This window comes from Trinickia soli, from assembly GCF_002879855.1.
Taxonomy (GTDB): domain Bacteria; phylum Pseudomonadota; class Gammaproteobacteria; order Burkholderiales; family Burkholderiaceae; genus Trinickia; species Trinickia soli.
Genome location: NZ_PNYB01000003.1, coordinates 279,141 through 336,811 on the forward strand (window position 1 = coordinate 279,141; position 57,671 = coordinate 336,811).

The following is a 57,671-nucleotide window of genomic DNA, read 5'->3' on the forward strand; positions in this document are numbered from 1 at the left end:
GGGCCACGAGCATCGCACCGGCGCCAGCGGCCGTGATGCGTAGGAAATTGCGGCGAGACGTCATGCTCATCTCCTTTGGAAGTCGGGCGAAACGAGCAGCAGCGCGAGCGCCGTGGGCGCGCTCTCGGCGCGCGACACCGCGAGGGCCGTCGCGGGACTGAGCGAACCGGCCGTCAGGACCGGCCCGAGCGTGCGGGCATCGACACGATCGCCGACGCGCGCAGCGATCCGCTGTGCGAGCTCGACGCGCCTCACGAGCGCATCGGGCGCGGCCCAGCTTGCAGCGACATCGTCGTAGCCGGCCGGCGAACCGGGCCGCCAGACCGGTTGTCCGAGCTGCGTCAGCAGCGGCGCCGCTTTGACGCCGTCGAGTTCGCGCGCGCCGAGCCCGCGCAGCGTCGAAATCGTCCACTCCCAGGGCGTTTTAAATTTGACCGGGGTGTGCGTCCATGCGTCGTTCGAAGCGACGAGCGCGCGATAGACGGTCGGTAGATCTCCACCGCTCGATTGGAACGCATGCGCCAATCGAGCGACGAGCGCTGCGCTCGGATCGTCGCCCGCGAAGTGCCGGGCGAGCTTCGTCGCCACGTGCCGCGCGGTGGCGGGTGCGGCCGCGAGATCGTGCAGGACGGCGAGCGCTTGCGCCTCGTCGCTCTGATCGTAGCGGCGGCCCATGATGGTTCGCTCGCCGGGCTCGTGCAGCCGGGGGCGGAACACAAAGGTGCCGGGCGTCCCGTCGGCTGCCTTCGGCCCGACGATGCTCCAGCCCGTCAGGGCGCGCGCGAATTCCGTGACGTCGCCTTGGGTATAGCCGGTGCGCACGCCGAGCGTATGAAGCTCCATGATTTCGCGGGCAAGGTTCTCGTTGAGCCCCAGCTTCGCTGCCCTGCGAGGGGGCTGCTGCTGCCCTTGAACCGGCCCGGCGGGAGACCGAAGCGCGCGCGCATCGGCACGCAGGGCCGCCATGCTATCGGGCCCGACCGAGCGCACCTGGTCGAGAAATATCTGCATCGCGGGATGCCGTTCGACGGCGAGCAGCATGTCGTCGAAGCGGCCCAACACGTGCGGTCGGATCGCTTCGGCCTCGAACGCACCGGCCAGGGCCGCGACCTGCGGCTTCTCCGTCGAAATCGCGAAGTGGTTGCTCCAAAAATGCACGAGCCGCTCGATAAACGGCGCACCCGTTGTCAGCGCGCTTTGCACGCGCGCATCGACGGCGTCGCGGTAGGCATCGCGCACTTCCGTGCGGACCATTTGCCGCGCGGCGACTTTGCTTGCTTCGCCGGCGCCGCTGACCGCCTGTTGTCGCGCGGCGGCCAGCGACTGTTCGAGCGTCTGCGCATTGGGCAACTGCGCCCAGGCGGGCGGGCTCGGATCGTATCGATCGAATTGCGCAAGCAGCCATGCTTTCGGATCGGCGGGCGGCGGCTCGTCGTCGCGGGCGCCGAGCCCGAAACGGTTCAGCGCGATGGCCGCTTCGGTCAAATGCGGTGAATCGGTCATGCTGGTCTCGCTCCCTCTGTCGATGTGGCGTCGCGATGGTGCTTTAACGGCGCATGCAGACGTCATCCGTCGCATTGCTTCAATTATTTTTTTAAGCGACGGAACGGCTATCGGCGTCGATGTCACATATCACTGGCGTCCGCTCGCAAACGGCCTATGCTACGAGAACGCCGCCCTCGCGCTTGCCGGGCACGGCCGCCCGCTCTTTCCTCCTACGGAGGTCCGCCATGTCGATGAGTCCCACGCTGGAAGCCTGCCTGCAAGGCAAAGGCTGCCAATACGAAGTCATCCACCATCCCTACAGCCACTCGAGCATCGAAACGGCCGCGGCGGCACACGTGCCCGGCGATCGTTTGGCGAAAACGGTATTGCTCGAAGACGAACAAGGCTACGTCGCGGCCGTGCTGCCGTCGACTCACGCGGTCCGCCTCTCGGAAATCTGGGAAATGACCGGGCGCCACCTGACGCTGGCCAGTGAAACGGACATGCGCGAGCTATTCAAGGATTGCGAGCCCGGCGCGCTGCCGCCCGTCTGCACCGAGTACGGCATGATGACTTTCCTCGACGAAAGCCTCGCGCAGCAACCCGATATCTACTTCGAAGCCGGCGATCACGAAGAACTGGTGCATATGAGTTCGGACCAGTTTCTCGCCTTGATGGACCGCGCCGAACGGGCGCGCTTCGCCCATCGCATGCAAGGCGTGTCGATGTGAAATCGGTCTGAGGTCGGTCTGACGTCGGTCGGAGGTCGGCTTCAGGTCGGCTTCAGGTCGGTCCGAGCAGGACAGACGCCCGCCAGCGCGGCGCGGCGCGCCGCTCATTGCCCGTTCGCATCGGATGTCTGGCTTGGCTCGCGCGGCCGCTTCGCCAGTGGCTCCCGCCACTGCCCGCGCAACCTCAGACCCTGCGCGAAGGTCGCGCGCTCGGCCGGTGTGAGCGTTTGGACGAACGCGGCCACGGCCGCCTCGACGCGTTCGCGCACCCGGCGATCGGCTGCGCGCGTGTTTTCGAGCGCCGTGTCGAGCGCAGAGCGGTCGAATTGCGGCGCAGCGACGAGCCGCAATACCTCCCGTCGCCCTTCGCGGGCTTGCTGCGCAAGCGGTCGGGCCTCGCGCCGCGCTTGGCGCAGCGCATCCTGGAACTGCCGTTGCCGCTCCGGCGAGAGCGCTTGAGCGGCGTAACGCAGCGCCGGTGGGGCCCCGGCCGCCGCGACGGCGGCTGGCGAGTCGTGCCGGGCCGAAAACCAGCGATAGGCGCCGCCCGCGATCGCACCCAAGAGAAAAATGTTCAGCGCGAGCGAGCCGATGCAGAGCGCTTTGATGGCACGTGTCGTCATTCGACGCTCCCCTCGCCGCCCGTCGCATCGAATCCCGTCGAGAAATACGAGGACTCGTGCGGCGCCGGCCCATGCTCGCCCGTCACCATCAGTAGCGACATCGCCATCGCCCCGGCCGCCAGCCCGGCGATGCCGGCCCCGGCCAGCGCCGCCCCCGGCACCCACCAGAAGCGGGGCCGCGCGCCCCTGAGCCCGGCCCGGCCAGCCCCCTGCGCCGAAGCGACGATGCGGCGCTGCAGCGCACGGCTGGCCGGCTCGACGAGATCCGCAGCCAAGCCCGCGTCCACAGCCGCGGCCGCGGCGAGCCACTGCTGCGCCTCGCGCGGGTGCGCTTGTGCGAACGCGCATGCCGCCGCGCGCTCATCCGCGGGCCAGCGGCGCGGGTCGGCGCCGTAGGCGTCGACAATCCGAGCGAATCGTTCCGAGGTCATCGTCGTCATCGATCTTCCTTGCAAATCGTCATCGTTTGCGCGTGGCGGCGGAACGCTCGCCCTCGCGTGCGGGTCCGGAATGAGCCGGCGGCGGTGCGTTCTGCGCGGCTTCCGTCAATTGGGCGCGGATGGCCCGTCGCGCCCGCACGAGCAGGCTTTCAAGCGCATCGACGCTGATGCCCATCAAGCTCGCCGTTTCCGCGTTCGACAGTTCCTGGTAATAGGTGAGCACGAGCGCCTCGCGTTGGCGCGGCGGCAAGGCCGCGAGCGCCTGTCGCACGCGCGCGCCGTGCTGGCGCGCTTCGAGCGCTACTTCGGGCCCGCTCGGCGCGAGCGCCTCGTCCTCGGGTGGCGCATCCTCCGGCGCGGGGTCGGGCGTTTCGCGCCGCGCGCGCAACCGGTCGTAGCAGAGGTTCATCGCGACGCGGTGCAGCCAGGTGTCGAAGCGCGCCTCGCCTTCGCGCCAATGCGGCGCTTGTTTCCAGATCCGCACGAAGGCCTCCTGCGCCACGTCTTCGGCCTCCATGCGATCGCCCAGCATGCGAACGGCCAATGCGAGCAATCTCGGCAGCTTGCGCGCGACGAGCTGGCGCACGGCCGATGCGTCGTCGCGCGCCACGCGAGCCACGAGTTCGGCATCGAGATCGCGCTCGCTCAATATGGCCCTCTCTCGCTCTGGATGCGCCCCGTCATCGAATTTGTCCGATCTCCGAACATCGCGCCGTGTCTTAGCCGGTAAAACCCATTAAACGGACGGCGCGGCAAAACCCGTCGCGAAACGGCCGCGAAAGGGTGGACAGCCGCGGGCGGAGCACTGCAGTTGGTCAACCGCGGGTCACAATCTGCGGCACGAAGCGCCGCCAGACGGAGCCTAACGCAGTTGGCGTAAGCCCCGACGCGGATTTTTTTGAAAACCTTTACGCTGCGAGGGGACCGGCATAGAGTCAATACGCAATAAACGCCGGCCCACGTCCGCAATACCGTTAGTCCATCTGCTGCACGCTTCGCCTCGAGGAGTGATTTTCATGGTTCTTCGGTTACTCGCCGTATTGCCGTTCATCGGCATTCTGCTCGGCGTCCCCTTCGTCAATCGCGTCGAGCCGCTCGTTCTCGGCATGCCGCTCGTACTGGCCTGGATCGTGTTTTGGGTCGTCATGAGCGCGGCCATCATGGCGCTCGTCTATCGGCTCGACCCGGCCAATCGCGCCGGCGCCCAATTCGACGAGGAGGTCCGTTCATGAGTAGCGCGCTTCTTATCATCGCCGCGATCACGCTCGTCGCGCTGGGGCTCGGCGTACGCGCCCGCCGCGGCCACGACATGAGTCTCGAGCAGTGGTCGGTCGGCGGACGCAGCTTCGGCACCGCTTTCGTGTTTCTGTTGATGGCGGGCGAGATCTATACGACGTTCACGTTCCTCGGCGGCAGCGGTTTCGCATACGGCAAGGGCGCCGCCGCCTACTACATCCTGTCCTACGCAACGCTCGCGTACATCCTGTCGTACTGGCTGCTGCCGCCGATCTGGCGTTACGCGAAGTCGCACCGGCTCGTGTCGCAGCCGCACTTCCTGGCGAGCAAGTATGCAAGCCCCTCGCTTGGCGTGCTGGTCGCCATCGTCGACGTCGTCGCGCTCGTGCCGTATCTCGTCCTGCAGTTCAAGGGACTCGGGATCATCGTGGCGACGGCCTCGTATGGCGTCATCTCGCCGACGGCCGCGATCTGGATCGGCGCGATCGTCGTCACCGCCTACGTGACCATCTCCGGCGTGCGCGGCTCGGCCTGGAACTCGGTCCTCAAAGACCTCATGATTCTCGGGATCGTCATCTTCCTCGGCCTCTATTTGCCGATGCATTTCTACGGCGGCTTGAGCCCGATGTTCCATGCGATCGATACGGCCAAGCCCGGCTTCCTGACGTTCCCGGCGAAGGGTTCGAGCGTGGCGTGGTTCCAGTCCACCGTGCTCCTGACCTCGCTCGGCTTCTTCATGTGGCCGCATACGTTCGGCTCCATCTTCACGGCGCGCGACGAACGCATCTTCAGGCGCAACGCCGCTGTGTTGCCGCTCTATCAGCTGATCCTGCTGTTCGTGTTCTTCGTCGGCTTCGCGGCGACGCTGAAGGTGCCGGGCCTGAAGGGCAGCGACATCGACTTGTCGCTGTTCCATCTGTCGCTGCAGGCGTTCGACCCGTGGTTCATCGGCGTGATCGGGGCAGCCGGCGTGCTCACCGCGCTCGTGCCGGGCTCGATGATTCTGAACGCCGCCGCCACGCTGCTCGCCAACGACGTCTACCGCGGCGCCGTCGATCGCACGGCGGCGGATGCGAAGGTCGCCAAGCTCGCACGCGCGCTCGTGCCTGTCATCGCGCTCGTCGCCGTCTTCTTCACGCTGCGCGGCGGCGAGACGATCGTCGCCCTGCTGCTGATGGGCTACAGCTTCGTCACGCAACTGTTCCCGGCCGTCGTCACCAGCCTCGCGCCGCGCAACTGGGTCACCAGGCAAGGCGCGTTCGCGGGGATCGTAGCGGGCGTGGCCGTCGTCGCCTATACGACCCTCGCGCACGCGAGCATCGGGCAATGGTTCCCGTTCCTGCCCGACAAGCTCAAAGACGTCAACATCGGGCTCGTCGCGCTCGTGCTGAACGTCGTCGTGCTCATCATCGTGAGCGCGGTGACGCAGCCGAGGGCCGCGGGACAGTCGCAGGCTCGCACGCTCTGACCGGGTGCGGCCGATGGCGTGCGCCCGCTCCGGGCGCACGCCGTTCATCGCCGCCGCTCGCCGCTCGCCGCCTCAGCCCGCCACCCTGGCTGCGATCTCCAGGTAGCGCCGAGCGGTATCTTCCAGCGTCAACCCTTCGAGCGGGCGCGTCGAACGCGGTTGCGTCAGCGCCTCGGTCAACGCGCGGCCGTATCGTTCGATGTCCGTCGTATCGACCAGGCTCACGCTCGGGTAGTCGCGCGCGAAAGCGAATGCCGCGATCTCATTGGCGACGATCGGAATGCCCGATGCGAGCGCTTCGAGAAAGCCGATGCTATGCGCTTCGAAGCGAGAAGGCATCGCAAAGACGTCGGCGCGCGCAAGGACGTCGGGCACATCCGAACGCGGCCCTTCCACGCGCACACTCGCTGCGATGCCGAGTGCGTCGACGAGCGACAGGATCTGCGCGTGGTAGTCGCGGTCTTCGATGACGCCGCACAAATGCAGCGTGGTGCCGGGCTCGCACGCGAGCACCTCGCGAAAAGCGCGAACGGTGTCGAGCTGGTTCTTCTCCGGCATGTAGCGCCCGATCTGGACGATCTGCTTCGCGCGCGGCGCGTCCTGCGTATGACGGAAGCGCGCGAGGTCGACGCCGTTGGGCACGACGAACAGCAGCCGATGCGGCCCGATCGTCGCCACGTATTGATCGAGGTTGCGCTGGGCCACGCCGATGACGGCGCTGGCCCGCCGCGACAACGCGCGCTCGGCCCGCCGCAGCCATCGATTCTCCGTGAAATCGTTCATCCCCGAATGCATGACGAAGACGATCGGAACGGCGACCGGCAGCGCGCGCGCGTAGAGGGCCGGAATCGTCGTATGGGCGAAGACGACGTCGGGCGCGAAGCGCCGGACGACGCGATAGAGGAAGACCAGCCGGGCGAGATGTTCATGCCGGCGCAACGGAAAGATGCAGGCCACGTCGTGCGCGGCGAGTTCATTGGCCGCATCGGCGAAATCGGGTTCGGGCGGCAGCAGCGACGTGATGCCAACGGTATGGCCGCTCTGCCGATGACCGATCGCGATGCCCTTGACGAGCATTTCCGCGCCGGAGAGCCGAGGCGCGAGGACCAACTGAAGGATGCGCATGGTGTCGTTGCCGAGGGCTTCATCGATTCCGCTTAACGCGCCGGCACGCCGTCGGGCCGGCAGAGGTCATCGGCAAAACGTACCGCACGCACCCCTGCCCGCGTACGCCATCTTCTAGCCGTCTGCGGCCACCTTGGCGGCGCGAACGCCCATCGAAGCCCGTCGAACCTGGCGCCGCAGCCCGGCGATTCGCACGAGCCGGCCCGAACCCCTGCTGGCCGGAACGAGGAGCGCATTTATCGCCGATCGATCTAACGATATGGCCGATTGATCTAAGGAACCTCACGACCGCAGCTTACAATCGCAGGCTCAAATTGTCATGGCTGCGCCGCCGGCCCCTTACCGCACGATGCACCTGCCGCACATCAACCTCATGTACTCCGCTTCCGGCCTTGGCGTCGGCTTCCTCGTCGGCTTGACGGGCGTGGGAGGGGGGTCGTTGATGACGCCCCTGCTCGTACTGCTTTTCGGGGTGCATCCGGCCACGGCCGTCGGCACCGATCTGCTCTATGCCGCGGTGACAAAAGCGACCGGCACCCTCGTGCATGGGCTCAAGGGTTCCGTCGATTGGCGCATCACGGGCCGGCTCGCAAGCGGCAGCGTGCCGACGGCCCTCCTCACGCTTTGGCTGCTCCATCGCTACGGCATGCATTCGCAGGCCGCCACGTCGCTGATTCAGCACGTGCTCGGCACCGCCTTGCTGATCACCTCGGTGGCGCTGATCTTCCGTCCGCAGCTCGCCGCGCTCGCGGCCCGTGCGCCGCGCGGCATCGACCCGACCCGCACCGCGCTGCTCACTGCCTTGACGGGCGCCGTGCTCGGCGTCCTCGTGTCGCTGACCTCGGTCGGAGCCGGCGCAATCGGCGTAACGGTCTTGCTGCTGCTCCACCCGAAGCTGGCCACCTCGCGCATCGTCGGCTCCGACATCGCGCATGCGGTGCCGCTCGCGCTCGTCGCCGGCATGGGCCATTGGATGCTCGGCTCCGTCGACGGCGCGATGCTGATCTCGCTGCTGATCGGCTCGCTGCCCGGCATCGCGCTCGGCAGCCATCTTTCGTCACGTTCGCCCGAGGCGCTGCTGCGCAATCTGCTCGCCGCCGTGCTCGTGCTCGTCGGCGTGCGGCTGGTTTGGGCGTAAAGGTTCCGAGCGCCGCTCCGAATCAGCGCGGCTTCACGGTTCGATAGAACATCCAAAGCCCGGCTGTCGCGAGGCCCGCCGTCATGCCCCATGCAATGCCTACGACGCCCCACTGGCGCAGCGCGACGGGCACGACCGCCACGAGCACGACGACCTGCAACGCCGATGCCTGCGCCGCCGTGCGCGCATCGCCTCGCGCACGCAGGTAAGCCACGAGCACGGCAATCAGCGCCCCGAGCGCCATGTTGACGACGAAGATGCGAAACAGCGGCACGGCCGGCATCCACTGCGGTCCCAGCACGAGCGCAAACAACCATGAAGCCATCGCACGCAGCACGAGCACGACCAATACCACCGCGCATGCGCCGATCGCGAGATAACGCCTGAATAGGGTCGCGGCGCGCTTGGCATCCTCGCGATGATGCGCGGCGAACGTCGGAAACAGATACTGCGAAAGCGCAATGGCCGCATCGGCCAGCAGCATCTGCGCGAGCCGGGACGACATTTGATAGGCCCCGAGTTGCGCGGGCCCGAGCATCTTGCCGACGACGACCTTGTCGAACTGATTGAGGACGAGATTGACGACGCTGCCGGCCCAGATCCACCGTGAGAAACCAATGTAGTGACCAATGCCCGACCAGCGCGGCGTAAGCGGCGGACGCGGCGTCAACGCAGCCCAGGTGACGGTCGTCTTCAGCGCTTCGCCCACCAGCATGCCGATGAGCACCGAGTAAGCGCCGGCGCCCGAGAACGCAAACGCGAGCCCGACGCAGCAATCAGCCAACGCGGCGCCGATCTCGATCGCCGCGATGCATGAGAAGCGGCGCTCGCGTTGTGCGACGTAGTAGCCAGGCGAGGCGATCCCGCGCACGAGCGGAAGCGCCGCGGCCATCTGCAGCAGCAGCAACGATCCGACGAGGTGAAACTGGCTCGCCATGAACGGCGCCAGTGCGACGAGGATGAGCGCCACGCAGGCCCCACGCGCGACCAGCGTCGTGAAGACCGCGCCGAGTTCATCGCGCGTCGGCGCGTCGCGGCCTTGCACGACCGCCTGCGCCAGTCCCGTGTCAGACAGCGATTCGGCGATCGCGACGGCCAGCAGCGCGACACTGACGCTGCCGATCGCCGCCGGCCCGAGCAGGCGGCCAATCGCGAGAAACTTGACCGCGACCAGCCCACGCACGGCCACCTGCTGGGCGAGCACCCACGTCGCAGCGCTCGGCGCGAGACCCGCGCGCAGCGACGCCGCCGCGAAGCGCATCGAGCTGGCTCTCTTTTCCCGCAAGGTGTTCACGTTGGACACAATCCGCATCGGTGGGCGCGCATCGTTGGACGAAAAGACGGGCGGCGGGCGCAGCCGTGCCGCCCGTCTGCATCGCACGGGCGACGCGAGGATCAAAGTAACGCTTCGAAGCCGGCGAAAGACGCCATCTCCTAGCGACGAACCGCCAACACCCGCAGCACGCGGCGAACGCGCGCAAACTGGCGACAGATTGGCGCCAGATGCCTATCGGCGGGTGCTACTGTTCCTTGATCAACGTCGAGCGCCGCTCACCCCTTACTGGTCCCATTGATGATGCTGCAAGCGCCGCCCTCCCCGACCGTGCTCATCATCGAGCCCAACTTCACCGGGCATCGTTGGCGCTATGCTCAATGGGCTGCCGAGGCCTACACCGAAGCGGGCTTGCGCTGCCTGATCGTCACGGCGTCATGCAACGCGGATCATCGCTTCTCGCGCGGCATCACCGACGCGCACCGCCCCGACCTCGAGATCGCATTCATCGACGATCCGCCGCCGCGCCGCGGTATAGCCGCCCGCGCCGAGCGCCTTGCGTACGTGCGCTATCACCGATACTTCGCACACGCTTACCGCTTCGCCCGCGACCTTGAACCGGTTGCGCTGGTGGTCGTCCCCTACGTCGACTACTTTCTCTACGCGCTTGCGCTGCTCAGATCGCCGTTCCGTGACACGCCTTGGATCGGCATCACGATGCGCGCTTCGTTTCATCATCGGCACGTCGGCGTCAAAGCGCCCGACCGTCCGCTGCTCAACGCCGTGAAAGCACGCTTGTTTCGACGCGCCGTCCGTGCGCGCGGGTTGCGCGCACTGCTGTCGATCGATCCGACGCTGCCGCAATGGTGCGCTCATGCGCTGCCAGAGCCACGCGCCGCCATCTCCTATCTCGCCGATCCCTTCCCCGACGCCCGCTCGGACGATCCGGCCGCGGCGCGGGCCCGCTTGAACTTCGGGCCTGGACCGCATGTGCTCGTCTATGGCTCGATTACCGAGCGTAAGGGAATTCGCGAACTCGTCGTTGCGCTTGAACGCATGCAAGGCGCCCCGACGCTCGTCGTCGCCGGCGAGCAGGATGCGGACACACGCGCGTTTCTCGGCGCGCAAGCGCGCGGTCTGACGCCGGCGCCAATCCTGATCGATCGATTCATCTCGCAAGACATGGAATTCGATCTGTTTTCCGCATGCGATGCGGTGTGGCTCGGTTACAAAGGGCACTACGGCATGAGCGGCGTGCTCGTGCAGGCCTATCGATTCGGCAAGCGCGTTATCGCGACTTCGGAGGGATTGATCGGTTGGTTCTGCATGGACGGTTCGCTCGGCCCCGTACTCGGAGACCTGTCGCCAGCGGCCATCGAGCGCGCGCTCCATGACGCACTCGGCGACGCGCGCGAACCGGATCGCCAGCCGGCGCGCGGTCATGCCGCATTGCTCGCACACAATACGCTCGATGCATTCAAACGCACGCTGCGCGATGCATCGAGGATCGAGCCCGCGTCCCGCGCCGGTCTGGTGAAATTCTGACTATCCTCTGACGGCGCCGCGGCCACCCGGCCTTCCGACTATCCTTGCGATGCTTGTCTGCCGACGCTCGGCGGCGCCTCATCGACAGTGCGCGCTGCAATCACCGCGCCCGTAACACCAGGGGCCGGCTGCGGTGCGCACGCAGTGCCGCGCACAGGCACACGCGTCTCGCGCGCGGCGGGATACAACGCGTTGCGCAGACGCAGGAACGGAAACTCGATAGCGCGCGTCGTCACGTATCCGACGCCGATGGCGATGCACGTCTGAAATGCGAGCGCCGCGCCCCAGACCAGGAGGCGTGGCATGCCCGCTGCCATCGCCTTGGCGATGAAAAGCCCGCCCGGTGCGAGCGCCACGGAGTGCCAGAGGTAAATGCCGTAGGAATACACGCCGACCCATGCGACGGCGCGAAACCACCACGCGCCTCGAATCGCCGCGCTGTGCTCGAGCATGAGCACGATCAGGGCGACGAAGCCGATCGATTGGATCGTATAACCGATGCTTTCGTCGATCGCGTAATGCGGCGTCGCGAACCCGAGCCACGCGATCAAGGCAATCACAAGCGCGACGAGCAGCCACGTCTTGCGCGCGAAACGCCGGTAGACGTCGGGCGCCATCCAATAGACCACGGCCAGCATCACGCCGGCAAGCAAGCTGTCGATGCGATATTGCGTATAGGCGAACGCTGCGTCGAGCTGTCCGTGCGCGACGGCAACGGAGCGGATCGCAAGTACGGTCAGGCAAACGAGGCCCAGCACGGCAAGGATCGCGTGGGCACCGAGGCGCCACCGCGCGAACAAAAGCAGCACGGCCGGCAGGAGCAGGTAGAAGTGCTCTTCGACGGCGAGGCTCCAAGTCTGAGAAATCGACGTGCCGAGGTAGTTCTGCAAGTGTATGAGGTTCTGCACGAGAAAGCTGTCGAGCGGATGACGGCGCACGATCGCATGGAACGCGATCAGCACGTAATACGCCGGCCAGATCTTGAAGATCCGCCGCACGATGAAGCGGCGCGCATCGATCGCGTTGTGCTGAGCATATTGTTTCAGCAACAGGCCACCGACGAGAAAGCCGCTCAGCGTAAAAAACAGATTGACGCCTTCTCGGCCGAAATGCGTGAAGGGATACTGCGCGATCGACACGATCGCCCATCCGGGGTCGACCGAACGAAAGTGATACCCCATGACGGCGAGAATGGCGATCCCGCGCAAGAAGTCGAGTTCGATCGCTCGATCGCGCACGATCGTCTTCGCTCCCCCGAACGGATTCCTGATCATCGTCGGTTCCTTATCCGGCTGTGCGGCCGGTTTCGATTCGGCTCTTCGATCTTCGGCCGCCCGGTGGGCGGGTATCCGCCAATATGGCGGAAGAAACAGACAAGCGCCTCGGTGCACGGACGTGATGGCAACGCTGCATCATGTGCCGAACCCCCATCCGTCCATTCCCGCCGAACGCTAGTCGCGCGCCGCCACCGGCATGTGGCAAGGCACGCGCCGGCGTTATAGTCGGCACGTGCATCGGGCCTGGGACCGTCATCGGCCACGCCCGCGAACCAATAGGAACCGATCCGACATGTCAGAGGCGCGATACCGATTCGCATCGGGCGCCGCGCGAGCGGCACGCAATCCGTATGCGCACTTGTGGATCTGGCTGTTCGTGTTCCCGCTCGCCATGGACTACAAGGCAGCGAATGCGGGTGACAACCATCTCGCGCAAATCTTTCTGACGATCCCGGCGCTCGGGGCAGGCGTCATCCTCTCGCTGATCGGGCCGCGTTTTCGCGATCGCTCGCCGCTACGTTCATTGATGACGGTGTCGCTGATCCTCGCCGTGCCGGCCAGTCTGGTTACGCAGTGGCTCCAGGAAAACAGCGTCGGCCAATATCTGCGCGTGTTGCTCCCCTTTGCGCTGTTCCAATTGGGATTTATCGCCGCGTGTCGTCCGTGGCAAGAAGAGCGCATCGAACAATTCGAGAAGGCGCTGTTTTGGGCGAACGCGGTCAGCCTGGGCTTCACCTGTCTTTACGGTCTGACGATCGCGGGGCCGCTCGCGGATGTGCGTTATCGGATCGTCTCCGTCACCTTCCTCGGCTTGCAAGGCGTGCTGCTGCATGAATTCGTCATCGCCAAGCGCTTTACCGCGCTCACGCTCGGTCTGTTCATGGCGAGCATCGTCATCGAGCTATTGAGCGTCACGCGCTCGTTGCTGGTCGGCACCGCATTGCTGTTCGCACTCGCCGTGTGGATGAGCGCGCCTGGTATGCGGCATGTCGCGCATGCGGCGATGCGCGCTGCCTTGGCCGCGATCGTGCTCGGCGCGATGGCCGTGGGCGCCGCATCGTGCTTTCCCGACGTAACCGAGCACTGGGTACAGCGCATCGACTTCGCAAAGGATGCCACGAAAACCGGCAAGGATCCGACCACCATCACGCGCCTCGCCGAGATACGGGATCAATTCGATCAGGTCGTGTCGTCCCCGGTCTCGCTGCTGATCGGCAAAGGCTATGGCCACGACTATCGCTATTCCCCCGCCTATCTGCCGGACCTTGCCGGGCAAATCAGCAAGAAGGATTTCTACGCACAGCGCGATTGGACCGCAGGGCACAACTTCTGGGTCTATCAATTCTTCGCGGGTGGCGTGTTGTTCGGGCTCGCCCTGCCGCTTGCGCTGCTCTACGCGCTCGTGCGCTGCACGCTCACCTACCGCCGCTGGCGCGCGAACGCGCCCGATACGCCGCAACTGCCGGTCCTCGGGCGCGCCATTTTGCTCACCGCTGCACTGCCGGCCGCGTCCGTCGGCGGCAATCCGCTCGGGCCGCGCTTCTCCGCGCTGGTGTTCGGCGTCGCGCTCGGGCTGATGGTGGCGATGCATGCGCAATTGACGCGGCGCGCGCGGAGCACGGCGCTCGCCGCTCCGCTGCGGCGCACGCCCCATTCGCCACTCGGCGCCATGGACGCCCCGTCATGAGACTTTTGCACGTCCTACCCTCGCTTGATCCTGCAGCCGGCGGACCGGTCGAGGGCGTACGCCAATGCGCACTCGCGCTGGCGACGCTCGGTCACCACGTCGAAGCCGCCACGGTCGATGCGCCCGATGCGCCATTTCTCGCCAATGCGCCGCTGCCCGTCGCGGCACTGGGCCCAGGGCGCGGCAAATATGCCTATGCTCCGGGGGTCGTGGCTTGGCTGCGCGAGCATGCGTCGCGCTTCGATGCCGTCATCGTTCACGGCCTTTGGCAATATCCCGGGTTGGCTACGCATCGCGCCCTGCGCGGACTCGGCGTGCCGTATTACGTCTTCGTGCACGGCATGCTCGATCCGTGGTTCAAGCGCGCGTACCCGCTCAAACATGCCAAGAAGTGGCTCTACTGGCCGTGGGCCGAATATCGCGTGCTGCGCGATGCACGCGCCGTTCTCTTTACGACCGCACAAGAGCGTGCGCTCGCACGTCAGTCGTTCTGGTTGTATCGCGTACGCGAGCGCGTCGTCTCGCATGGTGCAGCGTCCCCTACCGGCGATGAGAGGCAGCTTCGAGCCGGCTTCTTCTCGGCGTACCCTGCGCTGGCCGAACAGCGGCTCGTGCTTTTTCTTGGCCGCATTCATCCGAAGAAGGGATGCGACATCTTGCTTCGTGCGTTCGCGCATGTTGCGGCAGCCGAGCCGCGTTTGCACCTGGTGTTCGCGGGCGCCGGCGATGCCGATACGATTTCGCGGTTGCGCGCGCTCGCCTCTGAGCTTCGCATCACCGAACGAGTGACCTGGACAGGACTCTTGCAAGGCGATCTCAAGTGGGGTGCATTCGCGGCCAGCGATGTATTCGCGCTCCCATCGCATCAAGAAAACTTCGGCGTTGCCGTCGCCGAGGCGCTCGCAAGTGGAACCCCCGTTCTCATCTCCGACAAGATCAATATCTGGCGCGAGATCGAAGCCGACCGCGCCGGCTTCGTCGCATCGGACACCATCGAAGGCGCGACGGCCAACCTGCGTCAATGGCTCGCGCTCGATGCGCCGTCGCGCGCACACATGCGTGCGCGGGCGCGTACCACTTTCATCGAGCACTTTACGGTCGACGCTCACGTGCGAAAACTGCTTCAGGTGCTCGAGCACGATAGCCCCTGCGCACAGCGAACGGAACGCACCTCGGCGCCGCGAATGGCTGCAAAGCCCGACCTCTAGCCAATCAGCGTTTTGCGGGCTCGCTTCACCTGCTCACTCTTTCGCCACGCGTTGGAGCGCCGCGGCAAGCGGCAGCGCAGTGGCGAACGGCGCCGCCGCGTGGCCCACGCCGGCCTCGCAAGGCGGATTCGACACGGCCAGCGCGTCGGGTGCGCGCAACGACCGAGCGAGGTGATCGGCAAGACGCAGCGCGAGCGCCGCGATCGTGATCGTCGGAAAGTTGGCCCCGACGGTTGGAAACACCGAGCTGCCGGCAACGAAGAGATTGTCGATGCCGAATACCTTGCAGTCGCGGTCGACGACACCCTCGCGCGGCGAATCGTGCATGCGCGTCGTGCCCATGTGATGCCACGTGCCTTCGAGCGTCGCCGGCCATGCGCGCCCCTCGAGCGGCGCGTCGAGTTCAATCTGCGCGACGCCGCTCGCGCGCAGTTCCTCGCCGAGCAAAGCGAACGTGCGATCGAACGTGCGCTGCACGAGTTCGCTCAACCGCCATGCGACCTTGACGCGCGGCATGCCGAGCCGATCGCGCTGCGCGCTCAACGTCACACGGCTGTCGCGGATCGGCTGCGCCTCGACGATCGCTTGCAGCTTGACGTCGCGAATCAGTGCGCGAGGCTGCAACAAGCGCGTCACGCCGAACCCTGCGGTATCGATGGGATGCCTGAGCATCGTTGCGAGATCGCGGCTGAAACGCCAACCCGGTTGATCCTTGCGCAATACCGCCTGCTTGCAGCGGATCAGCGCCTCGGCGCCTTCGCTGCCCTCACCGTAGAAGAGCGAATAAAACCAGACCCGGGAATTGAGCAGACGCTCGCGACGCAACACTTCCGGCGTCAAGGCGAACTGCGACGAGATGGGCGTGCCGTGCGCCGAGACGGCCGCGTTTTGGTAGTGATATTTGATGTCGTAGAGCTTGTTGCGCGACCACGCTTTCGAGAAGCGCACGCTCGCCGACATGAGGCGCGGATGATCCATGAAGTACCGGCCGACATTATCGTAAGCATTGCCGAGACCGTCCGCCTGCACGCGATTGGACGCCAAGAGCAGGCGTGCGTTCTCGATGCCGCCGGCGGCCACGATGAAGCGCTTGGCTGTCACGCTGATGCGGCGGCCGGACAAGGTCGCGACTTGCACCTTCGTGACGTGGGACGCGTCGGCATCGGTATCGATATGCACGACGTTCGCGTGCAAGAACACGCGAATGCGCGGCGAACGCTCGAGATCGCGGCGATAGAGCCTGCCGAACCGTGCGGGCGGACTGAACTGCGCGACCGTGTCGCGCACGTGCCCCGTGACGAGCGGAATTCGCTTCACGTCGGCACGATTGATCGATCGCTCCCAAAACGCCGGATCGAACTCGTTCGGTCCGAGCTTCAGCAAAGGATGCGTGCGCGCGTAGTAGGGCTCGAGTTCTTCGAGCCCGAACGGCCAGCCGCTGCCGGGCACCCAATCGCGCGCCTCGAAATCCCACGGGTCCAGTGGCCTGCACCAGCCGCCCCAGCAATTGCTGCTGCCGCCGAGGTAGCGGCTGCGGCTACCGTCCGCGAACGTGTACGGCAAACCGACGTTCTCGCCACGATAAAGATCGCGCGTATCGTCGTCGGGCCGGTAGCCGCCGCTTTCGAGCAGGCACGTGTCGATTCCGCAGCGGTCAAGTTCGAGCGCAAGCGTGATGCCGGCGACGCCTGCGCCAACAATACATATGGTCGTTTCGATCTCTCGCCCTTCGTCGATTCCTCGCGTGTCGATGAACATCGCTTTCCCCCTTTTTCTCTTATGTTCATGGCGATGTGGCGCATTTGTCCGCCAACATCCCGGCGCGGACCGCCACCGAAGTGCAGGAAGCAGTCCTCAAGAAGGAAATCGAGGGCGAATGAAGCGGCACGGATTGCCACCGTAGACGCCGCCCGGTGCCAGCGATCGATGCACCACCGAGAGCGGCGTAACCAGGGCGGAGCGCCCGATGCGCACGCCCATTTGCACGACGCACTTCGAGGTGATCCAAACACCGTCTTCGATGATGATCGGCTCGACGCGCAAATCCATCGTCGTGCTCGCGTCGTGCGAGCCCGTCGTCAGAAATGTCCCTTGTGACAGACAGACATGCGAACCGATGCGGATCGGCGCTTGGTTGTAAAGCCAGAGGTCGACGCCGAACCAGCAGTGATCGCCCACTTCGAGATTCCATGGTGCTTTGACGCGCAGCGGATGGGGAAACCGGCACCCCTTGCCGATCTTTGCCCCGAATAGACGGAGCGCAGCAACGCGCAGCGCTGAACTGGGGTTCAGTTTGTTATTGATGACGCAGGCTTCTATCAGGAACCAAAGCACTTGCACGGGCAGGCCGCGCTTGGCGACGTAGTTGCCCTTTCCGGCTTGGCTCAGATCGATGACGAGGGGTTCGACCGGGCGGTCCATTTCGGTGTTTGGAACGATGTTTCTCGCGGCTATGTGGACGATTATGGTTCGAATCACGCGTTCTCGCGTGCGCCGATCGACGTGTATGGCGGAGCGAGGCGGTATTTTGGCGGGGCGCGGGGCCACGCGCGCGCGAGCATGAAAAGCGAGGTTGATGTCCGCCAAGGAGGCCGATGTGGAGACTGCTTCTCCGGTGATGCGTCCGATGCTGCTCGGTGCGCTGCTCGGCCTCGCATGCATGGCCAACGCGCAAGCGCAACGACACCTGAACGGACCGGCAGGCGACGACGCGGCGGCGCAGCGAATGGCGCCCGCGGCAGGTGATCGAGCGGGGCGCGGCGCGGTTGATCACCTGCAAGGATTGCACGGCGATCCCGACGCGCTGTTGGGAGCGCCGCCCGCATTCGATGATCCGTATCGTTCCGCCTACGATGCCGCGAACCAGGCAGAGGATGTGCTGACGAACACGCAGCGAGTGCCGCGCGGCGCTCTGGCGGGTGGGCGATATGCGCAGCAACCGGCCGCGCAAGGACCAGGGAGAGCCGCGCCGCTCCCGGGTATCGCGGGTAAAGACGACGCGCGCGAAGCAAAGGTCAACCAAGCCGATCCCGGCGCGCAAACCCCCACGGGGGCCGCATTATCCGTGTATCACGGGCCGGGGGATGTCGGAAAGGCGGTGGGGCAGGTTTATAAGATGCCGTGGTGAATGCGGCTCCCGCGCCACCCTTTATCCAGGCTCGCGGAATATGTGCGCGGATGCTTCGTGCATAGGTCCGGTTTCATCGATGGCCGCGCGGCTCAACCCGTGCGCCGGCGTCGATGCCTCCGGCGTCCATGCCAGCCGCTCGCCCTCGTCGCACTGCACGGCCCCGGCCCCCTGCGGCTCGTTTGCGACGCCGTCCGCGCCCAACCTGTTGCAGCATGCATACAGCCGTTGCTCCAAGCGCTCCATCACCACGCGCGGCGACAATGAGCGCTCTGCATAGTCCCTCGCTGCAGCACCGAGCCGCGCACGAGCGCTCGCGTCGTCGGCCAGCGCTTCGATCGCCGAAGCGAGCGCCGCTCCATCTTCCGGCGGAACAATCAAACCTCGCCCTGCCAGCACGCCATGAAGCTCGGTCCCCTCGCGCGCCATCGCGACGATCGCGCGTCCGCTCGCCATCATGCCGGTCAGCTTCGAAGGCATCACCAGGTCGGCCGCACCGGCTCGCTGCGGCAGCACATGCACGTCGGCGATATTGAGCAATTCGTTGAGCCGGTCCGCAGGCTGCAGTCCGATCAGCGTGCAGTTGGGCAGGCCCGCGCATTGGCGCGCCAAGTCTTCACGCATCGGCCCGTCGCCGCACAACAAGAATCGGATGTCGGTGCGCCGGGCCAGCAAAGACGCCGCCACCACCAGATGCTCGAGCCCCTGCTTCGCGCCCATGTTGCCCGCGTACAGCACCACCTTGTCGCCTTCGCCGATCGACAATGCCTGCCGATAAACGCTCGGCCGATCGATCAGACGAATCGCATCGACATCGACCCAATTGGGCAAGCACATCGCACGCGAGGGCTCGACGCCAAGCGTCGACAATTTTTCGACCATCCGCTCGGAGATCGAAGAAACGACATGGAAGCGGCGCATCACAGCGCGTTCAAAAGCGTGCGCGGCACGCGCCGCCCGCGACCGACCGAGCAGTCCGAGTTCGAAAGCGGCATCGACTTCGAAATCCTGCACGTGCAGCCACGTCTTCGCGCCCGTCGCCCGCGCAAGCGCCAACGCGGTCGGCGCGCATAACAGCGTCGGCGCAATCGTCATCACGACGTCCGGCCGCCAACGCCACTGCGCAAGCATCGGCAAGACCGATGCCAATGCGAACGATGCCAGGTGCGCAACACGCGTCGCCCCGCCCGGATGGGACGGCACCCACAGCGGCGCGCGCCGCACCTGCACGCCCGCGCGAATCTCCCGGCTGTAACGCCAAGCCGACCACCCCGCCGTCACGCGCCAAGCCGGGTAGTAAGGCGGCGCGCACACGACGCGTATCTCATGCCCTCGAAGCGCCAGCGCCTCGGCCATTTCAGCCGTGTATTTGCCCGTGCCCGTCAATTCGGGCGCGTAATTGAGGCCATAGAGGAGCAGTTTCATTGCGGGGTGCCTCCCATCCGAGCGGCGGCCCGGCCATCGGCCGGCCCGCACAACATCGCCGCGCAGCCACGCTCGATGTTCGCTGCCGCCGCGCGCGGATCGAAATGCGCGATGCACTCGATGCACGCGCGAGCCGTCTGCTCGCTGTCGTGAAAGCGCCACGCGGCATCGAGCAGCGTCAGCGCTAACGCCTGCACATCGCCGGCCGGAAACGAGCACCCCGTCACGCCCTCGACGATCAGTTCGGGCAGACAGCCGCAGCGATCGCTGACGACGGCCGGGCACCCGTGGCTCAGCGCTTCATTGACCACGAGCCCCCAGGGTTCGCTATGGCTCGGCAACACCAGGCAAGTCGCACCGAAGTACTCGCGCGAGAGCGGCTCGTCCTGCAAGCTGCCGACAAATTGCACCGCGTCGCCGAGCGCAAGCGATTGCACGCGTACGTGCAACGCATCGTTCAACGCGCCGGTGCCAACGATGCGCAAGGTGGCGGCGGGCTGCTTCTCGTGAACGAGCTCGAACGCATCGAGCAGCGTCTCGATCCCCTTCTCCTCGGAAAGCCGGCCGACGTACAGAAACGCGAGCGCGCCATCGCGGCGCGCCGTCACACGCTCGGCGAGCGCGCGCTCCGGCAAGAACGAGCGCGGCAGCGCCGCGGCTTGGCACGGCACGAAAATGCGCTCGCGCTTGGCGCCGAGCGACATCAGGTACTCGCGGCTGCGTTCGCCGAAACCGAAATAGCCGTCGCAGAGCGAGAAGAAGATGCGCTTTGGAATCGACGTCAAGAGCCGACGGGGCCGATCGAATGCGGTCGAGTCGCAAAACACGGCGCGCCGCTTGCGCGTCACGATGCATGCGGCGAGCATCGCCCAATACTCGGGCCGATGGTAGCCCGGTAGCACGACGAGCTGCGATTTCGCTCTCAGCACCTCGGTCGTGAGCCGCACCATCATCCGCCACGTCGGCACCTCGTCGTAGCAGCCGTCGAACAGTTTTCGCATCGGATAGCGATGAAACGAATAGTCGACGTCGGAAAAGCCGAGGCGATCGGTCTCCGTGTCGGCGATCTGCACCATGGCGTAGCGAATCGTGCCTACGGCCGACAAGGTGTGGAGCGCGGAAAACACAGCCCCCTTGTGGCGCGACCAGACAACGTTGTGAAAGATCGTTACTGTGGCGGTCATGCTCTCTTATCCGTTATCGGTTATCCGTTGGAAGCCGCGTCGTGCTCGCGCTGCTGCGCGGCATAGCGTGCGTAAGTGTCGCGAATGCCGTCGGTGAGTCCGATCGTCGCCCGCCACCCCATGTCGGCCAGCTTGGAGATGTCGAGCAGCTTGCGCGGCGTACCGTCGGGCTTGGACCGGTCGAACACGAGCTCGCCCTCGAAGCCGACGACGCCCGCGATGCATTGCGCGAGTTCGCGTATCGTCAAATCCTCTCCGGTACCGACGTTGAACACGCCGTCGCGCACCTCGTGCTCCAGTACGAATCGCGTCGCCGCGGCCAAATCGTCGACATGCAGGAACTCGCGCCGCGGTTCTCCCGTCCCCCACACCGTCAGCGTCGCCTCCTGCGCGAGCTTCGCTTCGTGCGCCTTGCGTATCAGCGCCGGCAGCACGTGGCTGCCGGCAAGATCGTAGTTATCGTTGGGCCCATATAGATTGGTCGGCATCAGCGCCACATAGTGCGTGCCGTATTGGCGGTTGTAGGCCTCGCACAGCTTCACGCCCGCAATCTTCGCAATGGCGTAGGGCTCGTTCGTCGGCTCCAACGGCGCGCTCAGCAAATACGATTCGCGGATGGGCTGGGCGCACAGCTTCGGATAAATGCAAGAAGAGCCGAAGAAGACGAGACGTTGCACGCCGGCCCGATAAGCCGAGTCGATCACGTTGGTCTCGATCGCGAGGTTCTCGAAGAGAAACGTCGCGGGCTTCGTCGAATTGGCGAGAATGCCGCCGACGCGCGCGGCGGCCAGCAGCACGACGTCGATGTGCTCGTCGGCAAAAAACGCGCGCACGGCGCGCTGATCGAGCAGGTCGAGCGCATCGTGCGTGCGGGTGACGAGATTGCGATAACCCTGCGCCGCGAGCTCGCGCACGAGTGCGGAGCCCACCATGCCGCGGTGGCCAGCAATGAAAATACGTGCGTGCGGATCCATCGTCTCGTACTCATTCGTGATGCTCTAGCGCTTTGAAGCCGGCCATCGTCACGAGCGCATCGCGTCGCGCGATCTGATAATCGGCCAGCGCCATCTCGCGCACGAGCGCGGCGAACGAAGTGCGGGGCGTCCAGCCGAGCTTCTCACGCGCCTTCGAGCAATCGCCGAGCAACGACTCGACTTCCGTCGGACGGAAATAGCGCGGATCGACGCGCACGATGGCATCGCCCCTCGACACGCGCGTCTCACGGCTTTCCACGTGCTCGACGATGCCCACCTCGTCCACCCCGCTCCCCTCGAAGCGCACGGTGATGCCCAGCTCTTGCGCCGCGCGCTGAACGAACTCTCGCACGCTGTACTGCTCGCCCGTCGCGATGACGTAATCCTCCGGCGCGTCTTGCTGCAGCATCAACCATTGCATCTCGACATAGTCGCGCGCATGCCCCCAGTCGCGCAGCGCCGACAAGTTGCCCAGATAGAGCTCGCGCTGCAACCCCACCGCAATGCGCGCGAGCCCGCGCGTGATCTTGCGCGTCACGAAGGTCTCGCCGCGCACCGGAGATTCGTGATTGAACAGAATGCCGTTGCAGGCATAGATGCCGTACGCCTCACGATAGTTGACGGTTGTCCAATAGGCGAACAACTTCGCCACCGCATACGGGCTGCGCGGATAAAACGGTGTGGTTTCGCGCTGCGGCGTTTCCTGCACGAGGCCGAACAACTCGGAGGTCGACGCCTGATAAAAGCGCGTACGCTCGATCCGGCCCAGCATATGAATCGCCTCCAGGATGCGCAGCGCGCCCAGCCCGTCCGCATTGGCCGTGTACTCAGGCTCCTCGAACGATACGGCCACGTGGCTCTGCGCCGCGAGGTTGTAGATCTCGTCGGGTTCGACGTGTTGAATGATGCGCACCAGGCTCGTCGAATCCGTGAGGTCGCCGTGGTGCAAATGCAATTGGCTATCGGCATCCTCGACTTCGTGCGGATCGCGATAGAGGTGATCGATGCGATCCGTATTGAAGAGTGACGTACGGCGCTTCACACCATGCACTTCATAGCCCTTGCCGAGCAGCAACTCGGCGAGGTAAGCCCCGTCTTGTCCCGTCACACCCGTGATCAATGCGACCTTGCGCTTCATCGTCCTATCCTCTTCTTGGTTCAACGGTGGAGTGGCTGGCCGCTTAGGCCGTGTGGGTCATGTCAATCGGCGATGCTGTCGTACCCGTAGTACCCGCCCTTGTAAGAGCCGCCCAGCAGCGGCATGGCCGGTGGCACGTCGGTGAGCAGCACGCCCTTCAGGTTCACGCCGCCCGTCTCGAGCCGCTTGGCCGTTTCGCTGATCTCGCCGATCGGATGCCGCCCATAGCGCACCACGAGCAGCGTCGTCCCCGCATACTTGCCGATGACCGTCGAATCGGTCACGGCAAGCACCGGCGGCGTGTCGATGATGACGAGCTCATAGCGGCGCGATAGCGTCTCGAGCAATTCGCGGAAGCGATCGCTCATCAAGAGCTCCGAAGGATGCGTCGGCAGCGACCCTTTGGCCAGCAGATCGAGCCCCGGCAGCACCTCGTGCTGTATCGCGGCATCGACATCGGCGCCGCGCAGCACGTCGGATAGCCCCGGCTGATGCCGCACGCCGAAATGGGAATGCACTTGACCGCGCCGCATATCGCCGTCGATGACGAGCACGCGCTTGCCCGCCGAGGCGACGAGCGCCGAGAGGTTGACCGACAAGAACGACTTGCCCCCATCCGGGCGCGAACCCGTCAGCATGACGATGTTGTTCGGCGCCTGGTCGAGCGAAAGCTGCAGCGACGTGCGCAAGCTGCGCACGCCTTCGACGGCGATGTCCTGCGGCGATTGCGCGGCGAGCACGTGCAACCCTTGGCGACGCATCAATACGTTTTGCTGCAGCCGCAACTGCAAGCCGCTGCGCGGCACGACGGCGAACACGGGCACCCCAAGCGCGCCTTCGATCTCGTCGGCGCGCTCGACGCCGCCGTACAGCGACTTCCTCACGAAGGCCGCGATGATGCCGACGAACAGGCCGCCGCCGAAGGCGATGAGAATCACGATGAAACGCTTGGGCCATACGGGCTTGTCGGGAGTCTGGGCGAAGTCCACGACGCGCACGTTGCCGACTTGCCCCGCCTTGGCTACGCGCAATTGCTGGGCGCTATTGAGCAGGTTCGTATAGAGCTCGGAGTCGACGCGAACGTCGCGCAGCAAACGCAGCGCCGTCTGCTCGGTATCGGGCAGCACCGCGACGTCTTTGGACATCATCGCCTGCGCGCCCTGCAATTGCGCGATCTGAGCGTCGAGCGCCGCGACGGCCGGATGTCTCGCCGTAAAGCGCTGCGAAAGATCGGCACGCTGCCGCTGCAGATCGGCGAGCTTCGTCTTGTTGTCGACGATCTGCTGCAGCAACAGCTTGCTTTCTTCGCTCAGATCGACCGTGCCGTGTTTGTTGCGGAACGTGTTGTAGCGCTGCTCGGCCGCATCGAGCTCGCGGCGCAGCTGCGGCAACTGCTGATCGAGGAACGCGAGTGTATGCTCGGCTTCGGCCAAGCGCCGGTCGACATCCTGCTTGATGAACTGGCGCGCAATACCGTTGACGACGTCGGCCGTCAGCACCGGATTCGCGCCTTGCAAGCTCAGCGCGATCACGCCCGATTGCAACGCCGTTTCTTTCACGCTCAGTTGCTTCTGCAATCGTTCGAGCGTATCGAGCGTCGAGGAACGCGTGAGATCGAAACGCGTGCCGCTACGGCCTGTGAGCCGATCGACGCGCAGGAGAACGGGACCTGCCGCCGTCGCGGCGGTCACGTCTTCGCCCACCCGGCCGCTCGCGATCGCGATGCCGGCCGGGTCGCTCAGCAGGAACGCCCCGTCCGGGCCTGCCGTCAACGAGAACGATTTGTCGTAAAACGCGCTCGGCGTCTCGAGGCGCGACACTTCGATCGTCTCATTGCCCCAGGCGAAGCCGGGGAGGTCCATGAGCGGCGGCATCTTAAAGCCGAACCTGCCCGTCGTCAGAGCCGTCAGAAGATTGCCGACGACGGGCAACGTATGGGGCTGCGCGGCGATATCCAGATGCAGATTGCGCACGGCCGCCTCGGTCACCAGCCGCGATTTGAGCAACTCGATCTGCGCGGCCGTCGTCGCCTTCGTCTCGAACATGCGGGAAAGCGGCTCGATCTGCTGGCGGGCATTGGCCGCGCCATTGTCGGCATTCGCCGTCTCTTCGACCTGGATGATCGCGTCCGCCTTGTAGACCGGCTGCGCAAGAAATGCGTACGCCGAACCGAGCGCGGTGACAGCTATCGTCACCGTGGCGATCAAACGCCAGTTCGTCACGATCGACTGCAGGTAGTCGGACAAGCGCAGCTCGTCGCCGGGCGTGAAATCCGTGTAGCGATGCTGGAAGTTCGTAGCCATATTGGTCGCTCACATCGAACGCGCGCCGCCGCTTCGTATGGGCGGCGCGCCGGTTGGTCACTTCGTCACGATCGCGGCCGTCAAGCCCGCATTGATCGCCGGCAAGAACAGGTTCAAGACGCGGTTGAATTTCACGAGCGCGCCGTTATCGACGTAGACGACATCCTTCGGCTGCAGCTCGAACTGGTTCGCGAGCACCATCGACACCGGCGAAGTCGCATCCAGGTGATAGATCTGCGGATTGCTGCCCGTCGAGTCGCGGATCACGAACAATTGCTTGGCGTTGGACGTTCCCGGATTGAGGCTGCCCGCCTGCGAGAGCGCGTCGGCAAGCGAGAGCCGGCCGTTGCGCATCGGCATGATGGTGGCCGGCTTGTTCACTTCGCCCATGACGTAGACGCCGTTTTCCTCGCGCGAGCCGATCCGCACCATGTCGCCGGGCTTGAGCACGATTTCCGACGGGTTGCGCCCCGCCTTTACGAGATCGGAGAAGCTGATCGGATAGCTGTTGCCCCCGCGCACGAGCGTCACGCGGCTTTGATCCGCCGCCGCCGTGAAGCCGCCCGCGCGCCCGATCGCTTCGGTCAGCGTCATCGGTATGTCGGTCATCTGCACGGCGCCCGGCTTGCCGACCTCGCCGTCAACGTAAATGTCTTGGGCACGGAACGAGGCGACGCGCACCGTGACTTCAGGGTTCTTGAACACCTTGCTGATGCGCGAGACGATCTTGCGCCGGATCTGCTCGGCGCTGTCGCCGGCCACATGGACCGTGCCCGCGTAAGGGAATTGCACGTTGCCGCCTTCGTCGACGACGAAGCCCGGCGCCGCGTCGTCCGTGCGGTTCGACATCGCCGGCTGCCCGAGCGCGGCGGCCAGTTCAGGGTGATCCCAGACGGTAATCTGAAGCACGTCTCCGGGGCCGATCCGATAGCCGGTGGGCTTGCCGAACAGCCCCTGAGTCGGACCGGGGATCGGACGGTGCGCGCTCTGCTCGTTCATCTTCCGAAGCAGCTTCAGGTTGATGTCGGTGATCGGCACCTTCACTCGTGAGGTCGGCTCCGTGCTGTACTCGCCGCCTGCCTCATCGAGGGTAGGTGGCGTCACCATGCGTTGACCGGGCACGATCGAGCATGCCGGCAATGCGAGGGTTAAAGTAAGCAGTACTAATGATAAGGCGGTGCTAACGCGCGGGCCCAAGTCAGACATGGTGCCACCTCCGTGCCGGTTATTCGTGACGTGCGTCGCGCAGGCTCGATCGCGCATCGAGGCGCTGCCCGACGAACGTCGGTTGCAGTGAGTGCCTCGCAGCACGCGCTGCGCGAACCACTGCGCTAATAGGCATTGCTATGGATGAACCCTTTCACGACCGTCGCCGCAATGATCCGCATGTCGAGGCCGAACGACCAATTGCCAAGGTAATAGAGGTCATGCGCGACACGCCGCTCCATCTTTTCGATGCGGTCGGTTTCGCCGCGATAGCCGTTGATCTGCGCCCACCCCGTGATGCCGGGCTTGATCCGATATCGATGGATATAGCCGGTGACGATCTTCCGATAGAGATCGTCGTGCTCGAGCGCATGCGGACGCGGCCCGACCACCGACATATCGCCACGCAGCACATTGAAGAATTGCGGCAGCTCGTCCAGGCTCGTGCGGCGCAGGAACGCGCCGAGCTTCGTCACGCGCGGGTCGCGCCGCACCGCCTGGTGCAAGACGCCGGCCTCTTCGACATGCATACGCATCGAGCGGAACTTATAGATGGTGAAGACACGGCCATCCGCACCCTTGCGCCTTTGCTTGAACAGCACCGGGCCCGGCGAAGAAAGCTTCACCGCCACCGCGATCGCGACGAGCAGCGGCGCGAGGCCGATCAGCGCGCAAGCAGCGAAGATGCGATCGAAGATCTCCTTGGCCATCAGGCCGCCCGGCGACAACGGCGAGGCAACGAGATTGATGGCGGGCACGCCGAGCAAGTCGATCACTCCGCCGCTTTCGAACAGGGCCAGCGAGCGCACGTCGGGCATGAACCGGATGTTGACGAGATCGTCGCGGAACATGGCAACGACGCGCAGAATCGTGCGTTCCTCCGACAGCGGCAGCGCGAGCCAGACTTCATGCAGATCGTCGCGACGCACATGGCGCACGAACGCGTCGAGATCGTAGAAGGGTCGTACCGCCGCAGCGGTTTCCGGCAGCGTGACTTTCGATCTCTCCGGATGCGGCACATAGACCGCCGCAACACGAAAACCCGTCGCCGGTGCGGCTTCGATACGACGCAAGATTGCATCGCAATGCGGCCCCGCTCCGACGACAGCGACCCGATGCAGATTGATGCCGCCGTGACGCAAGTGCGCGAGCACGGCATAAGCCGCGAGCCGCGAGCCGATCAGCAGCGCGCCCGACATCGCGCTCCAGTAGACGAACCATAAGCGGGAGACGTAATCGATCTCGCGCAACGAGAACATGGCCATCAGCGCGCATGCCTGGGCGACGAGCCACGCGAGCGCCACCCGTCCGGACAACATGCGCTTGGCACGACCACGCCACGAGTCGTAGACGCCGAAGGCGGGAAACAGCACGAGCACGCAAGCGGCGGTCAGCATGACGAAGGGCGCGACAAATTCATGCCGCTCCCAATCGGCGTAGCGTATCCGCGACGCCAGCGCCGCCGACGCGATCACGAGCGCGACGTCGAACACCCGAGCCAATAGGCCTTGAATCTCACGCATCTTCGTTCTCCACACCGAATCGAACCGCCCGCCTCTGACGTCATGAGCTCGCGCTGTGACTCGGACATCGGCCGTAGTTGTCTTCGAAGCGAACGATGTCGTCCTCGCCGAGATAAGCGCCCGACTGCACTTCGATGATCTCGAGCGGAACCTTGCCCGGATTGGCAAGCCGGTGCCGCACACCGAGCGGAATGAAGGTCGATTCGTTTTCGCTCAGCAAGAACTCTTCGTCGCCGCGCGTGACGAACGCCGTGCCGCGCACGACCACCCAATGTTCGGCGCGGTGGTGATGCATCTGCAGCGACAAACGCGCGCCCGGTGCGACCACGATGCGTTTGACCTGGAAGCGATCGCCGTGGTCGATCGAGTCGTAAAAGCCCCATGGACGACGCACTTTCCGATGCGTTTCGGCTTCGGGCGCGTGCTCGGCCTTGATACGCGCGACGAGCCCCTTCACCCGCTGCACGTTGGCGCGGTCGGCCACCAACACGGCATCCGGCGTCTCCACGACGACCACGTCAGTCGTGCCGACGCAGGCGACCAAGCGGCTCTCCGCATGAACGAAAGTCGAGGTCGCGCCTTCGAGCACGACGCGCCCGCGCGCGACGTTGCCGTCGCAGTCTTTGCTCAACGCATCCCAGACCGCATCCCACGAGCCGAGATCGGACCAGCCGGCCTGAAGCGGCACCACGATGCCCGCGCACGGCGCATCGGGGCCGCCCAGGCGCTCCATCACCGCGTAATCGATCGAATCGGCCGGTGCGCGCTCGAAGGCGCTCGCCGCCGGGTCGAACCGCTCGCCGTGCGCCGCGCCCTCGGCGACGGCCGCGAGGCAAGCCGCATGCATCTCGGGCCGCATTTTCCGCAAGGCATCGAGCCAAACCGTTGCGCGCATCACGAAGATGCCGCTATTCCACCAATAGGCGCCGTCGGCGACGTATTGCACGGCCAGTTCGGCTGGCGGCTTCTCGACGAAGCGCTCGATGCGGTGCGCGCCGTCGCCGAGCGGCTCGCCGATGCGCACGTAGCCAAATCCCGTATCGGGGCGCGTGGGCGGCACGCCCAGCGTCGCGATCGCACCCTGCTGCGCGTAACGCGCCGCCAGTTCGATCGCGCGTTGCAGCGCCTTCACGTCGGCGATCGCGTGGTCCGCAGGCATGACGACGAGAATCGCGTCGCTGCCGTGCTGGCTCGCGAGCACGGCAGCGAGCGTCAGTGCGGGCGCCGTGTCGCGCCGGGCAGGCTCGACGATGAGGTGCGGCGTCACTCCGCTCGCACGCAATTGCTCATCGATGATGAAGCCATGCTCGGCGCCGCACACGACAAGCGGCGCATCGGCCACATCCCAACCTTCGGGAAACCCATCCATGCGGCGCACGGTGGCTTGCAGCAGCGTGTCGCATCCGATCACGTCAATGAGCTGCTTCGGATAGTGCTCGCGCGACATCGGCCAGAGGCGCGTGCCCGAGCCGCCTGCAAGCACGACGGGAATCAAGCGCCGGCACGGCACCACTGTCGCACTCGGCACGGCGGCGGCGCCTTCGCTTTGCACCGGTTGCGAGACGCACACGAGCGGCTCACCGTCTTCGTCCGAGCGCGCTTGCACTGGACGAGCCGGACTAAGCGATGGCGCGCCTCGTCTGGCCTGCGCGTGCTCGGATTGTCGAAAATCGAACCTCATGTCGATGCTCCTCGCTCACCCACCCAGCGCACGGCGCCGTTGCATCCGGAACTCGGTCGGCGAAACCATCATCCGTTTGCGGAAGATCTTCGCCAACCGATCGCCGTTGCCCATACCGCTTCGTCGCGCAATCTTGTCGACGGGAAGCTCCGAATCGACGAGCAGACTGCACGTAATCGCCAGGCGCGCCTGAAGCAGGTAATCGGACGGCGTCATCCTCAGCTCGAGCTTGAAGCGCCGCAAGAAGTTGCGCTCGCTCATCGCGACCACTTGAGCGGCGTCGGCAATCGAGATCGGCCGCTCGCAGTTCTCCTGCAGCCAGCGCGCGGCTATGCGAATCTTCTCGCCGGCGGTGGCCGCACCGCCATCGCTGAGCAGCGGCACAAAGCGCGCGCTCGAGCCTGGCACCAGACGTTCTGCGATGGCACGCGCGACGTCGAGCCCAAGGTCGCGCTTGACCATCGACAGCGCGCCCTTCATCGGCTCGAAGCGCTCGTCCGCTTCCGCCGATTTTTCATCGCAACCGACCTGGCGCAGGCAGGAGCTGAACTGATAAGCTTTCTCGCTTGCGCCGATGCCGGCCGCCTCGAGCAGCAAGCTGCCCTCTCCGATCGAACGAATATTGGATGTCTTCGTGTGCACGCGACGCAGCCACCCGATCAGGCGCTCGTCGCTTGCGGCAGCGCGCGCCCCCTTGCCGCCGGCGATGAACAGCGCGTCGAAGCCCGTGTAATGACGCGCGTCGAGACCATCGGTCCACACACGCACCATCGATGCGCAGCGCACGTTGCCGCCGTCGGCGGACAAGAACGAAATGTCGTACGTTTGTGCGCGATCGGCGCCTGCGGAAGCGAGTTCGTTGGCCATGTGGAAGACCTCGGCAACGAGGCCCGCCCCGAGCAGCGAAAATCCTTCGTACAGCACGATCGCAATCCGGCGCGTGGCAGTTGGGGCGTTTTGCGCCCGAGCGCGCCACCATCCGGCCAGTGCGGGTTGGGTACTCGCGTATGGCATCGCATTTCCCTCACAAATCATTGCCGGCATGACGATTCCGGTCGTATTGCAGTGCATCGTAGGTAGCGCCGATCACTGCACGTGTGCCGTGACGTAATTCGGCGACATATTGTCGGAATGCTTCTGGCAGATACCGCCCCATTCGTTGACCGATGTTGACGGGCCGTCTCCCATGTCTAGGCAAATCGGACAAAACATCATGAAAGCCATGGCTTTCACCCATCGTTTAGCGTAAAAGCGCCAGGCCGCGCGGGCAAAAGCCATGCCGAGTGCAATAGCGGCTGGCCGCCCTCTCCGGTTCCCCCGGGCGAGTCATATGTGCTGCCGATTGGTGTGATGCGTGCAAGTGTCTTCGAACGAACCGATCGTAACGACCGCTCACCGGCGCGGCGCGCCGCGCCGCGGCCTCGCCGTCGAAGTCACCCCGGAAAGCCCGAACGCACATCGAAACGATACGTGCTGCGTCGGTATTGTTGTGTTGTGGAACCCACGTTGAAAGCCAAACACAGACAAATATTTGGCGGATTGGGACGGCACCTCGTTTCCCATTTCGCCATTCCTATTAGAAAATTCGATAGAAAATATTGCACTCGTTGTTTCACACGTGATTCATTTTCGACGCTTGAAATGGTTCAATCGCCGCTTAAATTTATTTGAAAAATCTCGTAAATCGGCTTTTCATCGGATGGTCATTCGAAAGCGCGCGATTCGTCATGCACGGCGCCAATCGCCGCTCGCGGCGGCGCAACATCCGAGTCGACCGATCTTCCTGACCCCACTATCGGCGCACGAGGCGATCGTAAAAATCCGCCACGGGTGTGCGCAAATCCACTAAATCGAATGCTCCTAAAAATGCCACAAAGCTTGTAACCTTTCGCCCTGCGATTCGTGTGAAATCAGGGTTTCGTCAGACGTGATGCGTTGGCGAAGAGCCCTATTCTTCATTCGATTCTTCGACCGTTCGTTCGGCGCTCAACGCTGCGCGGACTTCTCGCGGCTCGACCGCCTGGCCGGCATGCACCCGCCTGCGGCTTCGGCGCGCGCCTCTCTCGTTCATGTCGCTTCGGCGGCCCCACGCGCATCGCTTCGCCGATGTGCGGCGCCCTTCCTTTGCCTGTTCAAAGCGCCGGCGCATTGAATACGACCACGATCGATGACCTATCACCTACCTCTATACGTTCGCCGCCTGCGCCTGGCCCGCAGCGCGGCCGTCGCGACTCTCTCGCTGCTTACCGCCTGCGGCGGCGGCGGCGGCTCGGATGCCGGCAGCGGCTCGACCTCCGGCAGCAACGCGAACGTTCAAAGCGCAGCACCTTCGACGCAAACGGCCTCGACTGTCCCGGTTGCCGCAGCAGGCGGCCAAGCGCTGACCTGCGGGCAGCCGTCGGCGCCGACGAGCGCCGCCGCGACGGGCGCCGCGATCGAAGCCGATACGCCGGGCAGCGACGGCACACGGACGTTCGCACTCGGCAGCGCATTCAATCTCGCCGTCACCACGCGCGCAGCCCAGAACGATTCCGTCTCGTGGCAAGTGCGCGACGACTGGAACGTCGTGCGTGCGAGCGGCCGCTTCGCCGTCAAGGCGGGCGCACAAACGGTCACGCTCAGTTGTTCGTCCACGCTGGCCGGCTACTTTTCCGTATCGGCCTCGCTGGCCACATCGGGCAATGCGCTCGCCTCGCTCGGCACCCGGCCAGCCGGCATCGCGACGTTCGGCGTGCGGCCCGATGTCTCGAACGTACTGCCGGCCGTTGCCTACGCGCGTGAAGATCAGCATCGTTTCGGCGGACAGGGCACCAACTACCTGAAGCCGGGCCAAACCTGCTGCAGCGGCGACGGCTATCGCCCGCTCGATACCGACCTTGGCCTGTCGTGGGCCAACGACACGCGCAGCTGGTATGTCGAAGAGCCCAATGGGCCGAACACGTTCGTCCCCGGCACGAACACGCTGGCGCCGTACCTGACGCAAGGCGACATCATGCGGCTGATCCAGCTCGACGGCGTGCCGGCCTGGGCCAGTCCCACGGGCGCGAAGGCCGAAGGCTACGCACCGACATCCGAGGCAGCCTTCCAGAATTACGCGAGCCGCGTCGGCACCGACTCGGCGCAGATTCGCGCCGCCTACTTTCCTCATCAATCGAACAACTACTACCAGATCACCTGGGAGCCGGACGGCGGCGGTCCGACGCAGTGGGCCGACACGGACGCGAACTTCGTGGCCATGTATCAGGCCGCATACAAAGGCCTGCATTCGACGGACCCGAACGCCGTCGTCATGGGCGTGACCGCCGCGATGGTGCGCACGAATACGGCATGGCTCAAGCGGCTCGCCCCGCTCGGCATTGGCCAATATCTCGATGGTCTGACGATTCACGGCTATTACGATGCAGGCACGTCGCCGTCGCATCCGCCCGAGCGGCTCGCGACCGATCCCGATCCGGCCACGGCCGCGAACGCGCTGCCCGCATCGATGCGCGAGCTGCGCGCCACGATGGCGCAAACGCTCAAGCCCGGCGCGAAGCTGTTCGCCACGGAAACGGGCATCAGCTACGACATCGGGACGTCGTACGGTCCCAACTATCCGACGGCGAACGTGCTGTTCGCGCACGGCGCCGTCGTCGCGCGCTCGCATTTGATACTGCTAGGCGAAGGCGCTGACATGACGTACATCTTCTATTCGGCGGACACGCCCGATTCTCCGCCGGGATATGGGATGTTCTTCGAACTGGCACATGCGAACGGCTCCTACGGCGCCAACAACATCAGCCCGAAGCCCGCTGCAATGGAGGTGGCCGCGATGACGCGCATCATCGACGGCACCACGACGCTCGGACATTTGAACAACGTGCCGACCGGCGTCTACGGCTACGCGTTTCAGCGGCTGAACGGCGGCAAGGTCATCGCAGCCCTGTGGACGCACAACAACGCGAATTGGAACGCGACGGCAGGATTCAGCACGACCTACAGCGTGCCGTACACGTTGCAAGTCGATGCCGCCGGCACGTCGGGACAGGTGACCGTGTTCGACGCAATGGGCAATCCCACCGTGCGGCCCTATAGCAACGGGCAGATCGCGCTGACGCTGACGGAGTCGCCGATCTACGTCGTTTCGACGAACGCGTCCGTGATGAAGGCGAATGTGACGAGGCCGACGGGATACGTGGGGCAATGATCCCGTGAAACCCGCGACGCGGCCCGTATCCGCGTCCGCGACCCTTCTGTTCGATGGGCCACGGACGCGGCGCTCGCCGTGTGATGGACTCTGGGATCTGTCAGACCGGACTCCATCCCATGCTCCCGGTTACCTTCGCCGCCCGCATCGAGCACGACGCACCCAGCGATCGTCGCAACCGCCCGCTCGGCAGCCGGAACCGGGCATGGGCCGTCATCGTATTCACCGCACTATCGTGCGTCTCGCTGATCGCATGCGGGCGCACGGACCACGACGCGCGTAGCGACGCAGCGGCATCGTCCGTGGCTGCAAGCGCGCTGCCCACGAGCGGCGCTCTCGATTGCGCAGCAGCCGCCGCGGCCTCCCCCGCTTCCGACACACAAGCGCAAACCCGCATCATTGGCAACGGCATCGAAGCCGACACGCCCGGCAGCGATGGCACGCGCACGTTCGCCCTCGGCGCGCCGTTCACCATTGCGGTCACGACGCGCTCGCCGAAAGCCGATACCGTCGAATGGCAGATTCGCGATGCGTGGGACATCGCACGCGCGGCCGGCCGGGTGAATGTCGGCGACGGCGTGCAGACATTCGCGTTGCGCTGCACGTCGTCGCGGGCGGGTTACTTCGCCGTGATCGCCTCGCTCGTTCATGGCGGCCAGCGGCTGCCGCATCGCGGCACACGGCCCGCGGGCATCGCGACGTTCGGCGTGCTGCCCGACGTGTCGGACGCCCTGCCTGCGCCCACCTATGCCCGCCAGGATCAGCATCGCTTCGGCGGGCAAGGCGCGAATTATCTGCGGCCCGGCCAGCAGTGCTGCAACGGCGACGGCTATCGTCCGCTCTATCCGCTGCTCGGATTGTCGTGGGCCAACGACATGCGCAATTGGTACGTCCAAGAGCCCGAACGTCCGAACAGCTTCATGCCCGGCCCGGATACGCTCGCGCCGTATTTCCGGCAGGGCGACATCATGCGGCTGATCCAGCTCGACGGCATTCCGGGTTGGGCCAGCCCGACCGGGGCGCCGACGCACAGCTACGCGCCCACCTCGGAGGCGGCCTACCGTAGCTACTTGAGCCGGGTCGGCGCCGACTCGGCTCAGATTCGGGCGGCCTATTTCCCCCATCAATCGAGCAACTACTATCAGGTCACGTGGGAGCCCGACTACGACAGCGGCCTGCCCTGGCGCGACAGCGACGCACATTTCGTCAATCTGTATCGCGCGACGTATGAGGCGATTCATGCGAGCGATCCGCATGCGGTCGTCATGGGCCCGACGAACGCCTCCGTACGCGAAAACGTGCGTTGGCTCGAACGGCTCGCGCCGCTGGGCATCGGCCGGTACCTGGACGGCGTCGCGATCCACGGCTACTACGATGCGGGCACCTCGCCCTCGCATCCGCCCGAGCGATTGGCCACCGATCGTGATCGTGCCGCTGCCGCCAACGCGCTACCTGCGTCGATGCGCGCGTTGCGTGCGACGATGACCAGGCTGCTCAAACCGGGCGCCAAGCTCTTCGTCACCGAGACAGGCATCAGCTACGACTTGGGCACGGCTTACGGCGAGGACTATCCGACGCACAACGTGCTCTTCGCGCAAGGCGTGCTCGTCGCCCGCACGCATTTGATCGTGCTGGGCGAAGGCGCCGACGTGACCTACGTGTTTTATTCGTCCGACATACCCGAATCACCGCCCGGCTATGGGCTGTTCTTCGATCTCGATCATCCGCACGGCGCCTATGGATCGGGCAGCATCAGTCCCAAGCCGGCCGCAATGGCCGTTGCCGCGATGACGCGCATCATCGACGGCACCACCACCCTGGGCTATCTGCACGACACGCCGCCCGGCGTCTATGGCTATGCGTTCCAGAGATTGAACGGCGGCAAGGTCATCACGGCGCTGTGGTCGCACGACAATGCCCATTGGAACGCGACGCAGGGCTTCAGCGCGCAGTACGCCACGCCCTATACGCTGCAAGTGGACGGCAACGGAACGTCGGGGCAAGTCACCGTTTTCGATGTAATGGGCAATGCCTGCGCGCTACCCTATACCAATGGCCGCATCGCACTCGCGCTGAGCGAATCGCCCATTTACGTCGTCTCGACCCATGCGTCCGTCATGAAGGCGAACGTCACCGCGCCGGCGGGATACGTCGCGCAGTAAGCCACCTTCGGATCACGCGGGAGCCGGCGGTGCTTCCATCATCCCGCGCTCTCGCCCCTTGCCGTTCGTCGTATCGAAGCCAACTGACAACATCTCGCGTTTTTCCGACTGGATTGCGGTGCATGCGCTGCCCGCGCATACCATGCGACGCAATGGGCGCGCGCACCACGCTTGGCGAGCGCGCGCCGTCGCGCGTTCGACGCGATGTCGTCGGTGCGACCATCGGCCGCCTTGCTGCCGCTCGATTGGGCTCACATGGCCAAACGCATCGCTATCCTGATCTTCGATGGGTTTTCGCTCTACGAAGCAAGCTCCATCGCGGAAGTGTTCAGGCTCGCCGACGAGATTGAAGGCGAGCGCCTGCGCGCGGAGCCGGCGCCGACGCAGCAGCGCGGCACGTCCCAACCCGGCGTACCCGCGCCGCACGTGCCGGGGCTGTCCGTCAGACCGCCCGAACCGGCTGAGCCCTACGCGCTGGTCGTGGTGTCGGGTACGGGCGGCAGCATCGCGAGCAGCGCCACGATGCGGGTGTGGTCCGAGAATCTCGACACCTACGCCGCAACGGGTTTCCATGCGTTGTTCGTGCCCGGCGGAAGCGGCGCCGCGGGTCCGGCTGCCGACGAATCGTTCCTGCGCCGCTTGCACGCCGTGATTCAGCACACGCGCATCGTCAAGGCTATCGGCGAGGGGAGCGCAATCGTCGTCGCGGCGACGGCGAAAGAACGGGCAGGCGCCGCCGTTCGGCCGGCCGCCGCCCCGCTTGCGGCAACGTCAGCGACGACGGCGGCACACGGCGAACATACCGCCGCGATCGACGTCGCGATCGACGACCCGCTCGGCGCCATCGCCGCCGCGCTGTCGATCGTCAAGCGCGATCGGGGCGCACAAGCGGCGCGCGAGATCGCCGACCGATCGGCGCCCGGTGCGTGGCGGCGGCTCGGCGCCGTGCTGGGCGAACTCGACGACGAGGGCACGCATCAGAAGATCGACACGGCCGCGCGCTGGATGCGCGAGAACTACGCGCAACCGATCTCGGTGGCCAAGGCTGCCGAGGTCGCGGCGATGAGCGAGCGCAGTTTCCTGCGCCGCTTCAAATCGCAGATCGGCGTCACGCCGTCGGAATATTTGCTGCGCACGCGGCTCGACGCGAGCTGTCGGCTGCTGGTCGCGACGGACTTGCCCGTCGACAAGATCGCGCGGCGTTGCGGCATCGGCAGCGGCGACGGACTCGCCAAGATGTTCCGCAAGCGGCTGTCGATTTCGCCGACCGAGTATCGGATCGCGGAGCGGCGCCGTTCGCAGTAGCGGTGCGCAAGGAGCGAGGGACGTGGCCGCAGCTGCGCTGCCTCGAGCCGCCTACTCCCCCGACTGCCCCCGCCGGCGCCCACGCCCCGTCAACTGCGCGGACACCTCATCCACGAGTGAGCGCAGCCACGAGACGTCATGCGGCCGGTCGGGCTGCGGGTGCCACATTTGATAGCACTTGATGCGCGGAAACGGGATCGGCGCATCGCATACGGCCAGCGGCAACACCCGCGCATAGTGCGTCGCGAAACGCCGCGTCGTCGTGAAGATCAGATCTGAGCGCAGTAGCACCTGCGGCACCAATCCGAAGTAAGGCAACGTCGCTACGACACGGCGAGACGCCCCTGCCTTCGCCAGCCCGATCGCAATCGCATTGCGCTGCGCGCCGCTGTAAGGCGTCGGTGCAAGGTGCGCGGCCGCGAAATACGCCTCGGGCGTAAGCGGCGCTTGCGCAAGCGGATGATCGGCCCGCATCAGGCACACCACCGTATCGCTGAACAAATCGCTGCGCGCAAAGCGCGCATCGGGCTTCGGCCAATTGCCGACCACGAGATCGAGTTCGCCGGCCTCCAGCGCCGCAGCGTGATCGAGCGTGGGATTGAGCGAATCGATCTCGAGCCGGGCCTGAGGGGCCGCTTCGCGAAACCGCGCGATCAACGTCGGCATGAAAAAGTCGTTCAGATAGTCGGGGGCGGCGATTCTGAAAGTGCGCCGCGCCGCGGCCGGATCGAAGTTTCCGCGCGGTGTGGCGACAAAGTCCACTTCATGCAACACGCGCTGCGCCGGCGCAAGCAGCGATTCGCCGAACTCGGTCGGCACCATGCCAGATTTGCCGCGCACGAGGATCGGATCGCCGAGCGCTTCGCGCAATTTGCGCAGGGCCGTGCTGATCGCGGGCTGGGTCTGATTCAAGCGCAACGCCGTCTGCGTGACGCTGCGCTCGGTCAGCAGCGTGCGCAACACGCGCAACAGCCAAATGTCGAGCGCGTCGGTGCTGCGTTCGTCGTCGAGCGTCGATGCCAGACGAGCGGCGTCGCGGCGCGGCGGCTGCGTCACGACGGGAGCCCGCTTGGCAAGCTGCTGATGCGTTTGACCTCGGGCGATTCGAGCCAGCCCGGAGAACGCGCGCAATAGAGCACCATCGGCAGGGCATCCTCCCCCCAAAACAGCTGACGATGCAGACGGAACGTCGGCACGCCGAAGACGCCCAGCGCGATGGCATCGTCGAAGTTGCGCTGCAGGCGCGCCTTGGTATCGGGGTGCTCGATCAGTCGCTCGCCATGCGGCAGGTTCAGCAACTGGCAAAGATCGGCGAAACCGTCCGGCGTCGACGGATCGCGCCCGTCGCGCCAAATAAACCGGAAGATCGTGCAAACGGTCGGCACGTCGGCCTCGATCGCCGCGGCCAGCAGCAGCACTTTGGTCGAATCGAACGGGTGAACGGGCGGCATCTTGAACGGAATGCCCAGTTGCTCGGCCCGGAACAGCGCGTGGCGGTACACGAACATCCGCTTTTGCGGCACCTCGTTCGCCGGGCGCTGGCCCCACCGCCGATACAGCGCATAGACGGAAACGGGCACGAGCGAAAACGGCATGCTCGGCCATCTGTCGTGCTGCTCGAGCAGCAAATACGAAAACGGCGACACGAAATCGTAGAACCAGAGCGGCGACGCCGCGTCGATCGGTTGGGTCATGTAGTTCTCCGCTTAGGTCCGGTGGCTGCTCGGCGCGCGAGGCCGCTTCACAAACGACGGCCGCTTCTGTGTACCTGAAGCATCTTACGCGCCGCCCGCATCGGTGTGCGCCTGCTCGTCGTATGCCTGGGTGAGCCGCGCACGTACGAAGCCAATATGTTCGCGCAGAACATAGAACTGATCGGCATACGCGAGCGGCATCTTGAGCCGGTTCACGGCTCCTTCGATTTCGGTCAGCTTCGCCAGCGACGCGGCGCGCTCCTCGTCGGTCGAGGTCTCGTCGAGCGCCGAGCGCTCGATCGCAATCAGTGCGCCGTACCAGCGGTAGATGCGCGACTTGACACGCCAGGCATAGAGCGAAGGAATCAGCCTGGCGCCTGGAATCAACACAACGACGATCGGCACGATGAGGACGATCAGACGATCGGCCAGACTGGCGAGCCAAAACGGCAGCACGCGATACAGGAAGCTCTTGCCCGACTTGTAGTAGCGGGCGGCGTCAGTGCTGATCGGAAAATCGTGCATGACCGGCGACGGAAATTCACCCGCGTTCTGCAGAAGATTCGCGCGACCGTGAACTTCCTTGGCCGCCTCGACGAGCAAATCGGAAAGCGCTGGATGCAACGAATCGCGGGCGACGAGCTCGGCCGTGGGCGCGACGGTATGGACAGTTTCGGGCGGCAGATTTTTGCCGAGGTCGAATGCGCCCATCGGCAACTCGATGTCGGTCAAGTAAGGAAAACGGCGCGCGTAGGCATGGGCCTGATCAAAGGAGAACAGACGCACGCGCGGCGTGCGCAGCAGCTTGGCCATGACGGGCGGCTGCGCCGAATCGCCGGTCAGGAAAGCGGCGTCGATCTCGTGCGTCGTCAGGGCGTGAGCTGCCGCTTCGCCCGTCAGCGGCAATAAGGTCGTACCGCCGCCGGGCTCGATGCCGTTCGCCTTCAGTAGCGCAAGCGCCAACGCGCGCGTGCCGCTGCCCTCGGCGCCGATCGCGATGCGCTTGCCCGCGAAGCCCGACAGGCGCGAGCGCTTCCGCCCTTCATAGAAGATCACGAGCGGGACGTAGGAGACACTGCCGAGCGAGACGAGATGCTCGGGGTCGTGGTTCGGGGCGGCCGCTTGCGGTGCGGCGGAGGCGGCTGAGCCACCGGGTGACTCCGACGCAACCGATGCCGATGCCCGCTGCGCCGCACGCGACGCGGCGCTGCTTGGCGCCGCGACGGAGGCCACCGCCGATGCGCCCGATGCCGAGTCGGCGTCCGATGCTGCCGAAACGCCCGATGCCCCCGAAGCCGACTGCGTGGCCAGCGCGACGCCGCTCTGCACGAATCCCACATCGACGGACGTGTTCGGATCGGCCAACCGCTCGAGATTCTGCATCGATCCGGCCGACGCCAGCACATTCAGCGTAATGCCTTTGCGCGCGAGGATCGCCTTATAGCGCTGCGCCGAATTCCAGAACGAACTGCCGGGCGGACCGGCCGTAATCGTCAACGTGTCAGGCGGCGCGGGCTGGATCAGTCGAATCGCGAGCCAGATCGCCGCGGCCGAGATCGCCACAATCGGGCCCATCGACACGATCAGATCGCGCCAGGACACGGCGATGACGCGCGCCACAAAACGGGGGGAACGCGGGGGACGCAGCATGCGCGACATGCTTGGCATGCCCGGTAACCGCGATTTGCGGCGTGCTTGTTCGCGTTCGTTGTCCGACATCGTCAACGCTGACCGAAACCGGCCCCTAGGAACAGATCCTTGAACTCGCGTGGCTGCGAGCGCCAATACTGCTTGGGCGCATGCACCTGCGCGCCGAGCCTCGCGGCCGCATGCCAGGGCCAGCGCGGGTCGTACAGCATGGCGCGGGCTAGCGAGACGGCGTCGGCTTCACCGCCTTCGATGATCGCTTCGGCTTGCTCGGGATCGGTGATGAGCCCGACCGCGATCGTCGGCAAGCCCACCTCGGCCTTCACGCGCTGGGCGTACGGCACCTGGTAGCCGGGGCCGAGCTTGATCGCCTGTTCGGGCGAGACGCCGCCCGTCGTCACATGGATGGCCGCGCACCCACGCGCCTTGAGCGCCTGCGACAGCGCCACGGTGCCTTCGATGTCCCATCCGCCCGGCACCCAGTCCGTCGCCGAGATGCGGGCCCAGACCGGCCGCTCGGCCGGAAAGGCCGCGCGCACCGCTTCGAATACCTCGATCGGAAAGCGCATGCGGTTCTCAAGGCTGCCGCCGTACTCGTCATCGCGGTGATTGGCGATCGGCGACAGGAATTGATGCAGCAAATAGCCGTGGGCCGCGTGGATTTCGATGCCGTCGATGCCGAGCCGGGCTGCCCGCTGCGCGGCCGCCACGAAATCGTCGCGCACCTTGTCGAGCCCGGCGCGATCGAGCATGACCGGGGCTTCCTCCCCCTTCGCATGCGGCACGGGCGACGGCGCCACCGTCTTCCAGCCGAGCGGTTCGTTCGATCGGATCTGCGCGCCGCCATCCCACGGCGCCTGGCTCGAGCCTTTGCGGCCCGCGTGGCCCAGCTGCACGGCGACGGCGGTCGGCGAATAGGTGCGCACAGCCTTGAGCACACGAGCCAGCGCCGTTTCGTTTTCGTCGGAATAGAGCCCGAGGTCGCCGGCCGAGATGCGGCCTTCCGGCGAGACCGCCGTCGCCTCCAGAATCAGCATGGCGGCGCCCGACAACGCGAGGTGCCCGAGATGGATCATGTGCCAGTCCGTGGCCGAGCCGCCTTCGGCCGAGTATTGGCACATCGGCGCAATGACGATGCGGTTCGACAAAGCAAGCTTGCCGATGGACATCGGCTCGAACAAACGGCTCATGACGGTTTCCTCGATCGGTTGACGCTCGGTTGGCGCTCGCGCAGGCGCGAGCAGACACGGGCGCGAGCGGCGCACGGCCCGCACAGTCCACGCCGTGCAGCATAAGGGATGCCGCCGGAAAATGCTGCGCCCGGCGTCAAGCCGACGAGGGAATAAGGGGAAAAGGCTTGGCTTGGCTTGGCTTGGCTGGGCTAGGCGTTCGCCGAAACGAAGGTTGCCGCCGCACGTGCGACCTTCGTCGCCTCGGAGCGCACCTGCATCAACTGCGCACCGACGGCGACGGCGATCGAAGCAGGCGCTTTGTCGACGATCCCCGGCACGCCGATCGGGCAAATCATCGCGCGCAGCCGCTCGGGCTCGACACCGCGCTCGATCAGGCGACGCTCGAATTTCACGCGCTTGGTCTTCGAGCCGATCATGCCGAAGTAGGCGAAGTCGCGGCGGCGCATGATGCGCTCGGCCAGGGCGAAGTCGAGCGCGTGGTTGTGCGTCATGACGAGGAAGCAACTGCCGGGCGGCGCCGCATCGATCACGGCTTCGGGCGTGTCCGTCACTTCGATCTGCACATTGGCCGGCGTTTCGTCGGGGAAGCATTCGTCGCGCGAGTCGACCCACTCGACCACGCACGGCAGCGCGCCGAGCAGCGTAACCAGCGCATGCCCGACATGACCGGCGCCGAACAACACGACATGCAGCGGCGGCGGCCGGCTGTCGGCGGGCAGGCGCGTGTTCATGCCAGGACTCCCGGGCTGGCCGCGTTGTGCGACCGGCTGCCGGCACCCGACGCCAAGCCCGCCTGGCCTGCACGGGCAGCGCGCACCGCCGCCACGGCCTTCAAAATCTCCTCGCCCGTGGCCGGCGCGTTCAAAGGCGGGTTGACCGCGTAATCGCCGATGCTCGCGATCGCGTCGCGAATCGCGAAGAAGACCGAGAACGGCAGCAACAACGGCGGCTCGCCGACCGCCTTCGAGCGATGAATGCTGTCCTCCGCGTTGCGATTGTTGAACAAGCGCACGCGCAGATCGGGCGGGCAATCGTTGACGGTCGGAATCTTGTAGGTGGACGGCGCGTGCGTCATCAGCTTGCCGCCCGCGTTCCACCAAAGCTCCTCGGTCGTGAGCCAGCCCATGCCTTGAATGAAACCGCCTTCGACCTGTCCGATGTCGAGCGCCGGATTCAGCGAGGCGCCGACGTCATGCAGCGCATCGGCGCGCAGCACGCGCATCTCGCCCGTCAGCGTGTCGATGACGACCTCCGACACGGCGGCCCCGTACGAGTAGTAGAAGAACGGCCGGCCTTGCAGCTTTTGCTGATCCCAGTAGAGCTTGGGCGTCGCATAGAAGCCGTCCGACCAAAGCTGCACGCGTGCGAGATAAGCCTTGGCGACGACTTCCTCGAAGGGGATCGCCGTTTCGCCGACATAGACCGTATCGTTTTCGAAGATGACGTCGCCCGGCGTGGCCTGCCCGGCACCGAATCGGTCCGCGGCGAATGTCGCGAGCCGGTCGCGCAGCTGGCGCGCGGCGTCCTGCGCGGCCTTCCCGTTCAGATCGGAACCCGTCGACGCAGCCGTCGCCGACGTATTGGCCACTTTGCTCGTATCGGTCGCCGTCACCCGCACGCGCGGGAATTTGATGCCGAGCTCATGCGCCACGACCTGCGCCACCTTCGTGTTGAGTCCCTGGCCCATTTCGGTGCCGCCGTGGTTGACGAGCACCGAGCCGTCCGTATAGATATGGACGAGCGCGCCGGCCTGGTTGAAGTGCGTCACGTTGAACGCGATGCCGAACTTCACGGGCGTAAGCGCAATGCCCTTCTTCAGCACGGTGTTGCGCGCGTTGAACTCGCGCACTTGCTCGCGGCGGCGGCGATACTCGCTCGTTGCTTCGAGTTCGTCGATCAGCTCGTGGATGACGTTGTCTTCGACCGTCTGCCCGTATGGCGTCACGTTGCGCTCGGTCTTGCCGTAGAAGTTGCGGCGCCGTACATCGAGCGGATCGAGCTTCAGTGAGCGCGCGACGTTATCGATGATGTACTCGATCGCAAATGCGCCTTGCGGGCCGCCGAAGCCGCGGAATGCCGTGTTCGATTGCGTATTCGTCTTTCCGCAGAAGCCTTCGATGGCGACATCGGGCAGCCAGTAGGCGTTATCGAAGTGGCAAACGGCACGCGTCATGACCGGGCCCGACAAATCGGCCGAGAATCCGCAGCGGGAAGTCATATCGACCGACACCCCTTCGATCGTCCCGTCGTCGCCGTAGCCGACCTCATACCGGTAATGGAAATCGTGGCGCTTGCCCGTGATCATCATGTCGTCGTCGCGGTCGGGACGCAGTTTGACCGGACACAGCAGCTTCCATGCGGCGAGCGCGGCGCAGCAGGCGAACAACGCCGACTGGGATTCCTTGCCGCCGAAGCCGCCGCCCATGCGCCGGCATTCGATCAGCACGTTGTGCGAAGCGACGCCGAGCACGTGTGCGACGTGGTGCTGCATCTCGGTCGGGTGCTGCGTCGAGCACCAGACGTGCATGCCCTCATCATCCTTCGGCACGGCATAAGCGATCTGCCCTTCCAGGTAGAACTGCTCCTGGCCGCCCAGCAGCAGTTCGCCGGCGTCGCGATGCGGCGCACGGGCGATCTTGTGCGCGGGTTCGCCGCGTGCGAGCCTCATCGGCGGCAGCACGGACTGATTGGCCGCGCGCGCCGCCTGCGACGTCAATACGGCCGGCAACTCCTCGTATTCGACCTGCGCGCGACGCGCCGCGAGACGCGCCGTTTCGTGCGAAGTCGCAACGACCATGAACATCGGTTGACCCACGTATTGCACGACGCCGTCCGCGAGGATCGGATCGTCATGGAGGATGGGGCCGCAGTCGTTCGCGCCGGGAATATCGTCGGCCGTGAACACGGCGACCACCCCGGGCGTGGCGCGCACCGCCTCGAAGTTCATCGACACGATCTTCGCATGCGGCTTCGCCGACAAACCGAGCGCCGCGTGCAACGTGCCCGCCACGAGCGGAATGTCATCCGTGTAGGTGGCGCGGCCGCTCACATGCAAGTGCGCGGATTCGTGCGGGCGCGACACGTGAACCTGGCGGAACGCTGCGCCCTCGCGCTCGTCACGGGCCAGTTCGGTCAAAAACGGTTCGGCTTGCTGATTCATCGTTCGTCTCGGGGTATCTGTCTCGTTATTGCGTGGGTTGGCTCTCGATCGTCGGGTCGTCGGGTCGTCGGGCCTGGCGACCGCGGGCGCTCAGGCCGACGTCTCCAGATCGACCATCCGCACGTTCAACGCCTCAGGCGGCAGTGGATCGTTGGCCCGCGTCTCGAGCCAGAAGCGGTAGAGCAGATTCTGGGCGGTCTGCAGCCGGTATTCGTGGGTCGCGCGCATGTCCGACAGCGGCGCGTAGTCGCGCGCCAGCGCTTGCATCGCCGCTTGCGCCGTCGCTTCGTGCCAGTTCGCGTCGGCCAGCACGGCTTCGGCGTGGGTCGCGCGTTTGGGCGTCGCTGCCATGCCGCCGAATGCAATCCGGGGTGAACGAATCGTGTCGCCTTCGGCAATGAACGCGAAGGCTGCGCAAACCGCCGAGATATCGGAATCGAAACGCTTGGACAGCTTATAGGTGCGGAACTGCAACGCTGCGCGCGCGCCCGTGCGCGTCGGCACTTTCAGTGCCAGCACGAACTCATGCTCGGCCATGTCCTTCTTCTGATAGGCGAGGTAGAGATCCTCGAGCGCCAGTTCGCGCTCGATCTCGCCGCCGCGCAACACCACGCGGGCGCCGAGCGCGATGAGTCCCGGCATCGAATCGCCGATCGGCGAGCCGTTTGCCACGTTGCCGCCGAGCGTGCCGGCGTTGCGGATCGGCAGCGACGCGAAACGCTTCCACATCTCCGTGAGTTCCGGATAGTGGCGCGCCAGTTCTGCATAGCCGCGCTCGACCGTCACGCCCGCGCCGATCTCGATCCATTCGCCTGTGGTCGTGATCCGTTGCAGTTCGGCGATGCGGCCGACGTAGACGATGTCGTCGAGCGCGCGCATCTGCTTCGTGACCCAAAGGCCGACGTCCGTGCTGCCGGCGAGCAACCGCGCCGCGGGCCGTTCAGCCTTCAGCGCCGCGAGCGCCTCGACCGTTTGCGGCGCATTGAACGCAGCGCCGCCGTGCTCGTAATGAAACGTCTCGTCGCGCAGGAGCGTCGCAAGCGTCCTATCCAGTGCGGCAACGTCGATCGGCGCCCCCGGCCTCGGCAATTCGAACATCCGTTCGCCGGCGTCGATAATGGGGCGGTACCCCGTGCAACGGCACAGGTTGCCGGTCAGCGCATCGGCGATTTCCTGACGCGACGGCGGGCAGTGCGCGGCGCACCCATGGCCTTCCGCGCCTTCCGTGGCTATGTCGCCGCCCGCGCACGGCGGCACATGGCCGAGCGCCGCGGCACCCTCCGCGCCATGCTTGCGGTAAAGCGCCCACATCGACATGACGAAACCGGGCGTGCAAAAGCCACACTGCGTCCCATGGCACTCAACCATCGCCTGTTGCACCGGATGCAATGAGCCATCGGGCTGCCGCAGGTCTTCGACCGTAAATAGCGCTTTGCCGTCGAGTGTCGGCAGGAACTGTATACAGGCATTGACGGCCGAGAAGCGCAGACCGCCAGCGGGATCACGTTCGGCGACGACGACGGTGCAGGCGCCGCAGTCGCCTTCGGCGCAGCCCTCCTTCGTCCCCGTGCAGTGCGCGTCCTCGCGCAGGTATTGCAGGACCGTACGGGTGACGGGCGCATCGCTGACTTCGCGGATGGCGTTGCGGTGATAAAAGCGGATCGGTTGGCTCATGGTCGTGAAGGCGGGAAACCTGAAGGCTCGCGGGTTTTATCGTTCGATCCAAAGCTATCACCACCAATATGTGCAACCCATAGGCGGCGTGACATGCCGCTCATATTCTTGCGCCGATATGGCGCTTTTCGAATGCGCGGCGTGCGCGATGCGGCACTGCGCAGAAACCGGTTCCATGAGACAATGCCGGGTCATTTCACAGAGCCGGCCCTGCTTCAACTGTGGTTTTCCCTAGCACAGTCGCCGGCCCCGTTATCGCATCGAGCCCATGTCCGCTGCCGCTTCGCCTGCCTTGTCCGATCGCGCCGCCACGGCGCAAATCGTCCCCATCGTCTTCTTCACGTTCATTTGCTACCTGATCATCGGCCTGCCGCTGCCAGTGTTGCCGGGCTTTGTGCAAAGCGAGCTCGGGCTGGGCTCCGTGCTGGCCGGCGCGGCTGTCAGCGTGCAGTACGCGGCGACCTTGTTTTCGCGCGCGCACGCCGGACGGTTCTCCGACACGCTCGGCCCGAAACGCACGGTGGGAATCGGACTGGCCGCCTGCGGCCTCTCGGGCGCCCTGCTGGCGGCGGCCGTGGCGTGCCGCGCCTGGCCGGCCGTCAGCCTCTGCGTCATGGTGGCGAGCCGTTTCGCGCTGGGGTTTGGCGAAAGCTGCGTCGGCACGGGCGCGATTCTGTGGGGCATCGGGCGCGTCGGCGCCACGCACAACGCACGCGTGATTTCATGGAACGGCATCGCCACCTATGGCGCACTCGCGATCGGCGCCCCCGTCGGCGCGACGCTCGCCCATGCGCTGGGGCCGTGGTCCCTCGGCGTCGCCACCGTGGCGCTCGCGGCGATCGGCTATGTGCTCGCGCGCCGGCTCGAGGCGGTTCCGCTCGTGCATGGCGAACGCATGGGCTATGCAAGCGTGTTTGTCCGCGTGCTGCCGCACGGCGTCGGACTCGCGCTCGGCACCGCCGGGTTCGGTTCGATTGCGACCTTCATCGCGCTCTACTACGCGGCACGCGGCTGGTCGCACGCCGCGCTCGCGCTGACGCTGTTCGGTTCGTTCTTCGTCGGCGCGCGGCTGTTATTCGCCAACGCCATCCGCACCTATGGCGGCTTCCGCGTCGCGCTCGTCTCGTTCGCATTCGAATGCGCGGGGCTCGTGACGCTCTGGCTCGCCGGCGCACCGTCCGCGGCACTCGTCGGCGCAGCCGTCACGGGCTTCGGCTTCGCGCTTGTGTTCCCGTCGCTCGGCGTGGAGGCAGTCGAACTCGTCCCGCCTGCCAGCCGCGGCGCGGCGCTGGCCGCCTATTCGGTCTTCTTCGATCTTTCGCTCGGCATCATGGGCCCGCTCGCGGGCTACGTCGCGGGCGCATTCGGCTATCCGTCGGTATTTCTGGTGGCGGCCGTCGGGGCCGCCGCCGCGGCACTGCTGTCGATCAGCTTGTACCTGCGGCAGACGCGCAGCCGCGCCGTCGTCAGCCGCGGCGCGCTCGACCCGAGCCGATCGGCTCAGTAACGGCGGCGCGGGCGGGTCATGCACCCGGCGCTGTGGCGACGGGATCGTCGATGCTGCCGCCAAAGGCGTCTTCTCAAGGAAAAACCGCCGCCGCGCGACGGCATGCACGTCGCGATGCCAATGAATGCCTTGAAACGATCAACAAGGCAGTCTGCTAAACGCTGACCATGCACGTTTTTAAATAACAACCGACACATTCGATAGGCTAAGTCGCGCATAAAAATCCCGATGGCATTCTTTTATTCTTATTCAATTTTGTTTCTTGCCTTTTCCTTCGATCGACTCCTACGATAACCGCCTCATCCTATTCGTCAGAAGAGGAAGGTCTATGTCGTCCTGGAAGCCCGATCCGACGTTCTACCCTTCCGCGCGGCTCGCCGCGCAGGCCCCGAAGGAAACCCTGGCGTATGTTGCGAGCTTCGACCCGACACGACGCGTCCCCGATGAACTCGCCGTCGTGGACGTCGATCCCGGCTCGCCCGATTACGGCAACATCGTCGATCGCATCGCTATGCCGAATACGGGCGATGAATTGCACCATTTCGGCTGGAATGCTTGCAGCTCGCATTTATGCCCCAACGCGCCGCACGCACATTCCGAACGGCGTTATCTGATCGTGCCGGGTTTGCGCAGCTCGCGCATCCACGTGCTCGATACGAAACCCGATCCGCGGCATCCGCGCATCGTGCGCGTGCTCGAGCCCGACGAAGTCATGCGCAAAGCCGGCTACTCGCGCCCTCACACCGTTCACTGCGGCCCGCAAGGCATTTTCGTGGTCTCGCTCGCGAACGCCGAAGGCGACGCGCCGGGCGGCATCTTTCTCATGGATCACGACACGTTCGAGATTCGCGGCCAATGGGAAATCGACCGCGGGCCGCAACAGCTCGCCTACGATGCCTGGTGGCATCTCGGTTACGACACGCTCGTCTCCAGCGAATGGGGGCTGCCGGCCACGTTCGAGAATGGGCTCGTGCCCGAAGTACTGCTCGGCGGCCAGTATGGCCATCGGCTGCATTTTTGGGACCTGAACACGCGCAAGCACAAGCAGACCATCGATTTCGGCGAGGAAAACCAGCTCGTCTTCGAACTGCGTCCCGCGCACGACCCCACGAAGGCGCACGGCTTCGTCAACTCGGTGATCAGCTTGAAGGATCTGTCCGCATCGATTTGGACCTGGTATCGCGAAGGCGATCGCTGGGCCGCGCGCAAGGTCATCGAAATACCGGCCGAACCTGCCGATCCGGCGCGGCTGCCGCCGATGCTCAAGCGCTTCAGCGCCGTACCGCCGCTCGTGACCGATATCGCACTGTCGCTCGACGATCGCTACCTGTACGTCGCCTGCTGGGGCACCGGCGAGATGCGCCGCTACGATGTGTCCGATCCGCATCACCCTGAGCTCGTCGGCTCGGTCAGGATCGGCGGCATCGTCGAGCGCGCGAGTCATCCGCGGGCGGGCGAGCAGCCCTTGAACGGCGGCCCGCAAATGGTCGAAGTAAGCCGCGACGGGCGCCGCGTCTATTTCACGAACTCGCTCTACGGCGCGATCGACGAGCAGTTCTATCCCGACGGCATCGACGGCTGGATGGTCAAACTCGACGCGCCCGATGGCGGCGGCCTCTCGTTCGATCGCGAGTTCTATCTGGAATGGCCGAAGTCGCACCGGCCCCATCAGATTCGACTCGAAGGCGGCGACGCTTCGTCGGATTCCTATTGCTACCCATGATCGCAGCGGCGAGCACGTCGTTCGCTGCGCGCGCCGCAACCGGGCTCAACGCAACGGCGCCAACAGCACGAACCATGGGGCGAGAACGATGAACTTGGCCGCGAACGCCAGCACTGTCACGCTCTGGCTCTCCGTGCTGGGCAGCGGCGTCTTTCATGGCGTCAATCCGGCCATGGGGTGGCTCTTTGCGACCGCATTGGGCTTGCAGCGCGGCAGCCGCATGGCCCTCGTCGCCGCGTTGCCGCCGCTTGCGCTTGGGCACGCCGCGTCGATTTTCGCCGTCACGTCGTCCGCACTCGCGCTCGGACTCGTCGTTCACGCCGCGTCGCTGCGCGTGATCACCGGGATCGTCTTGCTCGGATGGGCCGCCTATCACCTGTGCTACGGCCATCGGCATCAGGTGCGCGTCGGCATGACGGCAGGCTTCGTCGGACTCGCTTTGTGGTCGGCCGGGACAGCGACGGTCCATGGCGCGGGGCTCATGCTCGTCCCGGCGCTGATGCCGATCTGCGGCGCGGCGGCCCAGGGCGGATGGTCGGGCGCACTCGGGCCGACGGCGCTCGTCGCGCTTGTCCATACGCTCGTCGCATCGGGCACGAGCGCGGCGATCGCCTTCGCCGCCTACGAGTATCTCGGCCTCGGTATGCTGCGACGCGGCTGGATCAACTTCGACTGGCTCTGGTCCGGCGCGCTGGCGTTGACAGGCGCAGCACTGTTGACCCTCTCCTGGTAAGCCGCGCCGCCGGCCGCGTCGCCCGTCTCACCGTCCGCGCGCGTTCTCCGATAGCGACTGTTCGAGCGCCGCGACGCCGGCCGGCAGATCGACGCGCGCGCCGAGTTCCAGCATCGTGCGTCCGAGTGCATGCAGCGTGCGAAACAGGTTGTGCTCGCGGCATTGTTCGCCCATTTGACCGATACGGACGATCGGCAGGCCGAACGAACCCGAGATTTCGACTTGATGATGACGCGAGATGTGGCCGCAGACATCGGCCGGGCTCAACCCCGCGGGCGTCGAAATACCGACGACGGAGTTGAGGCGACACGGTTCGGGCGCGAACAGCGCAAGGCCCATCGCCGAAACGCCTGCTTGCAACGCGAGCGAGCATTTGAGGTGGCGCGCGAACCGCTTTTCGAGCGTCTCGGCGCACACGAGCCGCAACGCTTCGTGCAGCGCGAGCACGCCCGATACGGGTGCGGTGTAGTGATAGCCCGCGTTGTGCCAGAAGTTCTCCGCGAGCGACGCGTCGAGGCACCAGTGCGCGTTGGCCTGGTCGCGCGTTTTGAGGCGTTGCCAGGCGGCCTCCGAAAACGCGATCAGCGAGACGCCCGGAATCGACGACAGCCCCTTTTGCCCGCCCGTGATCACGGCGTCGATACCCCAGGCATCCATTTCGAGCGGCATCGTGCTGAGCGTGCAAACCGCATCCACGACGACGAGCGCACCGGCCGCCTTGGCCAGCGCCGCGATGTCCTTCAGTTGATGGTTCCAGACGGTGTTGGACGTCTCGCCCTGCACGATCGTGACGACTTCCGGCCGCTCGCGCGCCAGCGCCTGCTCAACCTCGGCCAGACTCGCGACCGCGCGGTCCGGGACATCGAGCGTTGCGACGTGAGCGCCGCAGCGTTTAGCCATCTCCGCCATGCGCGCGCTGAAGAACCCGTTCTTGATCGACAGCACGCGCGTGCCGGACCACGCCAGGTTCGAGATCGCCATTTCCATCGCGGCCGAACCCGGGCCCGCCACGCCGAGCACCCACTTCGAGCGCGTCTGAAAAACGTAGCGCGCCATGTCCTTCACCTGCCCGATCACCTTCGACATCGTCGCACCGAGGTGATTGATGACGATGGCGTTTGCCTTGGCGACGGCCGCCGGAATCGGCACGGGCCCGGCACCCATCATCAACAACGGTTCTTCGGGGAGGATTGCGTCGAGCGAGACGACGTCGGGGCAAGGGATCGATGACTCTGTGCTGAACATGGGGCTAAGCGATGAGGGTTTCCGGGAAAAGCATGCGCCCGACCGCATCTGCACGAGATGCTTCGCTTGACGAAATGGTGCGGTGCGGCGACGGGATTGCCGATCATTGCCCCATTTGTGCGGGCGCGCAAGCCCTTTCGGCACCAGCGCGCGTCGGGCCTCATCGATCCCTACGTCATTGCGCCGATGGCGCCGAGGCAACGGCCTGTGCCCCGGCCGGCGGCGGCGCGGGGTCGAAGCCACACCAGGCGGTCAGCAAAGCGGCTTCGCGTTCATGGACCTCGACCGGGAACGCGACCGCGCCGGCATGGACGAGGTAACGCGCGCGATGCTGCCCGTTGCGGAATCCGACGACGCCTTCGCGTTTGAACCCGAGCCAGCCTAGCAAACCGCCCCGGCGTCGCGTTTCGACGGTCACGTACGGCATGGCGGGAATCCGGTCGTTCTCGGGATCGAGAAACTCGCGGATCCCCTTCACCTTGCCGCTGTGCCAGTTGCCGACGGGCGGCAGCACATAGTCGGTGTCGTCGCGATCGGCGCATGCGAGCAGCTTGCGCGCATCGACGATCACGACACAGTGACGGCTTTGATCGTCCTCGAAGACGCGCTTGAGCCGCACGTGGTCGTAGTAGGGATGATTGGCGAGCGGCACCAGCCAGATCGGGCCGGGCCCGATCGAGGGAGCGAGAGCAACCGCATGAGTGAATGCGGACGTGGACATGACGAACGTATGATTGTTGAACTGCCTGGCGCCTGTGCGCCGGCCCCCGGCGGTCGCATCACCGAGGAAACCGCGCAGACTATCGTTCGATCATGACAAAGCCGTGACAAAAATGACACTTTCGTCTGATTTCTGCACCGGCTCTTGTCCCATCGCGAGGGACGCATCATGGTGGAAAGCTTTGGCCCGCATGTGACGCTCGACGCACGCTCCGACGGCGTCGCAACAATCGTGCTCGATCGGCGGCAATGCCGAAACGCCGTGGATGGCCCTACCGCGACGGCGCTCGCGGCCGCCTTCGCACGGTTCGAAGGGGAGCCGCAGTGGCGTGTCGGCGTGCTGTTCGGCGCGGGCGGCACCTTCTGTGCAGGCGCCGATCTGACCGCCGTGAGCGAGCCGCAGCGCCGCAACGAGGTCAGGCCCGACGGCAGCGGGCCGGGGCCGATGGGGCCCACGCGCATGATGCTCGCCAAGCCCGTGATTGCGGCAATCGCGGGCCACGCCGTCGCGGGCGGCCTGGAGCTGGCCACCCTGTGCGATTTGCGCGTGATGGAAGAAGACGCCGTGCTCGGCGTGTTTTGCCGGCGTTTCGGCGTCCCGCTGATCGACGGCGGCACGATCCGCCTTCCGCGCCTGATCGGCCTGTCGCGCGCGCTCGATCTGATCTTGACGGGCCGGCCCGTCGATGCGGCCGAGGCGCTCGCGCTGGGACTCGCCAATCGGATCGTGCCAAAAGGCACGTCGCGACAAGCCGCCGAAGCGCTCGCCGCGCAGTTGGCGGCGTTTCCACAGGCGGCGCTGCTTGCCGATCGCTGCTCCGCGATCGAAAACAGCGGGCTTGACGATATCGCCGAAGCGCTGCGCAGAGAAGGGGCCGGCGGCTATCGCGCCCTGCTCGACGAAGGCGTCGCGGGTGCTGCGCGGTTCGCGGCAGGCGCCGGACGTCACGGCGAAGCGGTGGCGTCCGGCGACGAGGCGGGCGGGACAGCGCCGTAATCGAGGACACATCGACGAAGAATCAAGGACGAACGTTGTTCATCCCCGCACTGCGTCGTCGCGACCCAGCGTCCGGCCTGCCCTCCCGCTCAAATCGCTTTGCTGCTTCCGCTTTCGCTTTCGCTCACGCCAAGCGCCGGAGTGATGGCGCCGACGCACGTGCCGAACCCGACCCGATACCCTTCACCCTGGCACCAGCCCGCCAGCGTCAGCTCGTCCCCATCGACGATGAACGTGCGCGTGCCGCCGCCTTCGAGCGCGAGCGGCCGCGCCCCGTTCCAGGTCAGTTCGAGCAACGAGCCGAACGAATCGGGCGTGGGTCCGCTGATCGTGCCCGAGCCCATCAGATCGCCCACCCGCGTGTTGCATCCCGAGACCGTGTGATGCGCGAGTTGCTGCGCCATCGTCCAGTACATGTACTTGAAGTTCGTGCGCGAGATCGTGGTGGCCGCATCCGAGCCTTCCGGGCGCAGCCGCACCTCGAGCGAGATGTCGAATGCGTGCGCGCCCGCGTGCCGCAAATACGGCAGCGGCTCGGGACGCTGCTCGGGCTGGGCGACGCGGAACGGCTCCAGCGCGTCGAGCGTCACGATCCACGGCGAAATCGTCGTAGCGAACGTCTTCGCATTGAACGGGCCGAGCGGAACGTATTCCCATTGCTGGATATCACGGGCGCTCCAGTCGTTGAGCAACACCATCCCGAAGATATGGTCCTCGGCCTCGCCGCAGGCGATCGGTTCGCCCAGCGCGTTGCCGCGCCCGACGATAAAGCCCGTCTCGAGTTCGATGTCGAGCTTGCGGCAGGCGCCATAGATCGGGCGCTCCTGATCGGCCAGCTTCAGTTGTCCCATCGGCCGGCGCACGGGGGTACCGCTGACGACGACCGACGACGCACGGCCGTTATAGCCGATCGGCATCTCCGACCAGTTCGGCAGCAGCGCATTCTTCGGATCGCGGAACATCGAGCCGACGTTCGTCGCATGTTCCTTCGACGAATAGAAATCGGTGTAGCCGGGAATGTCGACGGGCAAATGCATCGTCGCGTCGCGCATCGGCACGAGCACCTGCCGCGCGCGCGCCGCGTCGTCGCGCAACGTCGCACAGCCCGCATCGAGCAGTTGCGAGACCTGCACGCGCACGCTACGCCATGCGTCGCGACCGAGCGCGATAAACGCGTTCAACGAAGGTTGCGCGAATACGTCGAGCTGACCGGCATCGAGCGTCAACAGCCCGGCGGCTTGCAACGCGGCCAGATCGACGATCGCATCGCCGATCGCCACGCCCGCGCGCGCCGAGCGATTGCGCGTATCGCTGAAGATGCCGAACGGCAGGTTTTGAATCGAAAAATCGCAGGCCGGATCGTTGGCCGAAGCAAGCCAGCTACGTTTGGCCGGATCGCGCGTCGCGGCGAGCCCGCTGGAAAGATCACTCACCCTGCTCATTGCTGCTCCGCGTTGAAATGTTTCTCGAGACCCTGCCAGCATTCGAAGTAATCGGCCTGCAGCTCGGCGCTGTCGAGTGCGAACCGGGTCGGCTTGAGCAGCGTGCGGGTTTCGAACATGAACGCGAGCGTGTCGGCCACCTTCTGCGGCTTGGACGTATCGCTTGCCGACGCCTTTTCGAACGTATCGGCGTCGGGGCCGTGCCCCGACATGCAGTTGTGCAGGCTCGCGCCGCCGGGGAGAAAGCCTTCGGCCTTCGCATCGTAGGCGCCATGCACGAGACCCATGAACTCGCTCGCGACGTTGCGATGAAACCAGGGCGGGCGGAACGTATCCTCGCCCGCGAGCCAACGCGGCGGGAAGATGACGAAGTCGATCGCGTCGACGCCGGGCGTGTCGCTTTGCGATTGCAGCACGAGGAAAATCGACGGATCCGGATGATCGTAGCTGATCGAACCGATCGTGTTGAAGCGGCGCAAGTCGTACTTGTAGGGCGCATAGTTGCCGTGCCAGGCGACGACGTCGAGCGGCGAATGGCCGATATCGGCGCGCCACAGCCGGCCGTTGAGCTTGGCGACGAGTTCGAAGCTGCCCTCGCGATCCTCATAGGCGGCATGCGGCGTCAGGAAATCGCGCGGATTGGCGAGGCCGTTCGAGCCGATCGGCCCGAGATCGGGTAGACGCAGCAACGCGCCGAAGTTTTCGCAAACATAGCCGCGTGCGCTGCCGTCGACGAGCGTTACGGCAAAGCGCACGCCGCGCGGCACGACCGCGATTTCGAACGGCTCGAGATCGAGCACGCCCATTTCGGTCGCGATCCTGAGACGCCCTTCCTGCGGCACGATCAGGAGTTCGCCGTCGGCGTTGTAGAAGAAGCGATCCTGCATCGACCGGTTGGCCGCATACAGATGGATCGCACAGCCCGACATCGCTTCGGCTGCCCCGTTGCCGGCCATCGTGACGAGACCTTCGACGAAATCGGTCGGCGCGGCGGGCATCGGGAGCGGGTTCCAACGCAGTTGGTTGGGCGGCGTCGGCGGCGTATCGGCGAAGTTGGCGACAAGCCGCGGCGCGTCCGCGCTGGCCGGCCGTGCGCCGGCGGCGGGCGTGAACGGCTCGAACGGTCGATGCACGGCCGCGGGGCGAATGCGATAGAGCCAGCTGCGGCGGTTATGCGCCCGCGGCGCCGTGAACGCAGTGCCCGAGAGCTGCTCGGCATAGAGCCCGTACGGCGCGCGCTGCGGCGAATTGCGGCCGACGGGTAGCGCCCCGGGCAGCGCCTCGGTGGCGAATTCGTTCGCGAAACCCGTCTGATAGCCGGGCGCCGGATCGCGGCGAGGATCGTCCTGCATGGTTGAGTTCTCCGATAAAGCAACAAACCGATAAAGTCGCGCCGAGCGCGTCAGACGGCGGCTGGCGATTGCACGCCGCGCCCGCGCGCGGCTCTCAGGCGCGTGATCCTGCGACCGCCCGTCGCAAGCCGGAATTTACGAATAGTAAAACGAATTACGGATTGTTTAAAACAACGTAAACCCCGATGGAAGAAGCGACGCAACTGTCGTTATAAGTATTTGGCTGATGCCGATGACGCGCAGCCTGCTACTATCGTCGCTGCGTGCCTTTCACTTCCCCATGATTTCGCCCGACATTCCCGCGCTCGTTGAGCGAGCCACCGATCACCCTTCCCTGCGCGAGCACATATCGCTCGATATGCGCGAGGGAACCGCGTTCGCACAGTTTCGAGCGGTGCGGCTCGAGAGTGCGTATCAGCCGATCTTCGACGTCAGCATGAATGGGTTCCAGACCCTTTGGTCGTCGCCCGACTGCGCGGACCGTTTCGGCGACGAACTGGGGTTTCAAGCGCTGACCGAACGCGCTGACGACGAGCTGTTCGATCCATTCGACACGGTCGCAGACGATCGGGAACTCGTGGTCCTCGATCGCCTGGCGCGCACGCTTCATGCGATCAACTTCTTCGGCGCGCAGCGACACGGCATGCTGTTCCTACGGGTGCACGAGCGGCTGCTCAAGAGCGTCAAATATGATCATGGACAGCACTTTTCCTCTGTGCTGATGGGATTCGGGCTTAACCCGTCGCGCGTCACGATCGAATTGCCGAGCGTCGCCGTTGCGCATCGCACGTTTCTCGGCTATCTCGTCAACAGCTACCAGCGCTACGGCTTCAAGGTGGCGGGCAACCTGCCCAATGCGGGGCACATCTTGTCGGTGTCCGACATGGCCCGCCTCGACTTCATCAAGATCGACGGCGGCGCCGTGCTACGCGATGCGATGGCCAAGCCGCTGCTCAGCTACGCCAACCGGCTCGGCATTCCCCTGATCTTCGATCGCGTCGCGAATGAAACGCAGTTCGATTCGCTGCAGCAGTTCGGCGCGCGCTTCGTCCAAGGCCCGCTGTTCGAACCGAAGAAAGTCTGCGCCGAGCGCTAAACGCTCCGTCCGGTTCCTGCTGCTGCCGCCCCACGCCC

The 57,671-nt window shown here is 65.5% G+C and carries 45 protein-coding genes and 1 pseudogene (1 of these 46 only partly in view); 16 read left to right on the plus strand and 30 right to left on the minus strand.

Annotation, left to right across the window (positions count from 1 at the left end; all coding sequences use genetic code 11):
• A protein-coding gene (locus tag C0Z19_RS05505; protein ID WP_425330232.1) for a DUF1501 domain-containing protein crosses the window boundary here: on the minus strand, positions 1-64 show its start. 1,103 nt of this gene lie to the left of the window's left edge; 64 of the gene's 1,167 nt are visible here — the first part of the coding sequence; the start codon lies at positions 62-64; its stop codon lies off the left edge, out of view.
• Between the two features lie 2 nt (positions 65-66).
• Positions 67-1,503 (minus strand): DUF1800 domain-containing protein, encoded by a 1,437-nt coding sequence (locus C0Z19_RS05510; protein WP_102608776.1) that lies wholly within the window; start codon positions 1,501-1,503, stop codon positions 67-69.
• 227 nt (positions 1,504-1,730) lie between these two features.
• Between C0Z19_RS05510 and C0Z19_RS05515 the strand changes: the two genes are divergently transcribed.
• Positions 1,731-2,216: an aminoacyl-tRNA deacylase gene (locus C0Z19_RS05515; protein WP_102608777.1), complete on the plus strand. Its 486-nt coding sequence runs from the start codon at positions 1,731-1,733 to the stop codon at positions 2,214-2,216.
• A 104-nt stretch (positions 2,217-2,320) separates the two neighbouring features.
• On the opposite strand, the gene C0Z19_RS05520 is transcribed toward C0Z19_RS05515, so the two are convergent.
• From C0Z19_RS05520 to C0Z19_RS05530, 3 genes and pseudogenes are all read right to left on the minus strand, one after another.
• Complete coding sequence (locus C0Z19_RS05520; RefSeq protein WP_102608778.1) at positions 2,321-2,839, minus strand: periplasmic heavy metal sensor; 519 nt, start codon at positions 2,837-2,839, stop codon at positions 2,321-2,323.
• A complete protein-coding gene (locus C0Z19_RS05525) occupies positions 2,836-3,270 on the minus strand; it encodes a hypothetical protein (protein ID WP_102608855.1) in 435 nt (144 codons plus the stop codon). Before C0Z19_RS05525 ends, C0Z19_RS05520 begins: the two co-directional genes overlap by 4 nt.
• A gap of 28 nt (positions 3,271-3,298) precedes the next feature.
• Positions 3,299-3,973 (minus strand): annotated as a pseudogene (locus tag C0Z19_RS05530) (RNA polymerase sigma factor); the annotation flags it as partial.
• A 322-nt stretch (positions 3,974-4,295) separates the two neighbouring features.
• Here C0Z19_RS05530 and C0Z19_RS05535 point away from each other — a divergent pair.
• On the plus strand, positions 4,296-4,511 hold the full coding sequence (locus C0Z19_RS05535; protein ID WP_102608780.1) for a DUF3311 domain-containing protein: 216 nt from the start codon (positions 4,296-4,298) through the stop codon (positions 4,509-4,511).
• Complete coding sequence (locus tag C0Z19_RS05540) at positions 4,508-5,983, plus strand: sodium:solute symporter family protein (RefSeq protein ID WP_102608781.1); 1,476 nt, start codon at positions 4,508-4,510, stop codon at positions 5,981-5,983. Before C0Z19_RS05535 ends, C0Z19_RS05540 begins: the two co-directional genes overlap by 4 nt.
• A 72-nt stretch (positions 5,984-6,055) precedes the next feature.
• Here the strand turns inward: C0Z19_RS05540 and C0Z19_RS05545 are convergent, their stop codons facing one another.
• Entirely contained in the window at positions 6,056-7,108 is a 1,053-nt protein-coding gene (locus tag C0Z19_RS05545) for a glycosyltransferase family 4 protein (RefSeq protein WP_102608782.1), read from the minus strand.
• A 349-nt stretch (positions 7,109-7,457) separates the two neighbouring features.
• On the opposite strand from C0Z19_RS05545, the gene C0Z19_RS05550 reads away from it, so the two are divergent.
• Complete coding sequence (locus tag C0Z19_RS05550) at positions 7,458-8,246, plus strand: sulfite exporter TauE/SafE family protein (RefSeq protein WP_102608856.1); 789 nt, start codon at positions 7,458-7,460, stop codon at positions 8,244-8,246.
• Between the two features lie 22 nt (positions 8,247-8,268).
• Here the strand turns inward: C0Z19_RS05550 and C0Z19_RS05555 are convergent, their stop codons facing one another.
• A complete protein-coding gene (locus C0Z19_RS05555) occupies positions 8,269-9,558 on the minus strand; it encodes an oligosaccharide flippase family protein (protein WP_438947146.1) in 1,290 nt (429 codons plus the stop codon).
• Positions 9,559-9,819: 261 nt separating this feature from the next.
• Here C0Z19_RS05555 and C0Z19_RS05560 point away from each other — a divergent pair, with 261 nt between their 5' ends.
• Positions 9,820-11,064 carry a glycosyltransferase gene (locus C0Z19_RS05560; protein ID WP_102608783.1) on the plus strand — a complete coding sequence of 415 codons (1,245 nt, stop codon included), beginning with the start codon at positions 9,820-9,822 and terminating at the stop codon, positions 11,062-11,064.
• 38 nt (positions 11,065-11,102) lie between these two features.
• On the opposite strand, the gene C0Z19_RS05565 is transcribed toward C0Z19_RS05560, so the two are convergent.
• On the minus strand, positions 11,103-12,338 hold the full coding sequence (locus tag C0Z19_RS05565) for an acyltransferase family protein (RefSeq protein ID WP_102608784.1): 1,236 nt from the start codon (positions 12,336-12,338) through the stop codon (positions 11,103-11,105).
• 295 nt (positions 12,339-12,633) lie between these two features.
• Between C0Z19_RS05565 and C0Z19_RS05570 the strand changes: the two genes are divergently transcribed.
• Positions 12,634-14,028, plus strand: coding sequence for a hypothetical protein (locus C0Z19_RS05570; RefSeq protein WP_175083924.1), 1,395 nt, complete (start codon positions 12,634-12,636; stop codon positions 14,026-14,028).
• Positions 14,025-15,236, plus strand: a complete 1,212-nt coding sequence (locus C0Z19_RS05575; protein WP_102608785.1) for a glycosyltransferase — start codon at positions 14,025-14,027, stop codon at positions 15,234-15,236. Before C0Z19_RS05570 ends, C0Z19_RS05575 begins: the two co-directional genes overlap by 4 nt.
• Before the next feature lie 33 nt (positions 15,237-15,269).
• Here C0Z19_RS05575 and C0Z19_RS05580 read toward each other — a convergent pair whose 3' ends face one another.
• Entirely contained in the window at positions 15,270-16,994 is a 1,725-nt protein-coding gene (locus C0Z19_RS05580; RefSeq protein WP_102608786.1) for an FAD-dependent oxidoreductase, read from the minus strand.
• A gap of 96 nt (positions 16,995-17,090) precedes the next feature.
• Positions 17,091-17,657, minus strand: a complete 567-nt coding sequence (locus C0Z19_RS05585) for an LbetaH domain-containing protein (protein ID WP_233196008.1) — start codon at positions 17,655-17,657, stop codon at positions 17,091-17,093.
• Between the two features lie 175 nt (positions 17,658-17,832).
• Here C0Z19_RS05585 and C0Z19_RS05590 point away from each other — a divergent pair, with 175 nt between their 5' ends.
• A complete protein-coding gene (locus C0Z19_RS05590) occupies positions 17,833-18,363 on the plus strand; it encodes a hypothetical protein (protein WP_146012002.1) in 531 nt (176 codons plus the stop codon).
• 21 nt (positions 18,364-18,384) lie between these two features.
• Here C0Z19_RS05590 and C0Z19_RS05595 read toward each other — a convergent pair whose 3' ends face one another.
• The 9 genes from C0Z19_RS05595 to C0Z19_RS05635 all read right to left on the minus strand — a co-directional run bounded on the left by C0Z19_RS05595 (position 18,385) and on the right by C0Z19_RS05635 (position 30,811).
• Complete coding sequence (locus C0Z19_RS05595; RefSeq protein WP_102608788.1) at positions 18,385-19,788, minus strand: glycosyltransferase WbuB; 1,404 nt, start codon at positions 19,786-19,788, stop codon at positions 18,385-18,387.
• Complete coding sequence (locus tag C0Z19_RS05600; RefSeq protein ID WP_102608789.1) at positions 19,785-20,972, minus strand: glycosyltransferase; 1,188 nt, start codon at positions 20,970-20,972, stop codon at positions 19,785-19,787. Before C0Z19_RS05600 ends, C0Z19_RS05595 begins: the two co-directional genes overlap by 4 nt.
• A 20-nt stretch (positions 20,973-20,992) precedes the next feature.
• On the minus strand, positions 20,993-21,946 hold the full coding sequence (locus tag C0Z19_RS05605) for a GDP-L-fucose synthase family protein (RefSeq protein WP_102608790.1): 954 nt from the start codon (positions 21,944-21,946) through the stop codon (positions 20,993-20,995).
• A 10-nt stretch (positions 21,947-21,956) separates the two neighbouring features.
• Positions 21,957-23,084: a GDP-mannose 4,6-dehydratase gene (gene gmd / locus C0Z19_RS05610; RefSeq protein WP_102608791.1), complete on the minus strand. Its 1,128-nt coding sequence runs from the start codon at positions 23,082-23,084 to the stop codon at positions 21,957-21,959.
• 62 nt (positions 23,085-23,146) lie between these two features.
• Positions 23,147-25,387, minus strand: a complete 2,241-nt coding sequence (locus tag C0Z19_RS05615) for a polysaccharide biosynthesis tyrosine autokinase (RefSeq protein ID WP_102608792.1) — start codon at positions 25,385-25,387, stop codon at positions 23,147-23,149.
• 57 nt (positions 25,388-25,444) lie between these two features.
• Positions 25,445-26,593: a polysaccharide biosynthesis/export family protein gene (locus C0Z19_RS05620; protein ID WP_199180759.1), complete on the minus strand. Its 1,149-nt coding sequence runs from the start codon at positions 26,591-26,593 to the stop codon at positions 25,445-25,447.
• A gap of 125 nt (positions 26,594-26,718) precedes the next feature.
• Positions 26,719-28,116, minus strand: a complete 1,398-nt coding sequence (locus tag C0Z19_RS05625) for an undecaprenyl-phosphate glucose phosphotransferase (protein ID WP_102608794.1) — start codon at positions 28,114-28,116, stop codon at positions 26,719-26,721.
• Positions 28,117-28,156: 40 nt separating this feature from the next.
• Entirely contained in the window at positions 28,157-29,797 is a 1,641-nt protein-coding gene (locus C0Z19_RS05630) for a mannose-1-phosphate guanylyltransferase/mannose-6-phosphate isomerase (protein WP_233196009.1), read from the minus strand.
• A gap of 15 nt (positions 29,798-29,812) precedes the next feature.
• On the minus strand, positions 29,813-30,811 hold the full coding sequence (locus C0Z19_RS05635; protein ID WP_102608859.1) for a GlxA family transcriptional regulator: 999 nt from the start codon (positions 30,809-30,811) through the stop codon (positions 29,813-29,815).
• Between the two features lie 1,153 nt (positions 30,812-31,964).
• On the opposite strand from C0Z19_RS05635, the gene C0Z19_RS05650 reads away from it, so the two are divergent.
• The 3 genes from C0Z19_RS05650 (at position 31,965) to C0Z19_RS05660 (ending at position 37,450) form a co-directional block, all read left to right on the plus strand.
• Entirely contained in the window at positions 31,965-33,983 is a 2,019-nt protein-coding gene (locus C0Z19_RS05650; protein WP_233196010.1) for a hypothetical protein, read from the plus strand.
• Positions 33,984-34,102: 119 nt separating this feature from the next.
• Positions 34,103-36,145, plus strand: a complete 2,043-nt coding sequence (locus C0Z19_RS05655; protein WP_233196011.1) for a hypothetical protein — start codon at positions 34,103-34,105, stop codon at positions 36,143-36,145.
• Between the two features lie 255 nt (positions 36,146-36,400).
• Positions 36,401-37,450 (plus strand): helix-turn-helix domain-containing protein, encoded by a 1,050-nt coding sequence (locus C0Z19_RS05660; protein WP_233196012.1) that lies wholly within the window; start codon positions 36,401-36,403, stop codon positions 37,448-37,450.
• Positions 37,451-37,501: 51 nt separating this feature from the next.
• Here the strand turns inward: C0Z19_RS05660 and C0Z19_RS05665 are convergent, their stop codons facing one another.
• The 7 genes from C0Z19_RS05665 to xdhA all read right to left on the minus strand — a co-directional run bounded on the left by C0Z19_RS05665 (position 37,502) and on the right by xdhA (position 46,818).
• A complete protein-coding gene (locus C0Z19_RS05665; protein WP_102608863.1) occupies positions 37,502-38,473 on the minus strand; it encodes a LysR family transcriptional regulator in 972 nt (323 codons plus the stop codon).
• Positions 38,474-38,502: 29 nt separating this feature from the next.
• Positions 38,503-39,144, minus strand: a complete 642-nt coding sequence (locus tag C0Z19_RS05670; protein ID WP_102608797.1) for a DsbA family protein — start codon at positions 39,142-39,144, stop codon at positions 38,503-38,505.
• Positions 39,145-39,228: 84 nt separating this feature from the next.
• The gene (locus tag C0Z19_RS05675) at positions 39,229-40,794 is read right to left on the minus strand and encodes a TAXI family TRAP transporter solute-binding subunit (RefSeq protein ID WP_233196013.1); all 1,566 of its coding nucleotides are present in this window, start codon (positions 40,792-40,794) and stop codon (positions 39,229-39,231) included.
• 71 nt (positions 40,795-40,865) lie between these two features.
• Positions 40,866-41,981, minus strand: coding sequence for an NADH:flavin oxidoreductase/NADH oxidase (locus C0Z19_RS05680; protein WP_102608798.1), 1,116 nt, complete (start codon positions 41,979-41,981; stop codon positions 40,866-40,868).
• A gap of 191 nt (positions 41,982-42,172) precedes the next feature.
• Complete coding sequence (gene xdhC, locus C0Z19_RS05685; protein ID WP_102608799.1) at positions 42,173-42,715, minus strand: xanthine dehydrogenase accessory protein XdhC; 543 nt, start codon at positions 42,713-42,715, stop codon at positions 42,173-42,175.
• Positions 42,712-45,144, minus strand: coding sequence for a xanthine dehydrogenase molybdopterin binding subunit (xdhB, locus tag C0Z19_RS05690; RefSeq protein WP_102608800.1), 2,433 nt, complete (start codon positions 45,142-45,144; stop codon positions 42,712-42,714). Before xdhB ends, xdhC begins: the two co-directional genes overlap by 4 nt.
• 90 nt (positions 45,145-45,234) lie before the next feature.
• Entirely contained in the window at positions 45,235-46,818 is a 1,584-nt protein-coding gene (gene xdhA, locus C0Z19_RS05695; protein ID WP_102608801.1) for a xanthine dehydrogenase small subunit, read from the minus strand.
• 268 nt (positions 46,819-47,086) lie between these two features.
• Here xdhA and C0Z19_RS05700 point away from each other — a divergent pair, with 268 nt between their 5' ends.
• The 3 genes from C0Z19_RS05700 to C0Z19_RS05710 all read left to right on the plus strand — a co-directional run bounded on the left by C0Z19_RS05700 (position 47,087) and on the right by C0Z19_RS05710 (position 50,781).
• Entirely contained in the window at positions 47,087-48,325 is a 1,239-nt protein-coding gene (locus tag C0Z19_RS05700; RefSeq protein ID WP_102608802.1) for an MFS transporter, read from the plus strand.
• Positions 48,326-48,653: 328 nt separating this feature from the next.
• The gene (locus C0Z19_RS05705) at positions 48,654-50,048 is read left to right on the plus strand and encodes a selenium-binding family protein (protein ID WP_102608803.1); all 1,395 of its coding nucleotides are present in this window, start codon (positions 48,654-48,656) and stop codon (positions 50,046-50,048) included.
• Positions 50,049-50,136: 88 nt separating this feature from the next.
• Positions 50,137-50,781, plus strand: coding sequence for a hypothetical protein (locus tag C0Z19_RS05710; RefSeq protein ID WP_102608804.1), 645 nt, complete (start codon positions 50,137-50,139; stop codon positions 50,779-50,781).
• 27 nt (positions 50,782-50,808) lie between these two features.
• On the opposite strand, the gene C0Z19_RS05715 is transcribed toward C0Z19_RS05710, so the two are convergent.
• Positions 50,809-52,026, minus strand: a complete 1,218-nt coding sequence (locus C0Z19_RS05715) for a pyridoxal-phosphate-dependent aminotransferase family protein (protein WP_102608805.1) — start codon at positions 52,024-52,026, stop codon at positions 50,809-50,811.
• Between the two features lie 175 nt (positions 52,027-52,201).
• Positions 52,202-52,747 (minus strand): plasmid fertility inhibition factor family protein, encoded by a 546-nt coding sequence (locus tag C0Z19_RS05720; protein ID WP_233196014.1) that lies wholly within the window; start codon positions 52,745-52,747, stop codon positions 52,202-52,204.
• 168 nt (positions 52,748-52,915) lie between these two features.
• Here C0Z19_RS05720 and C0Z19_RS05725 point away from each other — a divergent pair, with 168 nt between their 5' ends.
• Entirely contained in the window at positions 52,916-53,743 is an 828-nt protein-coding gene (locus C0Z19_RS05725; protein ID WP_102608806.1) for a crotonase/enoyl-CoA hydratase family protein, read from the plus strand.
• Between the two features lie 89 nt (positions 53,744-53,832).
• Here the strand turns inward: C0Z19_RS05725 and fahA are convergent, their stop codons facing one another.
• Both fahA and hmgA read right to left on the minus strand, forming a co-directional pair.
• The gene (gene fahA, locus C0Z19_RS05730) at positions 53,833-55,185 is read right to left on the minus strand and encodes a fumarylacetoacetase (RefSeq protein WP_233196015.1); all 1,353 of its coding nucleotides are present in this window, start codon (positions 55,183-55,185) and stop codon (positions 53,833-53,835) included.
• On the minus strand, positions 55,182-56,537 hold the full coding sequence (gene hmgA, locus C0Z19_RS05735; protein WP_102608808.1) for a homogentisate 1,2-dioxygenase: 1,356 nt from the start codon (positions 56,535-56,537) through the stop codon (positions 55,182-55,184). The genes fahA and hmgA overlap by 4 nt, the downstream gene beginning before the upstream one ends.
• 280 nt (positions 56,538-56,817) lie before the next feature.
• Between hmgA and C0Z19_RS05740 the strand changes: the two genes are divergently transcribed.
• Positions 56,818-57,633 carry an EAL domain-containing protein gene (locus C0Z19_RS05740; RefSeq protein WP_102608865.1) on the plus strand — a complete coding sequence of 272 codons (816 nt, stop codon included), beginning with the start codon at positions 56,818-56,820 and terminating at the stop codon, positions 57,631-57,633.
• Positions 57,634-57,671 lie beyond the last annotated feature (38 nt).

Bases quoted from the DNA above. Each gene is read 5' to 3' on its own strand.
- C0Z19_RS05510 (WP_102608776.1), bottom strand. From the start codon at position 1,503: ATGACCGATTCACCGCATTTGACCGAAGCGGCCATCGCGCTGAACCGT.
- C0Z19_RS05515 (WP_102608777.1), top strand. From the start codon at position 1,731: ATGTCGATGAGTCCCACGCTGGAAGCCTGCCTGCAAGGCAAAGGCTGC.
- C0Z19_RS05520 (WP_102608778.1), bottom strand. From the start codon at position 2,839: ATGACGACACGTGCCATCAAAGCGCTCTGCATCGGCTCGCTCGCGCTG.
- C0Z19_RS05525 (WP_102608855.1), bottom strand. From the start codon at position 3,270: ATGACCTCGGAACGATTCGCTCGGATTGTCGACGCCTACGGCGCCGAC.
- C0Z19_RS05535 (WP_102608780.1), top strand. From the start codon at position 4,296: ATGGTTCTTCGGTTACTCGCCGTATTGCCGTTCATCGGCATTCTGCTC.
- C0Z19_RS05540 (WP_102608781.1), top strand. From the start codon at position 4,508: ATGAGTAGCGCGCTTCTTATCATCGCCGCGATCACGCTCGTCGCGCTG.
- C0Z19_RS05545 (WP_102608782.1), bottom strand. From the start codon at position 7,108: ATGCGCATCCTTCAGTTGGTCCTCGCGCCTCGGCTCTCCGGCGCGGAA.
- C0Z19_RS05550 (WP_102608856.1), top strand. From the start codon at position 7,458: ATGCACCTGCCGCACATCAACCTCATGTACTCCGCTTCCGGCCTTGGC.
- C0Z19_RS05555 (WP_438947146.1), bottom strand. From the start codon at position 9,558: ATGCGGATTGTGTCCAACGTGAACACCTTGCGGGAAAAGAGAGCCAGC.
- C0Z19_RS05560 (WP_102608783.1), top strand. From the start codon at position 9,820: ATGATGCTGCAAGCGCCGCCCTCCCCGACCGTGCTCATCATCGAGCCC.
- C0Z19_RS05565 (WP_102608784.1), bottom strand. From the start codon at position 12,338: ATGATCAGGAATCCGTTCGGGGGAGCGAAGACGATCGTGCGCGATCGA.
- C0Z19_RS05570 (WP_175083924.1), top strand. From the start codon at position 12,634: ATGTCAGAGGCGCGATACCGATTCGCATCGGGCGCCGCGCGAGCGGCA.
- C0Z19_RS05575 (WP_102608785.1), top strand. From the start codon at position 14,025: ATGAGACTTTTGCACGTCCTACCCTCGCTTGATCCTGCAGCCGGCGGA.
- C0Z19_RS05580 (WP_102608786.1), bottom strand. From the start codon at position 16,994: ATGTTCATCGACACGCGAGGAATCGACGAAGGGCGAGAGATCGAAACG.
- C0Z19_RS05585 (WP_233196008.1), bottom strand. From the start codon at position 17,657: ATGGACCGCCCGGTCGAACCCCTCGTCATCGATCTGAGCCAAGCCGGA.
- C0Z19_RS05595 (WP_102608788.1), bottom strand. From the start codon at position 19,788: ATGAAACTGCTCCTCTATGGCCTCAATTACGCGCCCGAATTGACGGGC.
- C0Z19_RS05600 (WP_102608789.1), bottom strand. From the start codon at position 20,972: ATGACCGCCACAGTAACGATCTTTCACAACGTTGTCTGGTCGCGCCAC.
- C0Z19_RS05605 (WP_102608790.1), bottom strand. From the start codon at position 21,946: ATGGATCCGCACGCACGTATTTTCATTGCTGGCCACCGCGGCATGGTG.
- gmd (WP_102608791.1), bottom strand. From the start codon at position 23,084: ATGAAGCGCAAGGTCGCATTGATCACGGGTGTGACGGGACAAGACGGG.
- C0Z19_RS05615 (WP_102608792.1), bottom strand. From the start codon at position 25,387: ATGGCTACGAACTTCCAGCATCGCTACACGGATTTCACGCCCGGCGAC.
- C0Z19_RS05620 (WP_199180759.1), bottom strand. From the start codon at position 26,593: ATGTCTGACTTGGGCCCGCGCGTTAGCACCGCCTTATCATTAGTACTG.
- C0Z19_RS05625 (WP_102608794.1), bottom strand. From the start codon at position 28,116: ATGCGTGAGATTCAAGGCCTATTGGCTCGGGTGTTCGACGTCGCGCTC.
- C0Z19_RS05630 (WP_233196009.1), bottom strand. From the start codon at position 29,797: ATGAGGTTCGATTTTCGACAATCCGAGCACGCGCAGGCCAGACGAGGC.
- C0Z19_RS05635 (WP_102608859.1), bottom strand. From the start codon at position 30,811: ATGCCATACGCGAGTACCCAACCCGCACTGGCCGGATGGTGGCGCGCT.
- C0Z19_RS05650 (WP_233196010.1), top strand. From the start codon at position 31,965: ATGACCTATCACCTACCTCTATACGTTCGCCGCCTGCGCCTGGCCCGC.
- C0Z19_RS05655 (WP_233196011.1), top strand. From the start codon at position 34,103: ATGCTCCCGGTTACCTTCGCCGCCCGCATCGAGCACGACGCACCCAGC.
- C0Z19_RS05660 (WP_233196012.1), top strand. From the start codon at position 36,401: ATGGCCAAACGCATCGCTATCCTGATCTTCGATGGGTTTTCGCTCTAC.
- C0Z19_RS05670 (WP_102608797.1), bottom strand. From the start codon at position 39,144: ATGACCCAACCGATCGACGCGGCGTCGCCGCTCTGGTTCTACGATTTC.
- C0Z19_RS05675 (WP_233196013.1), bottom strand. From the start codon at position 40,794: ATGCTGCGTCCCCCGCGTTCCCCCCGTTTTGTGGCGCGCGTCATCGCC.
- C0Z19_RS05680 (WP_102608798.1), bottom strand. From the start codon at position 41,981: ATGAGCCGTTTGTTCGAGCCGATGTCCATCGGCAAGCTTGCTTTGTCG.
- xdhC (WP_102608799.1), bottom strand. From the start codon at position 42,715: ATGAACACGCGCCTGCCCGCCGACAGCCGGCCGCCGCCGCTGCATGTC.
- xdhB (WP_102608800.1), bottom strand. From the start codon at position 45,144: ATGAATCAGCAAGCCGAACCGTTTTTGACCGAACTGGCCCGTGACGAG.
- xdhA (WP_102608801.1), bottom strand. From the start codon at position 46,818: ATGAGCCAACCGATCCGCTTTTATCACCGCAACGCCATCCGCGAAGTC.
- C0Z19_RS05700 (WP_102608802.1), top strand. From the start codon at position 47,087: ATGTCCGCTGCCGCTTCGCCTGCCTTGTCCGATCGCGCCGCCACGGCG.
- C0Z19_RS05705 (WP_102608803.1), top strand. From the start codon at position 48,654: ATGTCGTCCTGGAAGCCCGATCCGACGTTCTACCCTTCCGCGCGGCTC.
- C0Z19_RS05710 (WP_102608804.1), top strand. From the start codon at position 50,137: ATGAACTTGGCCGCGAACGCCAGCACTGTCACGCTCTGGCTCTCCGTG.
- C0Z19_RS05715 (WP_102608805.1), bottom strand. From the start codon at position 52,026: ATGTTCAGCACAGAGTCATCGATCCCTTGCCCCGACGTCGTCTCGCTC.
- C0Z19_RS05720 (WP_233196014.1), bottom strand. From the start codon at position 52,747: ATGTCCACGTCCGCATTCACTCATGCGGTTGCTCTCGCTCCCTCGATC.
- C0Z19_RS05725 (WP_102608806.1), top strand. From the start codon at position 52,916: ATGGTGGAAAGCTTTGGCCCGCATGTGACGCTCGACGCACGCTCCGAC.
- fahA (WP_233196015.1), bottom strand. From the start codon at position 55,185: ATGAGCAGGGTGAGTGATCTTTCCAGCGGGCTCGCCGCGACGCGCGAT.
- hmgA (WP_102608808.1), bottom strand. From the start codon at position 56,537: ATGCAGGACGATCCTCGCCGCGATCCGGCGCCCGGCTATCAGACGGGT.
- C0Z19_RS05740 (WP_102608865.1), top strand. From the start codon at position 56,818: ATGATTTCGCCCGACATTCCCGCGCTCGTTGAGCGAGCCACCGATCAC.